Below are 56,693 nucleotides of genomic sequence, written 5' to 3'. Positions count from 1 at the left end.
TGAGACATTCTGCGCTTGTGACACATTTGAGCAATGCCTTGCTCGGTCTGGTATTGCTATCACCCATCGCGCACAGCGCAGAAATTCAGGTCGTCAGCTCAGGCGGCTTTGCGGCTGCCTACAAACAGTTGGCTGCTGATTTTGAGAAAGAAACCCACCATAAACTGGTATCAGGCTGGGGTCCATCAATGGGCACAACAAAAAATGCCATCCCTTTGCGTCTTGAGCGCGGCGAAACGATTGATGTTGTCATCATGGTGGGCGGATCGCTGGATGAATTGATGAGTCAAGGCAAACTCTTGGCTGGCAGCAAAGTTGTGCTCGCCAATTCACCAATCGCTTGCGCGGTTAAAAAAGGGGCGCCAAAGCCGGACATCAGTACCGTGCAAAAATTACGGGCTGCTTTTTTGAACGCGAAAACGATCGCTTATTCAGATAGCGCAAGCGGCGAATACATCAAAAAAGAGTTGATGGACAAACTCGGTATCGCAGAGCAGATGAAAGACAAAGTGCGCCAAATACCCGCCACGCCAGTCGGTGAAATCGTTGCCAAAGGCGAAGCAGAACTCGGTTGCCAGCAACGCAGCGAGTTAATGGCGGTCGGTGGCGGGATCGACATCATCGGTCTGTTGCCTGATGACGTGCAACTCGTCACACCCTTCTCAGCCGCGGTCGTCGCCAAAAGCAAAGTGCCCGAGCAAGCCAAAGCACTGGTGGATTTTCTGGGTTCGCCCAAGAACGCAAATACCATTCGAGCGACTGGGCTCGAGCCAAGTCACCTTGAATAACTGACTGAGCGTTAAAGTCCCAAACTCTGTTCAATCCAGCAAGCCGCCTCGCCTGATCAAGAGGTGGCCTGTTCATCACAGTTGAATGATGTCAGTCAGACATCATTGCCAAACGAAACTGTCCATAGACAGAAAACCATAGGTGACGCCCCCTTCAATCACAGAGAACGCATCCTGATTGTCGTGCGCGCCTAAAGCGACTAACAAAGGCAGGAAGTGATCGTCGCCCGGATGGGCACGAGTGGCATGGGGCGCCGTCTCACGATAGGCAAGCATGCGATCGTCGTCATTGTCAGCCAAGGCTTCTTTAACCCAGTTAACAAACTCGGTTACATAGGACTGGGGAGCGTCTAAACCCAGACGAAACTCACCTAGATTATGGGTCAGCGAACCCGATGCCAAAATCATCACTCCCTGCTCTCGCAATGGCGCGAGCAGTCGACCCAACTGATAGGCGCCCGCGACATCCAGTCCAGCTGGCATTGATACCTGGAAAACCGGCAGACTCGCGTCAGGAACGAGATACCTCAGGGGCACCCAGGCGCCATGGTCCAGACCGCGGTCGGTATTGGGTCTCGCCTCGATCCCCCCGTTACTCAACAACTGTATTACTTGTTGAGCGAAAAAAGGCGAACCCTTTGCTGGATACTGAAGCTCATACAGCGCCTTCGGAAACCCGTAAAAGTCGTGAATCGTTGCAAAGGTCTCGCCCGTGGTCACTTCAACCTGAGGGGTCTCCCAATGGGGCGAGACGATCAGAATGGCTTTTACGTCTTTGAGGTGTTTACCGAATTCTGTCAGCTTAGGCCCCGCCATACCTGGCTCTAGTGCGAACGTGGGAGCGCCGTGAGAAACGAAAAGGACTGGTGCTTTGCTCATGATTTCGACTCACTCAGACAGAAAATGGGATAGACTTTTAGACAAACTCAGTTACAGTGAAATATATAGAGACGATACACCTATGTTCAAGTTACCGAGTTTTATTTTCGCTGCCGTGATGGGCTTATGGATGTCGATCACTGTCACACTCGCCATTACGGTTTATCGAATTGGTTTTTCAACTGGTTGGCACTGGTCTTGGTTTGATGCCTGGCTCATTACTTATCCGCTGGCAGTGCTTTGCATCATGATCTACCGGCCGTCTGCAGTGAAGCTCACCAACTATTTAGTCGATAAACTTAGTAAAAAGAACACGTCGTGAAGATTCGAGTAGCGCTATAAAAATAATCAATGAGACAAAAATGACTGAAAGATATCCGTTTCCTGATCTGAATACCTTGCCTCAAGACATAAAGGATCGAATTCTTGAAACGCAAGAGAAATCGGGCTTTGTGCCTAATGTGTTTTTGATGCTTGCGCGGCGACCCGCCGAGTTCAGGGCCTTTTTTGCGTACCACGATGCCATCATGGTTAAAGAGACCGGCTCGCTGACAAAAGGCGACCGCGAAATGATCATTACGACAACCAGCGCCGCCAATCAGTGCTTGTATTGCGTGGTTGCTCACGGAGCACTGTTAAGGATTTATGAGAAGAAGCCCTTGGTCGCCGATCAGGTCGCGGTCAATTACTTAAAGGCCAACATCACGCCTCGTCAAAAAGCCATGCTGGCTTTTGCCCTAAAAGTTTGTCTGAAAGCCAACGAAGTCGGTGATCTTGACTTCGCCGCACTGCACGAACAGGGCTTTGACGACGAGGACATCTGGGATATCGGAACGATTACTGCATTTTTCGGGATGTCTAACCGCATCGCAAACTTCAGCAACATGATGCCCAATCCCGAGTTTTATTTATTGGGACGAATCCCCCGCGAGCCCAAAAAATAACTATTATTGAAGACACTTACAAAAAAGGAGCGCAACATGTCAGCACGTCATCTAAAAATCGCAGAACAACCTGATCTAGTGTGGCAGGCAAAAGTCCATCTTGCAGCGGCTTTACGCTTGGCTGTTCGGGATCAGCTTGAAGAAGGTATCGACAACCATTTCACCATGATGGTGCCTGGTTATACCGATCGTTTCATGATTTTGCCTTTTGGTTACCACTGGTCTGAAGCCCGTGCGAGCGACATCCAGATTTTTAACGAGCAAGGTGAAGTGCTCGAAGGCGAAGGCAAAATCGAACGCTCAGCACTCTGCATTCATGCACCCGTGCATCGCATCACCGGTGCAAAGGTCGTGCTGCACACTCACCAGACCTGGGCACTGGCTTTAAATATGCTCAAAGACAACCGGATTTTGCCCGCCAGTCAAACCGCTGCGTTCTTTACCGGCATCACGGCGTATGACGATGTTTACACTGGCCTTGCTGACACCATGAGTGAAGGCGAAAGACTATGCGCTCAGGTTGGTGATAAAAAAGTATTGTTCATGAAAAACCATGGTGTCATGGTGGTCGGCGATACCGTTGCCGAAGCATACAAGCGCCTTTATAAACTTGAGCGAGTCTGTCGCGCACAAGTTCTCGCGATGAGTACGGGCAAAGAAATTGAAGTGCTGTCGGACGAGATCGTACACACGGTCAACAACCCAGCACCTGGCAATAGTCATTCGAATGAAGAGCGCACAGAGTTGTTCTTCGCCGCCATGATGCGGGTACTTGATCGCGAGTCCCCAGGCTACGCGGATTAATTATCCCGAAGAGGCTGATCGACGGGAATGAGTTCCGATTGCGGGACAAAGCCCCCGATCAGCATGCCAGCCAGGCTGGCGATCAAGCCAGCTAACTGCGGGGGCACCGCAGCATCAGCCGCGGTCATCTCGCAAACAATCCAGACAATCAATCCACCCAACACTGAAAGCAAGCCGGACAGAGAATTGGCGCGCTTCCAGTAAACGCCGAAAGCCAGCGGCACAAACGCCGCAACAAGCGTGATTTTGTAGGCGCTCTCAACCATTTTGAAAATAGATAGCTGAGAGTTGATCGCAAAGAAGGTGACCACTACGGTGAAACATAAAACCGTGATGCGCATCATTCTCAGTAAATGACGATCGCTCAAATTCTTGAACAAACCCTTCAGAATATTTTCAGAAAATGTCACTGACGGCGCCAGCAACGTGGCACTCGCGCAGCTTTTGATCGCCGACAACAAGGCACCAAAAAACATAATTTGCGCGAACAGTGGGGCATGATCCAGCACCAGACGCGGCAGGATCAACTGTGAATCCGTATCGATGTAGCGCTTAACCAGATCGGGATCAATCAGCGTGGCTGAGTAGGCCAAAAACAAAGGCACAAAAGCAAAGATGAAATACATCACGCCACCGAGCACGGCAGCTTGCACCGCCGTATTGACGTTCTTTGAAGAAGTGATTCGTTGAAACACATCTTGCTGAGGGATAGAGCCCAGCATCATCGTAAACAGCGCAGCAATGAAGCCGAGGATGGATACCCAATCCATATGCGGCCAAAAATTGAACTTGCCTGCGTTCGACGCGTGCGTGATCACAGCAGCAACACCCCCGGCCGATTGAGAAAACTCACCTCCGATGTAGAGCATACCGATGACGATGATAATCATCTGGATAAAGTCAGTGATGGCTACCGACAACATCCCACCGAATAAGGTATAAATCAGCACGCTGCCTGCGCCAATCAACATCCCCGTTTCTTGTGAGATTGCATCATCCGAGACAACGTTGAACACCAAACCCAGCGCCTTGATCTGAGCAGCGACCCAGCCAAGATAAGACGCCACGATACAGAGCGTGATGAGAATCTCGACGACGCGGCCATAGCGCTCGCGAAAATAATCGCCGATCGTCAGCATCTTGCGGTTGTATAGGTGGCGGGCAAAAAATACACCCACCAGAATCAGGCATAAGGACGAGCCAAAGGGATCAGCAACGATACCGCCCAGACCTTCTTTAAGAAAAGTTGCTGGTATACCCAGCACTGTTTCGGATCCGAACCAGGTGGCGAAAACAGTGGCGGTCACGATCGGCAAGGGCAACTTGTGCCCAGCTGCGGCGAAATCGGCTGTGTTTTTCACGCCCATGGCAGCCACAAGACCGATGCCAACCGAAACCACCCAATACGCAATAACGAACCAGAGAAGCATCTCTCACCCCACTGTTGGCCAAGACTCTGATGGAATTTTGCTGGGGATTATACGGGGTGAGGGACTGGCATGCTTAGCCTAAGAAATCACGCTTACCGATGTCAACCCCATTCTGGCGCAACAAGTTATAGGCGGTGGTGATGTGGAAGAACACGTTAGGCAATACCCATTCAAGCAAGTAAGCCTGACCGGTGAACTCAAACTGGTTGTCACGGATAGCGAACTTGATTTCACGAGCTTCACAGCCGTCAATCTGCTCGGCGCGGATCGAGTCCATGAACTCGATTGTTTTAGCAATGCGTGCTTGCAATTGAGGAATAGTCGTTTCGTCGTTTTCGAATTTAGGTGGCTCGATTCCTGCGAGACGCGCCAACCCGCCTTTCGACATATCGGTTGCGATCTGGATCTGTACACCCAGCGCAAACATATCTGCGATCAGTCGCGATTGCACCAAATTAACGCCGTCAAAGCCTTTCGCCTGCGCATACGCCTTGCCTTTACCGAGGATGGCCGACAGATTCGTCAACATTTTCTTGATCACGGGTACAGATGCTTGGTACATTGAAATCGTCGTATGAGTCTCACTAGAGCTAAAGCGTTAAAAACAAAAATCGTCAACGTGACGTCACCATAATAGTGCAAAGAAAAAATGCAGCCATCCAGCAATTCAGTGAGTGCAATGCTTTCTTCTGTCCCGCGTCGCCAGCATCGATATTACGACCTGCTGGTTGCTGCTTTTGTGACAGTGCTGCTTTGCTCAAACATTATCGGGGCAAGCAAAGCTGCCCAGATAGAGTTGCCTTTTTTTGGCACAGTGGTTTTCGGTGCCGGGGTGCTGTTTTTCCCGATTTCATACCTGTTTGGCGACATCATGACCGAAGTGTATGGCTATGCCCATGACCGCCGGGCAGTTTGGTGCGGGTTTGCTGCACTCGTCTTCGCTGCTGTCATGGCCTTCATTGTCGTGCATCTGCAGCCAGCACCCGGCGAATACAGTGCGCATCTGCAAGAAGGTCTCGAGACAGTCTACGGCAACACCTGGCGCATCGTAGCTGGATCCATCCTTGCCTTCTGGTCGGGCAGTCTGGTGAACAGCTTTGTTTTAGCCAAAATGAAAATTGCCTCTTCAGGGCGCCACCTCTGGTTTCGCACGATCGGCTCGACGGCCGTCGGTGAGATGGTTGATTCGAGCTTCTTCTATTTTCTTGCCTTTTATGGCATCTGGCCGACTGAGCTAGTCATCAAGGTTGCTGTCACCCAGTATTTCTTAAAAACTGGCTGGGAGGTCCTTGCGACCCCCCTCACCTATGTCGTCGTTAATTTTCTCAAACGCAAAGAGCAAGAAGATTTTTACGACCGCAACACCAATTTCAATCCTTTTAAAGTTAAGGTTTAGCAATCTCTTCGATTAAGCGCGTCGTGATGTAGAGGCGTGGTTCGATAGACGGGATAAGGATGTATTCGGCGTTATCACTATGGGCACCGAAGCCTTGAGGGCCAAAGCTCTCTAACACCGCGCCCCTCGCCTGCAGTGACGCAAAAGCAGCATCCGTGCCACCCCCAGTCGCCTTTTCAAGCACTGTTAACGGCCATTTGATCTCGGCTGCAACCTGTTGAGCCTGTTTAGCCACCGCTCTCGCAGCATCAGTTGGATTGAGCGGCGGACGAGTCCTCGTAAAGTCCAGAGAAACCTCTGTATCGGGAATCAATTTATTCTTGATCCGTTCTCTGAGTGTTGCTTCAAGATTGTCAAAATCGACTGTCCTTTCAGCGCGGGCGTCACCCGTAGCAGTCGCCTCCGAGGGGATCATGTTCGCGACGCTGCCAGCCTTCCCTAGTGTCCAATTGAATTTCAAGCCTTTGGACGGATCCGAAAGATCGCGAGTCTGCAGAACCTGGTGGGATAGCTCGTACAGTGCATTACGACCAAAGTCCGGATTTGCGCCCGAATGTGAGGCGCGGCCTTTTACCTTTAGCAAGACGCGCGCTATGCTTGAGGTGGCCAGGCGGACGTAGTCTGCTTTCGTGCCACTTCCCTCAAAAGACATCACGACGTCGTTTTCACGGCCAAGCGCCGTAAAGTAATCCCGTGAAACGGGTGAACCAATCTCTTCGTCCCCGTTAAACAAGACGGTCAATTGACCGAAGCCATCTATTTTGAGGGTTTTAACCATTTCAAGTGTGTGTAACACCATCGCAACACCCCCCTTGTCATCAGCGATGCCAAGACCGAATGCTTTGTCTCCCTCTATGCGAAAAGGCTGCTTGGCCAGATCACCTCTCTGATATACCGTATCCATATGGGCAATCAAGGCAATGCGCTTCGTCCCTTTACCTTTTAACGTTGCGCTAACCATTGAGCCAGCCTTGCTGTCAGAGGGGGCAGCAATGATCTCAAAAGGGATATCCAGAGCTTTGAGCTTAGCTTCGATCAGGCCTCTTACTTTGAGCAGTCCTTCAAGATCTCTGCTGCCTGATTCAACTGAAACGAGGTTTTGAAGCGTCTCCAGGTACTTGGGTACTTGCTGTTTAGCCATCTCGGCTATTGCTTGGGGCGCCGCGTCAGCCCGAGCCGAAATCTGTGACAGCGTCAGGATAGATGCAATCAGGATAGTCAGTAAAAATCGGCGCATGCTCAAATCCTTGGGTAATTATTGTTAATTTTTGCTAATCTCTGCCCAACATCATAATGTAGCAATCTGCGGGAGACCAAAAAACAATGGCCGTCATCACCAACATCGAAGACTTGCGGGTTCTGGCAAAGAAACGCGTACCGCGCATGTTTTATGACTACGCGGACTCAGGCTCGTGGACTGAAAGCACCTATCGCGCCAACGAGAGCGATTTTCAGAGCATCAAACTTCGGCAACGCATCCTGCACAACATGGAGAATCGCAGCACTGCGACCACCATGATCGGGCAAAAAACCGCCATGCCGCTAGCGATCGCTCCGACAGGCTTAACGGGGATGCAACACGCTGACGGCGAAATCCTTGCTGCACGTGCCGCGCGCGATTTTGGTATCCCCTTCACACTTTCGACCATGAGCATCTGCTCAATCGAAGATGTACAAAAAGGCACCGATGGTCACCCGTTCTGGTTCCAGCTCTACGTCATGAAGGATCGTGACTTTATTGAGCGTCTGATCGATCGTGCCAAAGCAGCAAACTGCTCGGCATTAGTGCTGACGCTTGATTTGCAGATTCTGGGTCAACGGCATAAAGATCTTAAAAACGGCTTGAGTGCCCCGCCAAAACTGACCATTGCGAATATGATCGATATTGCCACCAAACCCCGCTGGGCGCTGGGCATGCTGGGCACGCCGCGTCGTCAGTTTGGCAACATCGTCGGTCACGTCAAGGGCGTCAGCGACATGAGCAAGTTAAGCGAATGGACAGCCTCACAGTTTGATCCAGCTCTGGACTGGAGCGATGTCGAGTGGGTCAAGAAGCGCTGGGGCGGCAAACTGATTCTCAAAGGCATTCAAGATGTCGAGGACGCCAAGCTGGCCGTCAGTAGCGGTGCCGACGCCATCATCGTCAGCAATCACGGCGGGCGTCAACTTGACGGGGCTGAATCCAGCATTCGCAGCCTGCCGGCAATAGTCGAGGCTGTTGGCAAACAGATTGAAGTCCACATGGATGGCGGCGTACGCAGTGGCCAGGATATCCTCAAAGCACGCGCCCTTGGCGCTCAAGGGTGCTACATCGGTCGGGCCTTTCTATACGGCTTGGGTGCCATGGGTGGCGAAGGCGTGAGCAAAGTCCTCGAGATCTTGCATAAAGAACTGGATCTCACCATGGCGTTTTGCGGTCATACCAATATTGAAAATGTTGATAAGAATATCTTGTTACCTGGCACCTACCCAAAGGCGAACTGACTATGTCCGAACATTTAGAACTCCATCCAGAAAACAAAAGAATCGCGATGCTCATCGCGGTCTTGGCGCTCGTGCTTGCTGTCTGTGAGACCTTATCCAAAGGCTACCAAACAGAAGTTATTTCCAAGCACATTCAATCATCTGATCTCTGGTCGTTTTACCAGGCAAAAACGATTAGGCAAACGGCTACCCAATTAACGATTGATACGCTTAAGCTATCTGACCGAAAGGACGACCCAAGCATCACCGCAGCCCTTGAAAAATGGGAAAAAGACGTCAAACGCTATAGCTCTGAGCCGGACAAGGGCGAGGGCAGAAAGGAACTTGCCGAGCGCGCACAGATTGCTGAACACCAGCGCGAGGAAGCCAGTCACCGTTACCACAGCCTTGAAATTGCTGTGGGGATGTTGCAAGTCGCCATCGTGCTTGCCTCAGCCAGTGTCTTAACCGGAATGATGGCACTAGCCTGGCTTTCCGGCGGTCTGGGCCTGACTGCCGCGGGTATTGCGGCCTATGCCACCTTGATTGGCGGACACCTTATATAGTTGTTAATCGATCAGGACCCCGTCCATGTGAAACGGATAAGGTCCTTCGAAGTGTCCTGTACAAATTGTGTGGGTGACCAAGCGACCGCTCGTATCATCCCACGCGTGCACCCGATAGCCTGGTGGCTCGAGCGACCAGGCTGGCTCGGCGGCGGGGTCAAGATCGAGACAGACTTGGTGGGCAGGTGACGGGGTCGTACTAGCAATCGTGCCACCGAAACGCACCTCAATGGCGCGATGCAGATGTCCGCAGATGATTCGCTCGATATTGCTATATCGTTTCACGATTGCCTCAAGTTGGCCCGCGCCCTCAAGCAAACCGATCTTATCCATGTGTCCAATCAAGGTCTGAAAGGGCGGATGATGCATGGCAATCACCACAGGCTCATCCGCGTATTTCGCTAGTGTCTCTTCGAGCCAAGTTAATCGCTCTGCGCATAAGCCGCCGTGACTTTGACCAGGAACGACCGTATCCAAAGCGATCAAACGAAGCGGGCCAATCTTTACGGTGTACTGGATAAAGCCCTCTAGACCCAGGTATTCGTGCTCGGGGAAGCTTTTGCGCAGTTGTTGTCTGTCATCGTGATTGCCTGGCATCAAATAAATCTGGCCGGCGAACGGACTTAACAAGCTTCTTAAATGCGCATACTCAGACTCGCGACCAAAGTCTGTCAGATCGCCGGTCATCACAACAGCAAGCGGCTGTTGAGGCAATTGACCAACCGACTCGACCGCTTGACTGAGATACGGTGCAGTGTCGAGCCGATTGTAGGCAAGGCGTCCTGGCTCACGAATGTGTGTGTCAGAAATCTGAACGAATGCGCTGATGGTCATTTCTCATCCTTACAAGGTATGAAGGTTAAAGGGTCAATCACTAAGCCAATTCGCTCGCCGGCAATGGTTTTACAATCCCGGGGGGCGTCGATCAGCAAAGCATTTTGGTTTTCTATCGTTACCCGCAGGTGCACGCGATCGCCCAGGAACTGACGCTGCAGAACAATCCCGCAAGGTATGGACTGAGCGGGCTGAGACAGCCGAATATCTTCAGGACGCAGCAAGACTTTAGTGCCATAGGTACTGGGGCAGGTTAATTGTGCACCTCCAAGCAGCAGCAGGTCACGCGAGGCGTCTTCCACTGATCGACTTAAGGTGTTTATACGGCCCAGAAACTCAGCAACAAACGCGTGTTCGGGTGAGCGATACAAGTCCTCAGCGATCCCCACTTGAACAATCTGACCGGCACGCATCACCGCCAGACGGTCAGCAATCGCCATCGCTTCATGCTGATCGTGCGTCACGTGAATGGTTGTAATACGCAGCCTGCGTAGCAGCTCAGCCAGCTCATCCCTGACACTTTCTTTCAATTTGGCATCAAGTGCTGTGAGTGGTTCATCGAGCAACAGGACTCTCGGGCTGACTGCAATCGCGCGTGCCAGCGCGACGCGCTGGCGCTGGCCTCCCGAGAGCTCTGCAGGTCGCTTATTTTCCAATCCATTCAGTCTGACCAGCTCAACCAGTTCGCCTACACGCACCGTTCGCTCGTGGTCAGGGCATCGATTGATTTTTAGACCATAGCCAATGTTTTCGATCACTGTCATTTGGGGGAACAAGGCATAGTGCTGAAACACCATGCCAACCTTTCGCGCTTGCACCGGTCGTTGCGTGACGTCCTGGTCACCAAAAAGAATACGCCCACCGTGATCAGGTGTCTCAAGCCCGGCAATGATTCTTAACAAGCTTGTTTTGCCACAACCAGACGGGCCTAACAAAGCCATGATCTCGCCGGCTTCCACTCGCAGCGTTGTCGCTAGCAAGCCTTGAGTGCCATCAGGATACGTCTTGGCACACGCCTCGACCTGTATCGCAAGAGGGTCAGTTTTCATAACGTCTACTTAACAAGGTACCAACCGCTTGCAAGGCCCATAACAAGGGAAGCACAAGCATAAAAAAAACCAAAGTATAGGCAGAGCCAACTTCAATCCTCATTGATGCATAGCTATCTGCCAACCCAACTGGAAGCGTTCGTGTAAGCGGCGTATGCAGCATCCAGGTGAGATTGAACTCGCCAATAGACAAGGTAAGCACCATCAAGCTTGCTGCAAAAATAGTGGGTAGGATCGCGGGCAGCAAAATCCCGACAAGTCTTTGCACAAAATTAGCGCCCAAGGTACTGGCAGCCTCTTCGAGCGCGACAAACTCGCGTCGCTGTAAAGCTGCGGACAGACTTCTCACCATGAAGGGCAAGGTAAAAATCATGTGGCCCACTAAGATGAAATAAAAGCTTTGTCTGAAGTCTCTGAATTGACCGTAGGACAAGATCAAGGCTAAGCCAGTCGCCAAACCGGGGATGGCAACCGGTAAAGTCAAGAGGTCCTCAAAAATCCTAGCCCAATTAGCACGAGACCTCGCCAGCGCATAGGCGCAGGGGATGCCCAGGAAAAGATTCCCAACGACACAAGCGAGTGCGAGCGCAAGAGACCAGCCTACTGTTGAGCCATAGCTTGCCCACACCTGCTCAAGCCACTTTGTCGTCAAACCACTCGAGACTCCCTGACTGTATTGATTAACCAAGCCAGCTGTCACCGAAAGCACCATGGGGGTCAGCATGAACAGCGTCACGACAGCAGTCACGCACAACAGCACCCAAGACACTTTCGAATTGCTGCGCCTTGAGACCATTTAGCGAGTCTCCATGACAGAGGCATCCAGCTTTCTGCCGAGAAACAGCACAAACCAGGTTACAAGACCCAAGCTGAGTGACAAGGCAGCTGCCGTAGCGAAGTCTGCATAATTGGTGAAAGCGTTATAAATGCTGATCGGCAACACTTCAACCTTACTGGCAAGCGTAAAGGCAGTACCGAACGCCCCCATCGCAGTCGCAAAAATAACAGCAGCACAAGCCAACGTCGTGGGTGCAAGCTCGGCGATCCAAACGTCTCTCACAATGGGCCAGCCCTGTGCACCCAGGCTGCATGCTGCCTCTTCGAGTGCGGGATCCATTGCTTGGGCGGCTGCGTGATAAGTTGAAATTGCTCGAGGTAAAGAAAAATAAAGATAAGCGAGAAAAAGACCCGGCAAGCCATAAGCGAGCGTCACCCGACCTAAGCCTAAGTCATCAGAAACCTGGGCAATCAAACCTTGCCTGCCCCCGAGCAAGATCATAAAGAAGCCAATGATCACGCCCGGAAAGGAAAGCGGCAGAGTCAGTATGCCAAGCAAAATGCGGTTACCGACAAAGGGTGTACGCGCCAGAAAAATCCCGACCGCTGCCCCCAACACGAGGGTCACCACGGTAACCGTCGCTGAGAGCAACAAGGTATTGACGAGGCTCCACCAATAATGACTATCGGTCAGCACGGCAAAATAAGTCTGCCAACCTTTTTCGGCTGGCAGGGCGATCAAGCGCGCAGCGGGCAACAACCAGAAAGCGCCAAAAAAAGTTGCCGCTGGCGCGAGACAATAGACACGCAGTCTTATTGGACTTCCTTCAAGTAGCGATCGGAGAAGCTTTTTTGTACTTCTGCCATCTTGCCATAGTCGATCGTCTTGCCACGAGCGTATTCAGTCGCTGGCAAAAAGCGTGCTTCAACTTCTTTGGGCAGTGCAATCTGACGCACTGGACGCAGGTAGGCATTTGCCCAGATCGCCTGGCCCTCATCTGACAGGACGAAATCGAGTACTTTTTTACCGTTCGCTGCATTCGGGCCGTTTTTAACCAGGCTCATAACATAGGGCACAACCAAGGTTCCCTCAGCTGGGATGACGAACTCAACCTTGGCGTGGTCTTTGTACTTGGCACGGTAGGCATTGAAATCATAATCCAGCAGGATAGCAATCTCACCAGACAATACGCGGGCATACGACGTTTGCTTGGGGACGATTGGTTCGTTTTTCTGTAAGGCTTTAAAGTAAGCGATCGCTGGGCCGAAGTTGTCTAAGGTCCCACCTTGCGCCTGATTAATCGCGACTGCACCGACGTAACCGACGAACGCTGAGGCGGGATCCAGATAGCCAATGAGGCCTTTGTATTCTGGTTTCAGCAGATCAGCCCACGACTTCGGTACTGGCTTACCTTTCAGCGCGTCGACATTAACCATGAAGCCCAAGGTGCCCGAATGGATCGTGACCCAGTTGCCGTCTGCATCTTTCAAACCTGCCGGTACGTCTTTAAAATTTGCAGGCTCGTACGCTGTCACGACGCCATCTTTCTTCGCCTGGATACCAAAGGTCACACCCAAATAGGTCACGTCCGCAACCGGGCTGGCTTTCTCTGCAATCATCTGCGCCAACGCTTGCCCTGAGTTCTTGTTATCAGGCGGGACGGTCACGCCCGTCTTGGCTTTAATTGCGGCGATCTGTGTGCCCCAATCAGCCCACTCAACGGGGCAGTTGTAACAAATGGCAGTTTGTGCGTTTGCCAAGCTCATACCGGTCAGGGCAATCGCTGCTGCTGCCGTTGCAATTTTTCTCAACAATTTATTCATCAAATTCTCTCCGTGATCCGTTCAGGCCGATTGGATATCTGCCAGCACCAAGATGACTCAAGCTTGTTGGTTTAACACGCCAAATATAACGAGTTGATGACAAACGAAAAGCATAAAATCAGGTGATTCTACCTATTACTCTAGCCTTGAGGTCTTTCATGCTTACTCGCCGTTCATTGCTTCAAGGCGCCTTTGCCAGCGCGGCGCTGGTTGGCTTAGCCAAACAAGGATGGGGTCAGCAAGCTTGGCAAACCAACCCTTTCACCATGGGGATTGCCTCGGGCTCGCCCGATAGCTCATCGGTTGTGCTCTGGACTCGGCTTGACCCACAGGCATTAGAAGCTGCGGGTGTGACGGACAAGGCCGTCGACGTGGTCTGGCAGCTTGCACATGACGAAGGCTTCACTAAAATTGCAGCGAAGGGTATCGTCTCGGCTCAACCAGCCCTGGGGCATTCTGTGCATGCCGAGGTCAACGGCCTTGAACCGGCAAGGCAATATTTTTATCGCTTCCTGGTCGGCGAGGCTGTTACGTCTGTGGGCAGAACTCGCACGTTTCCCCGAGCAGACGCAGCGGTTGATCGTTTGAGGCTCTCGTATGCCTCTTGCCAACGCTGGGGTGATGGCTATTACAGCGCGTATCACCATATGTCGAAAGAAGACCTGGATTTTGTATTTTTTCTTGGCGACTACATCTACGAATATCCAGCATCGATTCCTCCGATCAGAGAGACGACGGGCGGCTGGGTAAACACCCTGCAAGATTATCGCGCTCGTTATGCTTTGCATAAATCAGACCTCAATCTGCAAGCGGCCCACGCCGCTTTCCCCTGGATGATGATCTGGGACGACCATGAAGTACAAAACGATTATGCGGGTGAAATACAAGGTCGCTCAGGTGCGGCCGTTACAGACTTCCCCGCAAGACGCCTGGCTGCCTATCAGGCCTATTACGAGAACATGCCCGTGCGTCGGGCGAGCTTTGATAAATTGCTTACTAGCCAAAGCAAGCAAGTGCGCCTATTTGATCGCATTGCCTATGGCCGCCTCGCCAACCTGTTTACACTCGACGACCGACAATATCGGGATCGCCAAGTGTGCAATGCTGACAATGCCTTTGGGTCTGGCATGGTTGAGGCTGATAAATGCGAGGTCTGGAAAGACCCTAAACGGACATTGCTGGGTTTCGAGCAAGAAACTTGGCTCAAAAATGAGTTTGCTGGCAGCAAAGCGCAATGGAACATCATTGCGCAGCAGACGTTATTTGGCCAACGGGCAAGCGATATCAAGGGAACTGAGAAATTCTGGAATGACGGGTGGGACGGTTACACAGCGGCCCGTCAACGCATGATTGGATCGATTGTTGATACAAAACTGACCAATCCCATCATGCTCGGTGGCGATGTGCACGATAACTGGGTTGGTCACATCAAGGCTGATTACAACGACCTCGCGAGCGCGACCATCGGGGCAGAGTTTTGCGGCACGAGCATCACGACTAAATCAGGGGCCAAACAGGCGCAGCTAAATCAATCGCTTGTGCGCAATCCACACTTCATCTTTGCAAATACTGAATACCGAGGCTATGGCACAGTAGACTTCACACAAAAAGGGGTAACCACCACCCTTAAAGGTATGAAAGACATCACTGATCCGAAGTCTGACAGCCTGACGTTAGCAAAGTTTTTTGTGGCCAACGGCAAATCAGACATCCAAACACTCTGACTAATCTGGCGCGCTAACTGGTGTTTGCTCTTTTATCTCAAGCACCCACTCGCGCCAAATCGCCACGAGCAACGCCATCAGCACAGGGCCAATAAACAACCCCACGACCCCTAAGGTTTTCAGGCCGCCGATCAGGCCAAAGAAGGTGGGTAAAAACGGCAGTTTGACAGGCCCGCCGACAAGTTTTGGCCTGATTGTCTTGTCGACGATAAACAGCTCGATCGTGCCCCAGGCCAACAGACTAGCACCCGCGACGACGTGCCCTGAGCCCGCCAGATAAATGGATATCAGCGTAAAACAGAGTGGCGCGCCGCCCGGCACCATGGCCATAAAACCAGTGATCACACCGAGCAAGACATGAGACGGGACCCCGGCCACCCAATACGCAACCCCGAGCACCACCCCCTCGCCTATTGCAATCAAACCCATACCAGTAACCGTTGAGCTAATGGTATTGGGTACGACTCTTGAAAAGCGATGCCATCGATCGGGAAATATCCGGTCGCCAATCAAATCGAGCTGCCCCACAATTTTCGGGCCATCGCGATAGACAAACAACAAGGTGATCAGTAAAAAAAGCAAGGCGAGACTGCTTTGAAACAAGTCGCCTGAGGCAGCGAGAACTAATCTGTAAATATTGCCCAGATGCTCGCCACTGAAGGTTTCGATCAAAGCACTTAAGGCACGAGGTTCAGCCAGATATTCGTTCCAGTACGCAGTGAGTTTATCGCCTGCGAAAGGCAGATCTCTGATCCAGTCGGGCACACTCATCCCGCCTTTATTGGCGGCCATCAGCCAGGTAAAAACATTACGTGCCTCTTTGATCGAGTAGGACAGGGCAAAACCAATCGGTACGATCAATACCACCACAATAATCGCCAGCGCCGTGCTTGCAGCCAAGGTATTCCTGTTGCCACAGATTTTTAACCAGCGCTGATAGATAGGCCAGCTTGCAAAACCGATAATGAGCGCAGCCAGCACCGGTACCAAAAAGCCTCTGAAGAAGTAACCCGCAAGGGCCAACAGCAGAATCAGTAAAATTCTGGCAGCAAGATGAATAGGTAGGATGGGTTGCATCAGGTCAAGACTCGGATAGGATTGCCGGCTACCCACGCATTGATTGCATCAATCACATTGGGATAGTAGTTCGCAAAGTTCTCGGGTGTTGCATAACCCAGGTGAGGGGTCAATAACGTTCGGGGCACATGGCGCCAAGGGTCATCAGCAGGCAAGGGTTCAGTCTCGAACACATCTAGTCCCGCACCACCGATCTTGCCTTGCTCAAGCGCTTGCTTCAAAGCAGCAAGGTCGACCAACCCAGCACGCGAGGTGTTAATCAAAAAGGCGTTGGATTTCATGGCCGCAATTGCAGCAGCATCGACAATCCCTTTGGTCCGTGCGCTCAGCACGATGTGGATACTGACCGCATCAGAGGTGCTGAACAACTCTTCTTTAGTCACCATCTTTACCCCTGCCTGATCGGCACGCTCTTTAGTGAGGTTGGGGCTCCACGCCACCACGTCCATACCAAAAGCCAAACCGACTTTGCCCATCCGCTGACCGAGATTACCCAGACCGAGCAAGCCAAGGCGCTTGCCGCAGAGCGTTGGCGGCATCTGAGTTTGCCACAGACCTTTCTGCATATTGACTTGCTCTTGTGGCACGCCCTTAAACAATCCAAGCAGCAACGCCCAAGCTAATTCTGTCGTTGCGCCACTGCTGAGAGGATCACCCGGAGCGCCCGCCACCACGATACCTCTCTGACGACAAGCCTCGAGATCAATTGAGTTATTCCGCGCACCTGTCGTGATCAGTAACTTCAAATTTAGCAAGGCATGAATCACCGCAGCCGGGAAAGCTGAGCGCTCACGCATCGCAACAATGACATCGAACGCTTGTAACGTCTCAACCAAAGCTAACGGTTGGATATATTGATCAAAAAACTGAAGCTCTGCACCCAACGATTTCCAGTCGGCGAGGCCTTCTGCCACGTTCAAATAATCATCCAATACAGCGATACGCATGCTTATCTCCTTTGATTGACGGGCAGCTGTTTGTCATATGGTCAGACTTTGTCACGGTGCACGCAAGTCTTACTTCAAGCGGCTTTCAAATTCATCGACGGGAATTGCGCCGCCTACCCGACCCCCGTCTGCAAAAATAATACCTGGCGTACCCCGGATCATCAGTTTTTGTCCCAAGGCGAGCATCTTGTCTACTGGCACGTCGCATTTACCTTGTGCAGGTTTCGTGCCTTTAAGCATCCAGTCTTCCCAGGCTGCTGCTGGATCTGCGCTGCACCAGATATCTTTAACCTTCTGGGTTGAGTCCGGAGAGAGAATTGGATAAGGGAAGGTATAGACAGTCACGTTATCGATGCTTTTGATTGCCTGACGCAGCTGTTTGCAATAGCCGCAATTCGGATCTTCAAAAATGGCGACTTTGCGTGCGCCTTTGCCATGTACTTGCTTAATCGCTAGTTCGAGTGGCAATTGTTCAAAGGGAATCTGCGACAGCATCTCCAAACGCTCTTTCGTGACATCACGGCGCGTCCTCGCATCGATCAAACTGCCATCGAGCACAAAATTGACTTGCTCATCGGTGTAAACAATATCCATACCGAGCTGAACTTCAAATAACCCATAAGCGGTCGGTCGGACCGCCGTCACAGGGGTTTTATCAAAACGCTCAAGGAAGCGCTTTTGAACCGCTTGCGCTTTCTCATCCATCTTATTGTCAGCCGCGTAGGCGCCAACAGGGATGAAATTCGCAAGGGATAAGGCAATCCCCAGACTGCTTGTCAGGCTCATCAGCCATTTCTTAGTCATACCCGAATCCCTATAGGCATCGAAAACTCAGCCAGAAGCACCTGACACGATTCGACGTTTGATAAATGGCAATTTGTTTACTAAATCCATACCCAGATTGCGCACCCAAGACAATGGTTGCGAAGGATTGTCAAACAAACGGTGCAAACCGTCGGTTGCCCAACGCATGGCCATCAAATGCTCGGCTCGGGCACGACGGTAACGCCGCAAAACCATTGGATCACCTGCCGAGCGAAAATCTTCACGCTCGCTAATCACAGAGACCAGGGCTTGTGCATCACCCAAACCCAGGTTCAAGCCTTGACCAGCAAGCGGATGGATACGATGCGCCGCATCACCGACCAAGGCCACGCCGTCTCCGATCATAGGCGATTTGCTCATGACAAGCGGAAATCCAAGCACTTCACTTCGCAAGCTGAGCTCGCCCAGACGCCCTTGTGTGGCAAGCGCGAGGTGATTTCTGAGGTAGTCCGCTTGATCAGAAAAAGGCAGGGCTAAAAGCGTATTAGCCAAATCATCCCGCAGAGACCACACCATCGAAACTTGATGGCCCGCACTCGTATCAGGCAAGGGCAACAGGGCCAATACACCCTCTTGACGAAACCATTGAAGCGCAGCACCCAGGTGCGGTAATTCACTGGTGAAGTGCGCGACGACGCCTGTATGGCCATAAGCGTGCTCTTCAGTCGAGAGCTGCAGTGCTTGTCTGACAGGAGACTGAGCACCATCCGCCCCCACCAGTAAGTCCGCAGCAAGCGTAGCCCCGGAGAACGTTGTGACAGTGCGCTGGGCAATCGACGAGAACTTGTCGCTCAGCCAAGGTACGCCCACGATTTGTACCGCCTGAATCAAGGCTCGCTCAAGCTCACTCGCTTCAACAATCCAGGCCAATTCACTGCGCGCGTCCTGCCACGCACTCAAATCAACACGCCCCCCTGCATCGCCATAAACCTCCATCGCCTGAACACGCGTCAAGCGCGCTTCGGGCAACAAAGGCCAAATCCCTATCTCGGTCAGAAATAGCTGACTGGCTGGGGATATTGCATACACGCGCGGATGAAAATCGTCTGTTTCTGCGGACGCTATTTGTAGTTTTGGTCCGAGCAAGGTGACGGCCTGGCCTCGCCTGGCCAGCGTCAAAGCGAGCGCCATGCCGACTATCCCTGTGCCGCAGACCACGATGGGTGATTTCATCTTGCGCTCGGCGCCCCCGCTGCCTTGGGCCACAACAACCACATCTGACCCGTTTGCTTCATTCTGCCCGCCAGTGCCCCTGCCTCGTCACCTGAGCCCCAATAAAAATCAGCGCGTGCTGCACCCTTGATGGCCGTGCCAGTATCCTGCGCGAAAACGAGCCGGTTCAGCGGCTGAGTAGACGCGGGTTGGGTGGTTGCCAGATACGCTAGGGAGCCAAGTGGTGCGTAATTGGTATCAACCGCAATCGATCGTTGTGCGGTCAGTGCGATGCCTTCAGCACCCTTAGGCCCTTTTTCTGGATCAGTAATGACCTCTTCTTTGAAAAAAACCAGCGCCGGATTGGCGTTAAGCATCTCGTTGACCCGGTTGGGGTGGCGTTTGGCCCACTCTCGAATCCCTTGCATCGATGTTTGTGCAAGCGGCAACTCACCTTGATCGGCCAGCCACTTACCAATCGAGACGTAGGGATGCCCGTTGTGATCAGCGTAAGCGACTCGCAGCGTTTGACCTGCCTCTGGGCCTTCTGTCAGCTGTACGCGACCTGACCCCTGCACTTGCAAAAAGAAATTATCAACCGGGTCGTTGACCCAGACAATTGCGGCTGACTTGTTGCTTTTCGAATCAAAGGCAGCACGCGAATCATAGGGGACAACCTTATTGCCGTCGAGCTTGCCACGCACGCGCTTACCCGCCAGCTCTGGGTATACCTTGCCCAGGTCGATGGTCAACAAATCGGTCGGAACGGTGTAGAGCGGCCATTGATAAACGCCGCCTCTGTTGCGGGATCCTTTTACAGTCGGTTCGTAGTAACCGGTGACCGTATTAGCCGCCGGCTTGCCATCGGCGCCCTGAATGCGCCAAGGCTGCAGCCAAGTCTGTAAAAACGTCCTCACAGCTGCCAGGTTCTCGCCCTGGGGCGCCTTGCTGAGGTCTGCCGCAGCAGCACAGACTGGTTGCCAGGCACGCGGTGCTGCGCGTGCTGGCCCAGCTAAATTGCCGCTCGTGGGTCGAACCAGGCCGCGACAATTGCGCAAGAAAATCGACCACACATTCTTCAAATCGTCCGAGGCCCAGCCAGGCAAATCAGACCAGGCGACCGGAGCGTACTTACCGGCTAGTGGTCTAGCTTGGCTCTCTGGCAGAGCGGACAAAGGCAATACAACGAGCGGCCCCTCGTCTGCTTGCGCGACCACCTCGGGCAGGGCCGGATTAACCGTCACCTGATTGGTCGTGGTCGAACATGCTGCCAGCAAAGCGATCAAAGCCGCTGAACAGGCCAAGCGGCTGAATCGGATGTGCGTAGACATAAGTTTTATTGTCTTCAATGTAGGGTGCGGGGCATGGCTAAGACAAACTCTGGGACCGGGACCTCGAAAGGGATACCGTTCTCACCAACGCAGTGATAGGTGCCACGCATCGTCCCTACGGGTGTCGCGAGCGGACAGCCGCTGGTGTACTCGAAGGTCTCACCAGCAGGGATGAGTGGCTGCTGCCCGACTACGCCCAGCCCCCGGACCTCTTGCTCAACGTCATCACCATCAGTAATGACCCAATGCCGGCTAATTACTTGCGCCGGGCGTTCGCCCACGTTGGTGATGCGAACGGTATAAGCAAAAACGAACTGCTGTTTTGCCGGATCGGACTGCTCTGGCAAGAAGCGCGGTTCAACAACAACGGAGAGTTCGTAAGGTTTCACACTAAGCCCAAATTTAAAAACAAAATCACTGCAATAATAGAGCCATCCCACCGTGGCCAGCTCTTCAAATGCTACCTATCATGCCTAAAACCAAATCACTGCCTGCAGCTCGGATCGCACCCAGCATTTTATCTGCCGACTTCGCCCGTCTGGGTGAAGAAGTCAAAAATGTATTGGCAGCCGGTGCCGACTGGATTCATTTTGACGTGATGGACAACCATTATGTTCCCAATTTGACCATAGGCCCCATGGTTTGTGAGGCGATACGGCCGCTGACCAACGCGCCGATCGATGTGCATTTGATGGTCGAACCCGTTGACGCCATCGTACCCATGTTCGCCAAGGCAGGTGCAAACATCATCACGTTTCATCCCGAAGCATCCAGACATGTTGACCGAACGCTAGGGCTGATTCGCGAGCACGGGTGCAAAGCAGGGCTAGTACTCAACCCTGCCACGTCATTAAGTTATCTCGATCACGTGATGGACAAGATCGATATTATTTTATTGATGTCGGTCAATCCGGGCTTCGGGGGCCAAAGCTTTATTCCAGGCACGCTGGACAAGCTGCGGGCGGTACGAACCCGAATCGATCAACACGTCGAAAACGGCGGTCAGTCCATTGATCTGGAGGTAGACGGTGGGGTCAAAATCGACAATATCCGCGAGATCCGTGCAGCGGGCGCCGATGCTTTCGTGGCCGGTTCTGCGATTTTTGGTAAGCCCGACTATGCAGCCATTATCAAACAGTTGCGCGAGCAGATTGCACTGGCAGGCGGGTAGCAAACCATTCTGACGTGCAAGACCTGCACGTCGATGCTATAGTAGATTCAACATGGTGTGCAGGCGAGTCGATCGCGGCACGTCGATAAAGAGATTTTGAGATGAAGATAACCCTAAATGCGATTTCAATTGGCGCCTATTGGCGCTGGTGGCGTTCGCATCTCGGGTAATGGTTCATTGATGTTCAGCTTGCAGGTGGTTAACCACACAAGCGCCAAGTAGCAAAACCAAGCCCGCCTCAATATGGTCGGGCTTTTTTTTTAGGTTTTTGAAATGAAAGAAATTGAATTCAACGCACTTGCAGCACAAGGTTATAACCGTATCCCGCTGATCACCGAGACTTACGCTGATCTGGATACACCCTTGGCGCTATATCTCAAGTTGGCCCAAAACAGCAAAACGGGTCGCAAAAATACCTGCCTGCTCGAATCCGTCGTGGGTGGCGAACGTTTTGGGCGCTACTCGTTCATCGGTCTGCCTGCGCACAATCTGCTCAGATCTCGTGGCAACAAGATTGAGGTGGTCAGTGACGAAGAAGTCGTTGAAACCCATGAGGGTGACCCCTTAGCCTTCATCGAGCAATATCAGGCTCGCTTCAAGGTCTCCCTGCGCCCGGGCATTCAGCGGTTTGCAGGCGGCTTGGCGGGATACTTTGGTTACGATGCCGTCCGTCACATGGAGCCCAAACTGGGGCCTGCGAAGAAGCCCTATCCCAAAGGCATGGGCGAAGGTCCACCTGATATTTTGTTGCTGCAGATCGACGAACTTGTCATTGTCGACAATCTGAGTGGCAAAATTTATTTTCTGGTCTACGTGGATCCTGCCACGCCTGAAGCCTATTCAAAAGGCCAGCAACGCTTGAAGGATTTGCGCATGCGACTGCGCAAACCCGCCGATATCCCATACAGCTACGCAAGCGTGCTGACAGAAGAGCAGCGCAGTTTTGCCAAGCAGGACTACCTGACGGCTGTGCTCAAGGCAAAAGAGTACATTGCTGCCGGCGATCTGATGCAGGTGCAAGTCGGTCAGGTGATCGCCAAGCCTTTTAGCGACTCAGCGTTATCGCTTTATCGAGCCTTGCGGTCGCTCAACCCCTCACCCTATATGTACTACTGGAACTTCGGTGATTTCGAAGTCGTCGGTGCTTCACCAGAAATATTGGTCAGACAAGAAAAGCTACCTGCCCCAGACGGCGAAACGCCCGAAACCCGAGTCACCATCCGTCCCTTAGCTGGCACCCGTAAACGCGGCGCTACACCAGAAGAAGACGCCGCGATGGCAGCAGAGCTGCTGGCTGATCCCAAAGAACGTGCCGAGCACGTGATGTTGATCGACCTGGCTCGCAACGATGTGGGTCGTGTCGCCAAAATCGGTTCTGTCGAAGTCACCGATACGATGGTGATCGAGCGCTATTCGCACGTGATGCATCTGGTATCGAACGTCACGGGCACGCTCAAAGCAGGGACGACAAACATGGACGTGTTGCGTGCGACCTTCCCGGCCGGCACCTTAACCGGCGCGCCCAAGGTGCGCGCCATGGAACTCATCGATGAACTCGAGCCTGTTCGCCGGGGTATCTATGGCGGCGCTGCTGGCTACCTGAGCTACAGTGGCGAGATGGATGTCGCGATTGCGATCCGCACTGGCATCGTGCAAAACAATATGCTTTATGTTCAAGCCGCAGCCGGCATTGTTGCCGACTCGGATCCAGAAAAAGAATGGCTGGAAACCGAGGCGAAGGCTCGAGCAGTGCTGAGGGCTGCCGAGCAAGTGCAAAACGGGCTTGACGATCCAATCTGATAGAGGTGTTGACATGCTGCTGATGATAGACAACTATGATTCGTTCACCTACAACCTGGTTCAATACTTTGGCGAACTCGGTGAAGATGTTCGCGTGTACCGCAACGACCAAATTACCGTTGATGAAATCGAAAAATTAAACCCTGACAGAATCTGCATTTCACCTGGCCCTTGCTCGCCAGCCGAAGCCGGAATCTCAATCGCCGTCATTGAGCACTTTGCAGGTAAAAAACCAATTCTTGGCGTGTGCCTGGGTCATCAAGCAATCGGGGCAGCTTTTGGCGGCAACATTATTCGTGCCAAAGAAATTATGCACGGCAAGACCTCAGCCATCACGCACGCGCAATCAGATGTGTTTAAAGGTCTGCCGTCGCCCTTTACTGTTATTCGCTATCACTCGCTAGCGATTGAACGTTCGACAATCCCTGATTGTTTACAAATCACAGCCGAAACCACCGACGGTGAGATCATGGGCGTCAGACATAAAACATTAGCAATTTATGGCGTACAGTTTCATCCAGAATCGATTTTGTCAGAGCATGGTCATGCCATGCTAAAGAACTTTCTCGAGCTCAATGAATTGACTGAGCAAAAGGCTGCCTGATGAGCATCACACCGACCGAAGCACTAAGCCGCTGCATCGAGCATCGAGAAATCTTTCACGACGAGATGTTGCACCTGATGCGCATGATTATGAAGGGCGAGATGCCTCCAACGATGGCAGCAGCCCTCTTAATTGGCTTGCGAGTCAAAAAGGAAACCGTAGGCGAAATCAGTGCGGCTGCGCAAGTCATGCGCGAGTTTGCAACACCTGTCGCTGTGCCCGATACCGATGCACTCGTGGATATGTGTGGCACAGGCGGTGACGGTAGCAATACATTCAACATTTCAACTGCAGCGATGTTTGTTGCTGCTGCTGCTGGTGTGCCGATCGCCAAGCATGGAGGACGAAGCGCTTCGTCCTCCTCAGGTAGTGCGGATGTACTGGAAGCACTCGGCGCCAACATCAGCTTGACGCCCACACAAGTGGCAGATTGCATCAATGAGCTAGGTATTGGCTTCATGTTTGCGCAAGCTCACCACAGTGCGATGAAACACATTGCCCCAGTGCGAAAAGAGTTAGGCGTCAGAACCATGTTCAATTTGCTTGGGCCTTTGACTAACCCGGCGCGTGCTGCTAATCAATTAATGGGCGTCTTTCATCCGGACCTGGTTGGCATACAAGTGAGAGTCTTGCAAAGCCTGGGTTCCCGTCATGTTCTCATCGTTCACGGCAAAGACGGGATGGATGAAGCATCCCTTGGTGCGACAACGATGGTGGGTGAACTCAAGCATGGCATCATCAGCGAATATGAAATTCATCCCGAAGACTTCGGCTTAACCATGACATCGAACCGCTCGTTAAGGGTAGCTAGCAAAGAGGAATCAAGTGTTATGGTTCGTCAAGCTTTATCCAATACGGCTGGTGCTGCGCGTGACATCGTGGCACTCAATGCGGGCTTAGCCATTTACGTGGGCGATAAAGCACCCACGATGAAGGCAGGTGTTGAGCTGGCGTTCAGCACACTTGCAAGCGGCGCGGCGCTTGCAAAGCTCGACGCATTCTGCGCAAGAACCAGGACTTTTCAAGCATGAGCGACATCCTTAAAAAAATCCTAGCCGTCAAAGCTGAAGAAGTTGCCTCGGCGCGTCACATGCGCAGTGAAGCGGAAATGCTGCGCGAAGCGCAAGCTCGCCAAGACGTGCGGGACTTCGCAAACGCGATCGAAGAAAAAATACAGGCGGGTGGCGCGGGGGTCATCGCAGAAATTAAAAAAGCGTCTCCGTCAAAAGGGGTCTTGCGTGATGACTTCAAACCGGCGGAAATCGCAGTGTCATACGAGAAACACGGCGCTGCCTGCCTGTCGGTTTTGACCGATGTCCAGTTTTTTCACGGTTCACACGATCACTTGCGTCAAGCTCGTGCAGCCTGCAGCTTACCGGTTTTGCGCAAAGACTTCATTATTGACCTGTATCAAATCATTGCCGCGCGCGCCATGGGCGCCGACTGTATTTTGTTAATCGTCTCGGCTTTAAAACTGTCACAACTGCTTGAGTTCGAGGCTTGTGCCTATGACTTGGGAATGGACGTACTGGTCGAAGTCCACGACAGCGAAGAGCTAGATGTCGCGCTACAAATGCAAACCTCGCTGCTGGGCATCAACAATCGCAACCTCAGAACCTTCGAGACCAGTCTGCAAAACACCTTGGATTTGCTACCGCGTATTCCCATGGACAGACGAGTTGTCACTGAAAGCGGTATTCTCAAGCCGGAAGACGTTCAATTAATGAAACAACATGACGTTAACGCCTTCCTCGTGGGTGAGGCCTTCATGCGTGCAGCTGACCCAGGGGCAGAACTCGCCAGACTCATCGCTTAATGACCGCAGGGGATTTTGCCAACCATGTTTGAAGAGTCAGAGTCCGATCCGCGACTGACCGACGCCGACAGGAAACAGCTTGAGGCGACCCTTAGGGTGCAATTACTGCTAGAGCAATACCGTCACCTCAGCGTCAAAGACGAGTCTCTGGTGATTTTCGTCAGCGGGATCGATGGTGCCGGAAAAACTGAAACCATCAACTTGCTGAATGAGTGGATGGATCCCAGACATATTCACACGGTGGCGTTTCCCGATCCCAGTGCAGATGAGTTGTTGTTTCCGCGTGTTCGCCGTTTATGGATGAGCTTGCCCCCCAAGGGATCGATCGGCATCATTTATGGTGCTGGTTATGTGCAATTAATCGAACAGGCTTTGAAAAAAAAGCCCGATCACGACAAGCTCGCCAGCGATATTCTCTATCTGAAACGGCTCGAAGCCAATCTCGCAGCCAATGGCGTACGACTGCTCAAGCTCTGGTTTCATTTATCGCAAGGCGCACAACGAACCAGAACGAAAACGCTGCTGGCAAACCCATCGACTGCCTGGCAAGTGGCCAAAGCAGATAAAAAAGTTTATAAGAACTTCGACAAACTTCGGGATGCAGGTGCGCGAATAATCGAAGCAACCGACACGCCTTACGCACCGTGGATTATCATTCCCAGCGCAGACCCAAATCTTCGAGCGGTCCGGACAGCTCAGGCTGTGTTGCAAGCGCTTAAACGACCTTCGGCCAAGGTTCCTCCATTACACAATCCGGGTGCGCCGATCTTAGCCAAAACGCATAAAACTGCGCTCGATCAGATCAACTACGCCTTAACCCTTGAGAAAGACGTCTACGAGGTCGAGCTACTGGGTTTGCAAAACCGACTTGCCCAGTTAGTCCGTAGTGAAAAATTCAAACACCGCTCTCTGGCCCTTGTGTTTGAAGGTAACGACGCAGCCGGTAAGGGCGGCACAATCCGTCGGGTTACCCGTGCCATTGATGCGCGCCAATATAGTGTCATGGCAGTGATTGCCCCCACAAAAGAAGAGCAACAACGGCCCTATCTGTGGCGCTTCTGGCAAAATATTCCTCGCCATGGCAGGGTGGCAATTTTTGATCGCTCTTGGTATGGGCGCGTGCTAGTCGAGCGGGTAGAAAAACTGATCAAGAAAAGCGCCTGGACCCGAGCCTACGGCGAAATCAATGACTTCGAGCAACACCTGATCGATCACGGTACGATCGTGTTGAAATTCTGGCTCGCCGTTAGCTCGGATGAACAGCTCAAACGTTTTCGTGAACGTGAGCAATCCCCCTTTAAGCAATTCAAAATGACTGATGAGGATTGGCGTAATCGAAGTAAGTCAAAAGCCTATGCAGTGGCCACGAGGGATATGTTTGATCACACCGATACGCTGGTTGCCCCCTGGCATGTTTTGTCGGCTAATGACAAAAAATATGCTCGAATCGAAGTCCTGAAAATTATTGTCCACGCGCTCGAGAGCGCCCTTAACTCAACTAATAACTCAAGTCATAACTCATGAAAAACCCACCACAAGCCGTGCCCTTCAGCTGGCGCTCAATGCTCTTCGTGCCAGCTAGCAGCGACCGTTTTTTAGAAAGCGCTCTGCGTCGCCCCACTGACTGTATCCAGCTTGACCTTGAAGATAGTGTCGCCCCCGATTTAAAAGACAGTGCACGCAACCGGATCGGTGAGTTAGCGGATAAGGCCAATGCAGCAGGCTACGATGTAATCGTGCGTATTAATCGACCCATCCGGTTGATGGTCAAAGATATCGAGGCCTGTGTTCGCCAGTCAGTCAAGGCGCTGACGCTACCCAAAGTGCCTGACGGCTCGTTTATCCGGACGGTTGCTGAAATACTTGACGAATGTGAAGTCGAAGCTGGTCTGCCGCTTGGTCATACGAAATTGATTGCAATGGTTGAAGATGCGAACGGCTTGCACAATATCGATGACATCGCTCAATCTCATCCCAGACTTTGCGCCATGATTGTCGGCGCCGAAGATTTGGCGGTCTCCATGCGAATGGCCGTTGATCCCGATAGCCTTTACATCCCTAACGTCATGGCTGTTGCCGCCTGCCGTCGCGCGGGAATCGCACCAATTGGCTTTGTTGGCTCAGTGGCTGATTTCGCTGACAAAGAGAAGTTCCGTGAAACGGTTCAACGGGCAGCGCGGCTTGGGTTTGAAGGGGCGTTCTGCATTCACCCGTCACAAGTTGAGGCCGCTAACGAAGCCTTCAGCCCGCCACAAGCCAGCGTCGATCGCGCACGTGCCTTGCTAGAGACTTACGAAGCAGAGTGCCGCGCCGGTCGCGCCGCCTGCACGTTCGAAGGTCGAATGGTCGATGCACCGGTTGCCATGCAAGCGCGATTGGTGATTGAACGAGATGAAGCCTTAAAATTGATGCTCGCTCGTCGCCAGCATTCGACCCCAGGTTAAGCAGACCTTTTTATTGTCCATGCCTGCAGCACACAATCGTCTGGTCAAACCGGATCTCATCGAGCATTTGCAAGATCTGCCTCTGCCCTGGCAACACTTGTTGAGTCAAACTCAGCTGCTCGAGACGCTTGGAGGACTGAGTCAGTTTCTTCAGGCGCGCTTAGCGCAAGAGGTGGTGATATATCCGACCTTACCTTTTAAGATGCTAAAGCAATTAGTGCCGCAGTCTGTGAAAGTCGTGATCCTGGGACAAGACCCTTATCACGGGCCGAATCAAGCCCAAGGGCTGGCGTTCTCGGTGCCTGATCACGAGAAGTGCCCACCGAGTTTACGTAATATTTTCAAAGAGATTCAACGGGATTTTATTGGCACCTTGTCAACCAATGATCTGACTCGCTGGGTCGATCAAGGGGTCTTGTTGCTCAACTCTGTCTTAACAGTTGAAGACGGCAAAGCCGCCTCGCACGCCAAGCTTGGCTGGGAGTCGATCACGGATGCCATCATCACGGGCGTAGCAGCCGAGCCGTCGCCTAAGGTCTTTATGTTGTGGGGTACCCATGCGCAAACTAAAGAAGCGTTGATTGCTCAGCACGCTCACCATCTGATCTTGAAAGCGAATCATCCCTCGCCGTTGTCAGCGATGAGACCGCCGCTGCCCTTTATTGGTTGCGGACATTTTGTTCAGACTAATCAGTGGTTGGTTGAGCAAGGCCTGAAGGCGATTGACTGGTGAGTTTCAAGCTTTAAAGCATCCGTTGGTTTGCGACTCGATTTACCCCGTCATTTAAGGCAACCGTTCATTTGCCGTAACTATCAATCAAATACTTGCCTAGAAACCCGACGAGCGCCAACAGACCGCCATAAAGAGCCGTCATGAGCCACGTAAATTTACGCTCGTAATTGTTTGCTTCAAAACTTACAACTCGAGTCTGACTGGGGGTTAGTGAAATACTGGTTGAAACGAGACGTTAAACTGAGTAGCTAAATGTTCAAGGCGTTTATCCATTGTCCAGATCAGCGCCCCTGGGGTGATCAGCACAGATACCAAAAGCGTCATATCGACCAAGCCACATCCCAGCCCATAAACATTTTCATTCTCGATAAACGTCATCACATCACTTAAACGAGCCTGCTCGCTTGACTGCAGTTGCTTAAGATTTTTAAGGGTTTGCTCTCTCGGAGCAGGGGGTGTACCGCAAGCAATTTCAAGAATGACCATCGGATGCACAAGAGCCATGTCTAACGCAATCAGATTGGCCAAAGCGTTGTTTATGCTCTTGAAATGATCCACCCACACCGACGTATCAACCAGCACCTTTGTCATGACGCCTATTCCTCGCGTCTGCGAGGGATATTTTGCATATCTGGCATCGAGCCACCTAGCGCTGCAAGCCGTTTACCTGCTTGGACCCTGACGAACGTTTTGATGGCTTCTCTGAACAGGTCGGACTTATCCATGCTTTCGTCGGCTAACTCTAGCGCTTGCTGATACAAAGCATCGTCGATCGTGACAGTGGTACGCATGGCGTGACTCTTTAACATCATAATATGCATCAATTTACATCAAATTGAGAATCAAATTTTAAATAGGTATGAAGTTTGACAAAAGCAGGTCAAGACGCCCATGCGTAGAACCACGTATTCACGTGTTGAGTTGCAAATTAAAAACAGATTTGCATTTAGGGGTTTACCCCGCACGAAAATTCCTCTACACTTCGGGTCGCTGCAAATAAGTTGTTTCAAACGAAACCATTGTTTCAAACGAAAGTTTCACTCGAAACCACCAAACGGCACTGATGCTGATGTTTAGCTCAGGCAGCCTCTGTCCGACAACTGTCAGGTATCCCCTGATCAAGTTGATAACCCGGCCAGACCGCCCTCATCATCGATTCCTGACCTCCTTTCCTTTCGTGGGCAAAGTTCCAAAGACTGTTTTTTAGTCTCTGTAGCCCAGACGTTCGGTTGATTCGGTCGGCACGATGCTCGATTCAACCGACGATCTCCGGTCCACCCTTTTTCCGGGCTCGTCATATTGACCATGACCTGGTCAAAAGGAAAGTCATGTCCTTCGATTCGTTGGGGCTAGCCCCCGCATTGCTATCTTCCATTCAAGAAACGGGTTTTACGACCCCGACGCCAGTTCAGCTAGCTGCGATTCCCGCCGCCTTAGCTGGCAAAGACTTGATGGTTTCATCACAAACAGGTAGCGGTAAAACTGCTGCCTTCATGTTGCCAGCCTTACATAAGATTGCTGGCAAGCCCGGCAACAAAGGCCGCGGCGTTCAAGTGCTGGTATTGACGCCTACTCGTGAACTTGCCCTGCAAGTGAGCGAAGCAACCGCCACTTATGGCGCCAACCTGAACGACTTGCATATCGCAACGGTCGTCGGTGGCATGCCTTACGGTGCGCAGCTCAAAGCGCTGTCACGCCGTGTCGACGTTTTAGTGGCAACGCCTGGTCGTTTGCTCGATCATCTACAAGCCCGTCGCGTTGATCTGTCAACTGTCCACACCTTGGTCCTGGATGAAGCAGATCGTATGCTTGACATGGGATTTATTGACGATATCAACACCATCGTTGATCGTTGCCCAGAGTCGCGCCAGACCTTGCTGTTCTCAGCAACGCTTGACGGCACGGTCGCTAAATTGGCCGCTCGTATGATGCGTGACCCAGAGCGTATCGAAATGGCTTCGCAGTCAGATCGTCACGCAAATATTACGCAAGCCCTTCTCTACGCTGATGACGTCCAGCACAAACTGCGTCTGCTTGATCACGTCTTGCGTGATGCATCAATGGATCAAGCGATTGTGTTTACCGCCACCAAACGTGGTTGCGATGATCTGGCCAATCACTTGTCCGATCAAGGTTTTACCGTGATGCCTTTGCATGGCGACATGAACCAACGTCAACGCACTCGTACACTCGAGCAAGTGCAAGATGGTCACGTCCGCATTCTGGTTGCAACTGACGTTGCTGCACGCGGTATCGACGTCAAAGCCATCAGCCACGCCATCAATTTTGATCTACCCATGCAGGCAGAAGACTACGTCCACCGTATCGGTCGTACCGGTCGTGCTGGTCGCAACGGTTTGGCCTTTACGTTGGCCACCCACAGTGAGCGTCATAAGGTGCGCCGTATCGAGCACTTCATCGGTCATCCTATCCCATCTGAAGTCATTGCTGGTCTCGAACCACAGCGCGCACCAAAAATGCGCCCAGAAGGTCCTTCTGGCGGTCGCAGCGGGGATCGCTTTGGCGCGTCACGCGGTGGCCCACGTTCTGGTGCTGGTGGCAAACCACGTTCAGGCAGCAATGCTGGTGGCTCACGCTTCGGTGGCGATCGTGATGGCAGTTTTGCTCCTCGCGGTGAAAAATCATATGGCGAGAAATCCTTCGGTGGCGAAAAGTCGTTCGGCGGTGCTAAGTCTTTCGGCGATCGCGACCGTAGCTCGGCACCTCGTGGTGAAAAGTCATACAGCGAAAAATCCTACGGTGAGAAATCCTTCGGTGGCGGCAAACCTTTTGCACCACGAGGTGACAAACCGTTTGCAGCACGCTCAGACAAACCCGCTGGCGAAAAGAAATTTGGTGGTGATCGTGAGCGCAGCTTTGCACCTCGTGGTGACAAGCCTTTTGCAGCTCGCAGCGACAATCCCTACGCGGGCAATGGCAAACCAGCACGCCCCTCACGGGAGTTCGCTCCACGTGCAGCGGCACCTGCCGGCAAGTCCTTCGCCCCTCGTGGTGATGGTCCAGCTCGTACCGGTATCGGTGCGGGTGCTGGTCGACCAGGCGGCGCGCCTCGCGCAGCAGCGGCTGGCGCACCTCGCCGTGGCTTTAATTTCGATGGCGGTCGTCGCTAGAGAGATGTTTGAGTAATGTCCACCGATAACGCTATTTCGGTGAGTGCAGACGCGATGGCTCATAGTCATCGCGTCTGTTCTTTTTTGCGCGACCAGATAATCAAACAAGGCGGTTGGCTGCCCTTTAGTGCTTGGATGCATCATGCGCTCTACGCGCCGGGTTTAGGCTATTACGCTGCGGGCAGTGTCAAGCTCGCAGACAACACACCAAACGCTAAAAGACTGACTGGCGACTTCATCACTGCGCCTGAGCTCACCCCTTTATTTGGTCAAACATTGGCCAATCAGGTGGCAGAGATTTTAAGCAGTTGCGAGAGCCTCAACGTACTCGAGTTTGGTGCCGGCACCGGGGCGCTGGCCGACGACGTGTTAACTCACCTCGACGTGCTTGGCATCAAAGCTCAATACACAATCCTGGAAGTCTCAGCCGATCTAAAAGCAAGGCAACAAACACGACTTGCTTCTTGGGGTGATCGTATCCGCTGGCTGGATCAGGCACCGACGGCTTTCATCGGTTGCGTGCTCGCAAATGAAGTCCTTGATGCCATGCCGGTAGATGTCTTCGCGTGGTCGTTACCGACAGAGGAAGGGGCAAATCCCCACGTGCTGCAACGGGGTATCGCGCTCAATAAAGCAGCGAATCCAGACGCTCAGTTTGTCTGGCAGGATCGGCTCGCCGACACCTCACTTGCTGAGACAATTGCGCAGCGCTGTCCCGCCATGCCTGGCTATCAGTCGGAAATCAACCTGCGGGGCGAAGCCTGGATCAAAGAGACCGCAGGCTGGCTGACCAAGGGTGCCGCTATTCTCATAGACTATGGGTTCCCACGGTCTGAATACTATCATCCTCAACGCCATCGGGGCACCCTGATGTGCCATATCCAGCATCGAGCTCACGACAATCCATTTTTGGCACCTGGCCTGCAGGACATCACAGCGCACGTCGATTTCACGGCCATGGCAGATGCCGCTCTGGCTAGTGGTTTAGACGTATTAGGCTACACCTCACAAGCGCGCTTTCTGATCAATGCTGGTTTAACCGAATTAATCATGTCGCGACAGCGGGATGAGGGTTTCCCGGTGCAAGCGCGCATGACCATGAACAACGCTGTGCAGAAGCTGATCTCTGAAGCCGAGATGGGCGAATTGTTTAAGGTGCTGGTGATTGGCCGAGGCCTTGAGCCGTCACTAATGGGCTTTAGCCGGGGGGATCGACGGCACCAGTTGTAGCAACGCTTTACGTCAGGGCGGCTAACCGAGCTTGTCGAACGGCCGTTTTGATCACTGAAGGGTCTTTCAGACCAGCTGCAATTGATCCAGCATCTACCCCGCGCACTGCACGCAGTTTTTGCAACCACAGTGAGATATCAAGCTCAGTCACAATCACTGCTGTACGCAAGAGCAATTCGAAACGCTCTGGTTTACGTAAACCATCACACGTTTCTATCAATCCCAAGGTGCTTTCGGTATCACCCGTAGTCTTGGCTTCTGCGTTGGTCAGAACCACTGGCAACAAACGCGCCATATCCGCACAATCAGCGGGCACACGCAAATGCTGAGATAAGGCTTTTGTCTCGACTGTATCCAGACAGAGTAAGGCGTAGCGGCAATGCAGAGGCAAAATTGAATCTTTAGCTGCCTGATTGAGCGCCTCCCGAACACGCTTGCTATCAACCCAGTGGGGCAGGATGTGCTGCGTCGCTCGAGCTAGTGCTAACACTTCAAACATCCGCGACGGTTGCTCACTCGTCAAGCCGCGAGCGATTTCTTGCCAGACGCGTTCAGGTACAAGATGGCTTACTTCACCCACATCACTCATACGCTGGCAAAGTGCAAGCGTCTCGTCAGCCACAGTAAAGTCTGTGAATCTCGCCGCGAAGCGCGCGAGCCTCAAGACTCTAACGGGGTCCTCTTCAAACGCAGGTCCAACATGGCGAAACACCCGCCTAGTGAGATCACGAGAACCATCAAGTGGATCAACAAGGACGCCATCGGCACCCCGTGCCATTGCATTGATCGTTAGGTCACGTCGCGCAAGATCCGCTTCTAACGTCACGTCAGGGCCCGTATAAAACGTAAAACCCTGATAGCCACGGCCCGACTTTCTCTCGGTCCGCGCCAGGGCGTACTCTTCTTTCGAAACAGGGTGCAAAAATACTGGGAAATCCCCACCGACGGGAACAAATCCTCGCTCAACCATTTCTTCGGGCGTGCTGCCCACGACGACCCAATCGCGATCTCCTGGGGGTAGACCCAATAACGCATCGCGGACCGCGCCGCCCACTACATATACAGTCAAGCCATCAAGGGCATCGCGATCGCTCACGGCAAAGGACTCTTCCCGTACGGCTGAGGTTCGATCCGACCCAATCGGTGCTTCAATGATTGAGGCTGGCCGCTAAACATCGCCGCGTAGTAGGTGGCGTTGGCCAATACGTTTTTAACGTAGTCACGCGTCTCATTAAAAGGAATCGTCTCGGCGAAGATGGCCCCTTCAACCGCATGCGTCAGCGACGCGCGCCACTGCATCGGTCTGCCCGGACCTGCGTTGTACCCTGCACTCGCCAACACCTGCGATCCACCGAGATCTTCGAGCACCATACTCATGTAGCTGGTTCCAAGCTTGGTATTGGTGTCAAAGTCAATTACTTGACCTGGTTGATAGTCGGTCATGCCAATTTTTTTCGCGACCCATTTTGCGGTTGCTGGCATCACCTGCATCAAACCAGAGGCACCCACAACTGACTTCGCATCCATGATGAAGCGCGACTCTTGTCTGATTAAGCCATAGACCCAGGCTGTATCGAGAGAAATTGACTTTGCTTGCGCAGAAACCTTGTTTTCAAAAGGCGCAATATAACGCTGGGTAAAGTCGTGCTCGCTGGTTGTTCGATCAGAAGTGTTGACCACACGGTCGTAGATATCGACACTGCGCGCCAGTTCAGCTGCAGCAAGTAATTGCCTGTCATTCATCCCGCGCAAGGCGAAATTCCATTCTGGTACCGCATCTGGACGATGGCCTCGTTTGAATAGGGCAATCGCACGTTGCAAGCCAAGATGATTTTTAGCCTGTTGCAATTCTTCAGCTGTCACAGGCTGCGCGGCTGGAGGAACAATAATCTGTTGCCCGATTTCTTCAAGCGCCAGCTGACCATAAAAATTAAATTGCTGGCCAGCTTGCGAGTAAATCACTTTAGCCTCTTCCGTTTTACCTAGCGCTGCTAACCCACGAGCCTTCCAATAAAGCCACGCTGACTCAGCTTTCATGTTGGTCGGCATTTGATCAACACACTGTACGATCCAAGACCAGTCGACTTGCTTTTGTCTCAGCGCCGCACGCACCCGCCAGGCGTGATTGTTATCGCTGAGCCGAATCAAGCCAGCCTGATGATAAAAACCATCCGCGCGTGGATCAAGCGTCCCCATCGATAGCAAAGCCATCTGTGCGTAAACCCAGCTTAGTTGCGCAGCGGGTAATTTGGCTTGCCACTCACGCTTGAGGTAGGCTTCCGTTGCATTCAAATCGCCACGGGCCATTCGCGTCAACGCAATGGCCACCATTTCATTGCGCATCGCTGATCGTTGGGCGGATGCTTGAGTTGCCAGCCATCTGAGCGGCTCGCGCATCATTACGTCATACGCTTGCAGATCGACCTTATCCAGCGCGTAAGATGCAAATTTTCGGGCATCCACAACCTTATTCTTTTCGATCGCATCCTCAAACAGGGGGATAATCTCGCGTGTCGTGAGCACTTGGTCAGCCACCAACTGATCAAACAAAGACCAACAGGCTTGCCCCGATCCGAACGCTTTCACTGCTTGATCTGCAGTCGCGCGTTTTCCCATGACATGATTGGCTTGCAATCGTGCACAATCAATTTGACTGTTGCTGTTGCTCACCGCGCCAAGAGAAACTGCCGTTTCGAAGTCTCCCGTCGCAACCGACATCAGAATCCATTCGCCCTTTAATTTGTCTGCCAGATAAGTATCGGGATGTCGTTGCAAAAAAGCTGTCAACGCCTGGTCAAGGCTTGGATTACGATTGCTCGCCAATTGATTGCGCAAATCCCAAAACGCGGGATAGATGCCTAAAATATCAGTCTGCGCCGGACCAACCAGGGTGGACAACTGAGCCCAGGCTTTCTTGGTCAACGCATCCCGCGCGTTTGCCACAGCAATCGCTGCTGGCGTCTCATCGCGCAGTGTCAGATTTTGCAACTTGACAGGTGTGGCAGCCACAACTGGTTTCGAAGAGGCAGCGGGCGGAGCAGCTCGGGCATTCCCAGTCGTATCGATTGCTGCATCAGGTTTTACAACCGCTGAACCGGATTCATCTGGCTCTGCACCACGTTGAGGGACCAGCGAGCCATCCGGCTGTATAGTCATTCTGGTCTGTGCGTTTGCCGGATAATTGAATAGGGCAATGCTCGCCAAACTACTGATAACGGCCAGAGCGAATAAAGTCTGCACGCATTGCAGAACATTTTTTGACTTAAAACTCTGATACTTTGTCTGCTGACACATCTGAACCCTTGATAACGGTGTGCTAACACACACCCACTGTTTTGTAACTTTACAACCTATGCCCAAGAATACCTCAGACCTGATTCGCAAACGTCTAATTGAGCTTCGATCACAGATTCCCGTTGCACAGCGCCAACGGGGTAGCCTTTTGATTCGGGGCCGTTTGTTTACGTGGTTAGGCTTATCATCAGATCGCGCTGAGGCCAAAGGGTTCAACCGACCCTTGGTGGTCGCTGCTTTCTGGGCGCTGGACGGTGAGCCCGACCTTGAGCCATTGTTAGCGCAATGGGACGAAGCCGGCGTTATCGTGGCGCTACCCGTTATGGTCGAAAAAGACAGCCCGCTCGAGTTTCATCGCTGGACCAGTGCTACCCCCATGACCATGGCAAGCTTTGGCGTGATGGAGCCACCAAAACAACAGCCACTTGTACCTGACGTCATGCTCGTACCAACGCTGGGCTTCACTGAATTTGCAGACCGACTCGGCTATGGCAAGGGCTTCTATGATCGTACCCTTCATGCCTTAAGGTCAAAAGGGATTGATCCAGTCACCATTGGGATCAGTTGGGACGAGGGCGCAATCGAGAAAGAGTTTCCTGAGTACCAAGCCAGCGATCACGATCAGCAACTTGACACAATATTGACACCTCGCGGCTGGACACCCAACGAAATCCGCGCTTTTGACGACTAAATCTCAAAAGCTATTGAGTTAATCCTCGCCAAATCGCCAAGGTTGCATCGGCATTATTCAGCGTATAGAAGTGCAGTCCAGGCACGTCGTTCTCAAGTAGCGTCTGGCACAGTTGTGTCACGACCTCCGCACCGAATGCTTTGATCGACGCCTTGTCATCACCCATCTCGGCTAGACGCAAACGAATCCAGCGCGGCACTTCAGCCCCGCACATATCCGAAAACCGCATCAGTTGATTATGGTTGGTGATCGGCATAATGCCAGGAACGATCGGGATATCGATGCCGCGAGCTAACGCCCGATCAACAAAATCAAAATAGGCATCGGCATTAAAAAAATATTGCGTAATAGCACTGTCGGCACCCGCTTCAACTTTGCGCACGAAGTGATCCAGGTCACGCTCGGGGCCTGACGCTTGCGGATGCATCTCTGGGTAGGCACCCACCTCAATGTGAAACCAGTCGCCGGTTTCTTTGCGAATGAACCCGACCAGGTCGCTTGCGTAGCGCAGCGCACCTTCATTTAATCCCATTCCCGAGGGCAGATCACCGCGCAGCGCGACAATACGTTTGATGCCTTCCTCACGATAACGATGCAAGAGCGAACGCAGCTCGCTGTGTGAAGCACCGATGCATGATAAATGCGGCGCCGCCTCACAACCCATGCCACGCAGGGTACGAACCGTTTCTAGTGTACCGTCCTTGGTTGACCCGCCGGCGCCAAAGGTCACGCTGCAATAATGCGGCTGCATGACCAACATTTTCTGAGCGCCCGCCAAGAGGCGCTCTTGCGCAGCGTCATCACGCGGAGGAAAAAACTCAAGGCTGAACACAGAATCTGAACGAGATGACATTACGCGCCTGTCAAACTTTGCAATAAACTGGAAATAACACTGTACAAAATGGCACCAATCACGGCCCACCAGAAGCCTTCAACTCTAAAGCCACTGAGTATCGACCCGACAAACCAAAACACCAGCGCGTTGATCACAAACAGAAATAAACCCAAGGTCACGATCGTGACCGGAAGCGTCAACAAGATCAGAACAGGTTTAACCAACACATTCAGCAGCCCCAACACGACCGCTGCGATCAAAGCAGAGCCGAAACCAGTCACCACGATGCCAGGCAGCAAGTAGGCAACGATCAGCAACGCCACTGCATTCAATATCCACAGTAATAACATGTTGGGTCTCCTGATTTTTGTAAACCACTAGCATACTGCGCAAGAGACATCCTTGCGCAGCAGACTCGAGCGCAGAGCTACCACTCGCCGAAGCGAGTCGTAGCGTCCGTCATCAATAGCGGTAGGCGTCGCCTTTGAATGGGCCTTGCTGGCTCACGCTGATGTAGGCTGCCTGAGCTGGTGTGAGCTCAGTCAATTGAGCGCCAATCTTCTTCAGATGCAAACGGGCAACTTTCTCGTCGAGGTGCTTAGGCAAAACATAAACCTGACCTGACTGATAAGCGTCGTTGCGTGTGAAGAGCTCGATCTGTGCGATTGTCTGGTTCGTAAACGAAGAAGACATCACAAATGAGGGATGACCCGTGCCGCAACCCAGATTAACCAGACGACCTTTGGCCAGCAAAATGATGCGCTTGCCGTCAGGGAAGATCACATGATCGACTTGGGGCTTGATTTCTTCCCATTTCAGATCTTCGATGCCGACAACGTCAATCTCGTTATCGAAGTGGCCAATATTACAAACAATGGCCTGATCCTTCATGCGATCCATATGGGCGCGGGTAATGACGTTGTAGTTGCCCGTTGCCGTTACGAAGATGTCAGCTTTGTCAGCTGCTTCTTCCATGGTGACAACTTTGAAGCCTTCCATTGCCGCTTGAAGCGCACAAATCGGATCAATTTCTGTCACCCAAACTTGGGCACGCAAGGCGGCCAAGGCTTGTGCAGAGCCCTTACCCACATCGCCGTAACCAGCCACAACAGCGATCTTGCCGGCAATCATGACGTCTGTTGCACGCTTGATTGCGTCAACCAGGGATTCACGGCAGCCGTACAGATTGTCAAACTTTGATTTAGTCACTGAATCATTGACGTTGATCGCAGCAAAAGCCAGCTCGCCTTTTTTCGACATCTGGTACAGACGAAGCACGCCAGTCGTGGTTTCTTCGGTCACGCCTTTGATGGCTGCCAGGCGAACCGAGTACCACTTGGGATCACGCTTCAACGTTGCTTTGATCGCGCTGAACAGAACGATTTCTTCTTCTGAACCTGGCTTATCGAGCACGCTGATGTCAGACTCGGCTTTGGTGCCGAGATGCAGCAACAATGTTGCATCGCCACCGTCATCCAGAATCATGTTGGCGTGATGGCCATTGGGCCACTCAAAAATTTTGTGGGTGTAATCCCAATACTCTGTCAGGGTTTCGCCTTTCTTGGCGAACACTGAAGTGCCCATCGCAGCAATCGCAGCAGCAGCATGATCCTGAGTTGAGTAGATATTGCATGACGCCCAACGCACTTCGGCGCCGAGTGCTTGCAAGGTTTCAATCAGCACCGCAGTCTGAATGGTCATGTGCAAGCTGCCTGTGATACGGGCACCTTTCAGAGGCTTGGTCTTAGCAAACTCTTCGCGAGTAGCCATCAAACCAGGCATTTCAGTTTCAGCAATGGCGATTTCTTGACGGCCCCATTGTGCGAGGGACATGTCGGCAACGTAGTAATCGGTAAATTTGTCAGTCACAGCATTCATAGCGGTAAGCTCCGGTAGGCCTGCGAAGCAACTGCTTGGGCTGACAATAAGCCACCGCAATCGCTGTCTACAGGATTGGGTGAGCGCCGTTAAAGTTGGAAAATGCCAACGGTAACGTTTGAGCTTTTGAGCCTGGCGGATGGCTAGTATTGGTAACTAGCACTGGTGGTTGATTACCAACGATCCGTCGCAACGCTCCTCAAAAGCAGGGATATTGTACCCAGAAATAAGGGCAAACACCTAGCCTTTTGGTGAAAGATGCAAAGCCACAATGTCATCCTTAGGATCACCCCAGAAAGGATAGCGCTCGCGTACGAGCGGATCATGCCCGGGAACGAGGTGTGCTGGCGAATCGGCCAAGGCACGAAGGGTATCGTAGCCCGCAAGCATGTCGCCCAGATGAAACACAATCGGAAAAGGCGAGGGCTTATCCATATTGTCGTAATAGTGACTGGCGTCTGAAGTCAGTACCACCCATCCTCTGGCTGTGTGGACGCGCAATGATTGCAAACCTTTGGTGTGGCCACCGATTTTTACAACCTCGATTCCGGGCGCCAGGGTGTAAGCGCCATCATGAAAACTGACCCGATTCGTATACACCCTGCGTATCAAGGTCACCACATCCTCCACGTCGTAAGCATGCCGAAACAATCCCGCGCACATGTGACGACCACAGGCATAGTCGACTTCATCATCTTGAATATGGAACCGTGCATTGGGCAGCAAGTCTATATTGCCGGCATGGTCATAATGCAGGTGTGTCAGCACCACATCTTCAATTTGGGCTGGATCAATACCCAGGATAGCTAGAGCAGTGATCGGGCAACGCAACAAATTTCGACCGCGCTCTGTCGCCTGTCTGGCATTAAAACCTGTGTCTACCAAGATGACGCGCTCACCGTCGCGGATCACCCATATAAAGTAGTCCATCGGCATATTGTCGTCGTGCGGATCGTGCGAAATAAAATTCTCACGGCGTGTGCGGTTTTGCATGGTCGCGTAACGCAGCGCAAAGATCTCGTACTTGGGCAGCTTCATGGGGTCTCCGTTTTTTGTGATTTTTTAGTTATCTCGCTGTTTTAGATGTTGGCAGGATGTGCGTCAAGCGCTCAGCAGCATCCCTTCAGCGTGTTTCACTGGCGACGCCGCATAATGGCTTGACAGACGGAAAGCGCAAGCTTGACAATCCAGTGGATTCTTCTTGATTCGATCATCATCAAACTTAGTCTCACTATCAACCACTCGGAGCTCGACATGTCAAAAAAAGAAACAACCAATAAATTGTGGGATGAAGGTCTCAAAACTCGTCGTGAAGTCCTCGGTGCTGAATACGTTGATGGATCAATCGCTAAAGCCAATGAATTTCAAATGGCGTTTCAGCACATCACCACCGAATGGTGCTGGGGCTATGCCTGGAACCGTCCTGGCCTGCCGCGCAAAACCCGCAGTTTGCTCAACTTGGCCATGCTGACCGCACTGAACCGTTCGGCCGAGATCAAACTGCATGTCTTAGGCGCCTTGAACAATGGCGTCACCGTTGAAGAAATTAAAGAGACTCTGTTGCATGCGACGGTCTACTGCGGCATCCCTGCCGGCCTCGACGCGTTTAAAGCAGCGAATCAAGTGTTGACCGAACAAGGTGCGTTCGACAAACCTGCTGCTAAAAAGACGAGCAAAAAGGTCGCTGCAAAAAAAGCACCTGCCAAAAAAGTCGCAGCAAAAAAAGCCTCTGTTAAAAAGTCGGCTGAATAATGAGCGCAAAACCTTCAATTGGCTTTATCGGCATCGGCAGCATGGGCTGGCCCATGGCCAGTCTTATCCTCAAAGCCGGCTTTCCAGTACAAGTGATTGACGCCTCGGCCGAGCGCGCGCAAGCCTTTGTCAAAGAGTTCGGTGGCTCAATTGCGGTCAGCTACAAAGAGCTGGCCGCCGCAGCTGACATCATCATCACGATTTTACCAACCAGCGCGATTGTCGAAAGCATACTGGCTGGCCCAACCGGTCTTTTAGCTGGTCTCAAAAAAGATAGCGTCGTGGTTGAAATGAGCTCTGGCGTACCAACCGCCACCCGCGCACTCGCTGTCTTAGTCGAAGCGGCGGGCGGTCACCTTGTTGACGCCCCTGTGTCAGGTGGTGTGCCTCGCGCCAAAACCGGTGAGCTAGCCATCATGTTTGGTGGCAGCGCAGCGCTTCTCGAACGCGTACGCCCCGTCTTATCCTGCATGGGTACTGCCATCACGCCAACAGGTGGCGTCGGTTCAGCCCATGCCATGAAAGCGCTCAATAATCTGGTGTCGGCTGGTGGCTTTCTGATTGGCATTGAAGCCCTCATCATTGGCCAGCGCTTTGGCCTTGACCCGGCAGCTATGGTCGACGTGCTCAATGCCTCGACGGGCATGAACAACTCGACTCAAAAGAAGTTCAAGCAGTTCGTGCTGTCAGGCAAATACAACTCGGGCTTCGGGCTGGATTTGATGGTCAAGGATCTGGGCATTGCTTTGGGCATTGCGAAAGACACCAACACCCCAGTGCCGTTCTCGTCACTTTGCAATGAACTCTGCGCGTCGTCGGCAGCCATGCTCGGACCTGGACAGGATCACACGGCTGTAGCAAAGCTAAGCGAGATGTTGAGCGGGACTAAATTGTCGGCAGCGGAGTAATTGAGGCGACGTACCGTCATATCCAACTTCATCATCAAGTTTATTTTCTTTGACAAAACCAATAGATCTATGTCACCACCCCGGGCCCGATCATCCGCTCGGGATCCAAAGAGATAGACGGCGGCTAGCGCATCTTGCTGATGGATTGCCGCGCGGATCATTTCATGTTCGTTGGGTGCTAAGCGCATAAAAGCTCTCTCCGCTTCTTTTTTAACACGACCGATTACTCGAACATATCAATTACGCCGGGGATATCCCTGCGCCAGAATTCTTTCCCAGACAACGCCCTTCTCTTCATCTGTCATCAAAACCCAGTTGGAGACCTCTGTGACGGTACGACCGCAACCGCGGCACGTATCGTCAAAGAGCGTTGAGCAGACCGCCACGCACGGCGAATCTGCTCGGGGCTTGGGCTTGTGATTAAGCGTATCGCTCAAATCAAACGCCTTTTTTCAAGGCAGCCGCTTTGTCGGTGGCTTCCCAGCTGAATTCAGGCTCGCTGCGACCGAAGTGACCATAGGCTGCTGTCTTGCTGTAGATGGGACGCAACAAGTCCAGCATATTGACGATGCCTTTAGGACGCAGATCAAAGTGTTCGCGAACCAATAAAGACAACTGCTCGTCAGGGACCACACCCGTGCCGTTGGTATTGACAGTGATGTTGATCGGATCAGCAACACCGATTGCGTAGCTCACTTGCACTTCGCACTGTGCCGCCAAACCGGCGGCTACGATATTTTTGGCAACGTAACGTGCAGCGTAAGCGGCCGAGCGGTCGACCTTAGACGGATCTTTGCCCGAGAACGCTCCACCACCGTGGCGGCAAGCACCACCGTAGGTATCAACAATGATCTTGCGACCTGTCAGACCGCAATCACCTTGCGGGCCGCCGATAACAAAACGACCTGTTGGGTTCACCAGAAACTTGGTCTGCGGCGTCAATAAACCATCAGGGAAGCAAGGACGGATGATGTCAGCAATGACCGCTTCACGGATCATCTCTTGCGAGGCTTCAGGCGCATGTTGCGTCGACAAAACGATGGTGTCGACTTCAACAGGCTTGCCATTGACATATCGGAAGGTGACTTGCGATTTGGCATCAGGACGTAACCAAGGCAGGCGACCGTCTTTGCGCAATTCGCTTTGGCGTTGCACCAAACGGTGTGCGTACCAGATCGGTGCGGGCATGAGATCTGGTGTTTCGTTACACGCATAACCAAACATCAAACCCTGGTCGCCAGCACCTTGATTTAAATAATCCTCTGAACTGCGATCAACGCCTTGAGCAATATCCGGGGACTGCTTATCGTAGGCCACCAACACCGCGCAACCTTTGTAATCAATACCGTATTCGGTATTGTCGTAACCAATACGCTTAATGGTGTCGCGGGCGACCTGGATATAGTCGACGTTAGCGAAGGTTGTAATCTCACCGGCCAGAACCACTAATCCAGTGTTACACAGCGTTTCAGCAGCAACACGGGCGTTGGGATCTTGGGTGAAAATCGCGTCAAGAATCGCATCAGATATTTGGTCTGCGACTTTGTCGGGATGGCCTTCTGAAACAGATTCGGAGGTAAAGAGGTAATCGCTTGCTTTTAGCATGATGGCATCCTTGCTACTGACTAGGTCAGTTATGGGTTAGAAGGTGCGCTGCACCCCTTACCTATGCCATCAAACAGATATGTAGACGTATGGATCCGGGCGAGACGCTTTAGCGGATTTTTTCGTTGTTGATCGGGCATGTCATCCACAATCTAACAACAGGCGCGCCGCAAGTTGTCGTTTAACTCAGCGCCTGACGGTATTTTAAGCCAAAATTGGCGATAATACGAGCATGATCTGGAACTTCACCAAAATGCATGGCGCGGGCAACGACTTTGTCGTGCTCGACGGGGTGCGATCCCCCATTGAAATGACCCCTCAACGCGCGCGTGCGCTGGCTCACCGGCAGTTCGGCATCGGCTGCGACCAAATTCTGCTCGTCGAGAACCCGTCGCACCCCGAGGCCGACTTCAGATACCGGATTTTCAATAGCGACGGCAGCGAAGTAGAGCATTGCGGCAACGGATCACGTTGTTTTGTCCGTTTTGTTCACGAGCAAAAGCTTTCGTCCCGCAATCCCCTGAAAGCTGAAATCGCGACCGGCCTCATCACCCTGAACGAATTACCCAGCGGCGATGTCACTGTCGACATGGGCCAAACTCGTTTTGATCCCACTAGCCTGGGATTTGATGTAGCGGGATTAACAAGCAAAACAGACGGTATCGACACGCTCTACGAGCTGCCTCTCACGACGCAGGATGGTTCTGTGACAAAAGCTGTCTGGCTATCGCTCGTGCAGATTTCGAATCCCCACGCGGTCCAAGTCGTCGTTGACGTCGACACAACGCCGGTCCGTCAAATCGGCCCACTGATTGAGTCACACCCGAGATTTGCCAAGCGAGTCAATGCTGGCTTCATGCAAGTCATCGACAGACAGACGATTTACCTGCGAGTCTACGAGCGCGGAGCAGGCGAAACGCTTGCGTGCGGCACCGGTGCTTGCGCAGCAGTCGCTGCTGGCGTGCGCAGGGGCATACTCGACAGTCCTGTCAAGGTTCGCACCCACGGTGGTTGGTTAACCATTGAATTTGACGGCGCTCAATTACGCATGACCGGACCTGCCACCACTGTTTATTCCGGCCAGATCGACATCGATAAACTGGTGGCATCCATCCCAGCCTCAACGACCCAAGAGAAGCCATGACCGAGTTAATGACCGCACACAGCGTAGCCAAATTCCTGCAAGAGAACCCTGACTTCTTTACTCAGCACGCTGAATTATTTTCGTCGCTCGAAGTACCCCACCCTCACCAAACGCGTGCTATATCATTAGGCGAACGCCAGATCCTGACCTTGCGAGACCGCCTACGGGATTTCGAATTCAGACTGGCCGACATGGTGCGGAACGCCACCCAAAACGAAACAACGAATGACAAGCTGAATCAGTGGTGCGAGCGTATTCTGGCTGAGCAAAACAAGGCACGCTTGCCGGGCGAGGTAGCGCTTGGCTTAGCTGATCTTTTCAATCTTCAGGAAGTTGCCTTGCGGGTCTGGGGCCTTGACTTACCTGAAGAAGGCGTTGGCGCGCCGGTTTCGCAGGATGTGCATATTTTTGCAGAAGGGCTCACTCAACCCTATTGCGGCACGAATACCGAATTTGTTGCTGCCACCTGGCTAAGCGCAAAACCCGCCTCGGTCGCCATTCTCGCCTTACGCACACCCGGCGAATCCGCTGCATTTGGTCTGCTGGTGCTGGGCTCTGATGATCCACAGCGCTTCTCACCTGAGATGGGCACACAGTTCCTTGACGTGGTGAGTCGTCTGGCTGGTGCTGCGTTATCCCGACTCAAACCACAAGCGACTTAAACGCAATCCAACACCAATACAAACAGGCGTGACTGGTGACTCGTAACGATCCGGAAGATGTCGATTCAACAAGCAGCCTACCGCCACCGGTCGAGCAATGGCTCGATCATCTGTTGCACAACCGCAGATATTCGCCCCACACGCTATCAGCCTATCGTCGAGACCTTTCTGAACTGGTGGCACTAGCCAAGGGTCGACCTCTCGATCAAATTGTGACCGGGCAGATCAGACAATTTTTGGCTCGCCTGCATGCACAAGGGCACGGTGCGAGAAGCCTCGCGCGCACGCTGGCTGGCTGGCGAGGTTTTTACAAGTGGTGGGCACCAATCGCCGGGCTCGCATCAAACCCAACGGCTGACGTTAAAGCACCTAAGGCCAGTCGCGGACTACCCAAGGCGCTTTCTGTCGATCAGACTCAAGCACTACTGGATTCACCAGTCATGCGGGCCATGACTGATCCGATGGCCTTGCGCGATCAAGCGATGTTTGAACTATTTTATTCAAGTGGATTACGGCTGAGCGAGCTCGTCAGCCTTGATATTCACTATGTTCAAAGCAAACACTACACTTCTGCCAGCTGGATCAATTTAGTTGATCGAGACGTTCATGTTTTGGGTAAGGGTGGCAAACGACGCAGTGTACCGATTGGTGCGCAAGCCATCACTGCGTTGAATAAATGGATAGAGGCTCGGGCACTGATTGCCCCAGTCAATCCTGATGATGAGGATGCGCTGGCGCTCTTTATCGGCAGTCGCGGCAAACGCATCCATCCTCGAGTGGTTCAGTCAAGTCTTACGAAACTTGCCACACTGACCGGGTTGCCAACCACCATTCACCCACACGTGCTCAGGCATAGCTTTGCCAGCCATGTATTACAGTCTGCGCAAGACTTAAGGGCAGTGCAAGAAATGTTGGGTCATGCCAATATTTCAACGACTCAGCTCTATACAAAATTAGATTTTCAACACCTATCAAAAGCATATGACCAAGCCCATCCCAGGGCAGGTCGAAAGTCTTAGGCAACAGCTTTTGCCCAGCTCTTGAATTTGAGCTTTTTGCCCCCATCTATGAAAATTAAGATATTGGTGACACTCAAAGCACGGTCATCACAACATTTTGGGCTATAGATAACTAAAAGTTTTAGCTATTTTTAGTCAATTTTGGTTATAACTCTTAGCTTATTTGCAAACCTAGGCTAAACCCTTGGTTATTTGTATTTGCCGGTAACAATCCACTGTGCTGTAATCCGGCGTTACTTGAAAGGCTTTGCCGAATGAATTCACCAGCTGATATTGAAAAAATGGTTCCTGTCACGATCCTCACCGGCTTTCTTGGTGCGGGCAAAACGACCCTGCTCAAGCGGATCCTGACGGAATACCACGGCAAGCGTATTGCTGTGATTGAAAACGAATTCGGGCCTGAAAGCATTGATAACGACCTACTCGTGCAAGACTCTGATGAAGAGATCATCGAACTCTCGAACGGTTGCATCTGTTGCACCGTTCGCGGCGATCTGATGCGCACACTGAATGATTTGCGCGTTCGTCGTCAAGCAGGCGAACTGAATTTCGAGCGTGTGATTATTGAGACAACTGGCATGGCCAACCCAGGCCCCGTCTGCCAGACGTTCTTTATGGACGACGATATTGCCGAGTACTACCGTCTTGACGCTGTTGTAACGATCGTCGACGCGAAACACGGCATGGAGACCCTCGACCAACAAGAAGAAGCGCAAAAACAAGTCGGCTTTGCAGACCGCATCCTGATCTCGAAAAAAGATCTCGTGAGCGACGCCGAATATCAAGCTTTGCGTCGCCGGCTCGTTAAAATCAACCCGCGCGCCTCAATGGAGCCAGTTAATTTTGGCGAGACGGATCTCAAACAGATCATTGATATCAGTGGCTTTAATCTGAACGCCATTCTGGACATCGATCCTCAGTTTCTTGCTGACGAGCACCCCGATGCCGCTCACGATCATGATCACCCCGACCACGTTCACGGACCAGATTGCGACCATGATCACGATCATGCTCACGCGCACGGTCATGACCACGCTCATGATGAGCATTGCGATGATCCGACCCATGATCATCACCATCACAATCACGCGCCTGCGCACAACGACGAAATCAGTGCCTTTGTATTCAAATCAGACAAAGCCTTTAACCCTGAGCGTCTTGAAGAGTTTTTAGGTGGCGTGGTGCAGGTTTATGGTCCTGATCTTTTGCGTTACAAGGGCATCTTGTACATGAAAGGAATCAACCGTCGCATGCTGTTCCAGGGGGTTCACATGATGATGGGTGCTGAGCCAGGCAAACCTTGGCTGGCAAACGAAAAGAAAACCACAAAAATGGTCTTCATCGGACGTAAACTGCCCAAAGAGATTTTTACCAAAGGTCTCGAGCAGTGTCTGGTGAAGTAAATCTGGCACCAAGGTGCTGCAGTTAATAATTAACGGAGTGTTTTGATGGCTACCAAGGCAGCAAAGAAGAAACCCGAAACGACAGGCGATCTGTCGGAGAACAACCTGCCTACCGAAGACGAGTTGCTAAAGATGCCAGAATCTGACTATATGAACGAGCGTCAGCTCGGCTTTTTCAGAGACAGGCTCAGACAGATCGAACGAGATATTCTCAGTAACGCAGGGACAACGACTGAGCACCTGCGCGAGACCCAGTTTGTGCCTGACCCAGCTGACCGCGCGACAATCGAAGAAGAGCACGCGCTTGAGTTGCGCACTCGGGATCGCGAACGTAAGCTGTTGAAAAAAGTCCAGCAGTCGATTACACGGATCGATAGCGGCGACTACGGTTGGTGCGAAGAAACCGGTGAGCCAATCGGGATACCTCGCTTGCTCGCACGCCCGACAGCGACTTTGTCTCTTGAGGCACAAGAGCGTCGCGAGATGCGTCAAAAGATGTTTGGGGACTAAGATCCTTAACCGGGATGCGGTGGCAAACCAAACCACCCATCTCAAACTGCTTGATCGAGAGTCACCATGGGGCACATACCTGATCAAGGCGCTGTGCCCTTTTTTGATTCTTAAGTCCAAATCCGCGTATTAACGCAATCAAACTCATTTTTTTAGTTTTGACACATGGAACAATTTCACGGCACGACCATCGTCTCAGTTCGTCGTGGCAACCAAGTTGCCTTAGGTGGCGACGGCCAAGTGACGCTAGGCAACATCGTTATTAAGGGTACCGCACGCAAGATTCGACGGCTTTATCACGACAAGATTTTGGCTGGTTTTGCTGGCGCAACCGCCGACGCGTTTACCTTGCAAGAAAGGTTCGAAGCCAAATTAGAAAAACACCAGGGCAATTTGATGCGATCGGCGGTTGAATTAACGCGCGACTGGCGCACCGATCGTATCTTGCGAAGGCTTGAAGCGATGTTAATCGTTGCCGATCGCGATCACACCTTAGTCCTAACTGGCAATGGCGACGTACTCGAACCCGAAAACGGCATCGCCGCAATCGGTTCGGGTGGTGCGTACGCTCAATCCGCAGCGCTCGCTTTACTGCGCAACACTGACCTAAGCCCTGAAACCATCGTCAAACAGTCGCTTGAGATCGCTGGCGATCTCTGCATCTATACCAATCAAAACCACCTCATCGAAGTTTTAAGTTAAGCCTATGTCTGCCTCAACCATGACACCAGCCGAAATCGTCGGCGAGCTCGACAAATATATTGTCGGTCAAAACAAAGCAAAAAAAGCAGTCGCAGTTGCCTTGCGCAATCGTTGGCGTCGCCAGCAGGTTGCCGAGCCACTGCGTCATGAGATTCATCCTAAAAACATTCTCATGATAGGACCAACGGGTGTTGGCAAGACTGAGATTGCCAGACGGTTAGCCAAACTCGCCGACGCTCCGTTCATCAAAATCGAAGCGACCAAGTTCACTGAAGTTGGCTATGTTGGCCGCGATGTAGAGACGATCATCCGCGACTTAGCTGAAATCGCCGTCAAACAAAGTCGGCAACAACAGATGAAGCGCGTTCGTGTACAGGCTGAAGATGCAGCAGAAGATCGCATACTTGACGTCCTGATCGCCCCGCCACGGGCTGCCGATGGTTCGCCGCTTCGAGAAGAAACCGCAACCCGTCAGACCTTTCGCAAACGTCTGCGCGAGGGCACGCTTGACCAGACCGAGATTGATATTGAGGTTGCAACGCCACTGCCTCAGCTTGACGTCATGGGGCCGCCTGGCATGGAAGACATGACTGAGCAACTAAAAGGCATGTTCGCAGGGCTCAACAAAGAAAAAACCAAAACCCGCAAAATGACGGTTAAAGAAGCCTTCAAGCTCTTGATTGACGAGGAGGCGGGCAAGCGTGTTAACGACGAAGATATCAAAACTGAGGCGATCACACGCGTTGAGCAGCATGGCATTGTTTTTCTGGATGAGATCGACAAAATCGCAGCCAGACAAGAGAGTGGTGGTGCCGAAGTCTCACGACAAGGGGTTCAGCGTGATTTACTTCCCCTGGTCGAAGGTACAACCGTCTCCACTAAATATGGAATGGTAAAGACCGATCACATTCTGTTTATTGCCTCTGGTGCGTTTCATCTCGCTCGACCTTCTGACTTGATTCCCGAATTGCAAGGCCGGTTTCCGATTCGAGTCGAACTCGACTCATTAACAGCCAAAGACTTCATACAAATACTGGGTGATACTGACGCCTCACTCACCAAGCAATACAGCGCCTTGCTTGCAACCGAAGATATCCATCTCGATTTCTGCGAAGATGGCGTGGCCCGCCTGGCCGAGCTTGCTTTCGACGTCAACGAGACGACCGAGAACATTGGCGCACGACGACTCTATACGGTGATGGAGAAACTGCTGGATGAGATATCCTTCAATGCAACGGCGCATGCCGGGCAAACGATCAAAATCGATACCGCCTATGTGAACCAGCAGCTCGAAGAGGTCGCTTCCAGCCAGGACCTTGCGAGGTTTGTGCTCTAACCCGATGCAGGATTCGATCTTTACGACAAGATTGCGCACCATAATGCGGCACTGGCTGGAAAGCTATGCACCACAACAGTTTCTAGGGTTATCCCTGTTTTTCCTTAGTGTATTTTCCGAAGATTAAGCGTATTATTACTCGGCGTGTAATCGCACAAGTCTTAATCGGAGATCTCTATGAAACTGAACAAATTTGTTAAGTTGCTACCAGTCGCTGCGGCGATTGCCCTAATGTCCGCTGGCGCAAACGTCAACGCACAAGAAGTTGTGAAAATCGGTCACGTGGGTCCTTTGACCGGCGCGATTGCCCACCTAGGCAAAGATAACGAAAACGGCGCTCGTTTAGCTGTTGAAGAAATCAACGCAGCTGGCCTGATGATTGACGGCAAAAAAGTTACCCTCGAACTGGTCACAGAGGATGACGCTGGCGATCCAAAGACAGGCACTGCTGTTGCACAGAAACTGGTTGATGCCAAAGTTGTCGGCGTTGTCGGTCATCTGAACTCAGGCGTATCCATCCCAGCTTCAAAAATTTATAACGACGCAGGCATTGTAGAAATCTCGCCTTCGTCAACCAATCCCCAGTACACGCTGCAAGGTTTCAAATCGACGTATCGCGTCGTTGCAACGGATGCACAACAGGGCCCAGCACTGGCAACCTACTCAACCAAAACACTGAAAGCTAAAAACATCGCCATCATTGACGATGCAACGGCTTACGGCAAGGGTTTAGCTGACGAATTCGAAAAGAAAGCGAAAGCAGATGGAGCAACAATTGTTGCTCGCGAAGCCACCAACGACAAAGCGACTGACTTCAAAGCCATCTTGACTAAAGTCAAAGGTAAAAAACCTGACGTCATCATGTACGGCGGTATGGATGCAACGGGCGGTCCTTTGACCAAACAGGCGTCTGAGCTCGGCATTCAGGCCAAGGTCGTTCAGGGCGACGGCGCTTGCACTGACAAAGTGATCGAATTGGCTGGTGATGCTGTGAAGAACATCGTTTGCTCAGAAGCTGGTATGGCCTTGGCTAACATGCCCAAAGGCGCAGACTTTGCCAAGAGATACGAAGCTCGCTTCAAAGCACCGATTCAAGTCTATGCCCCCTTCACTTATGACGCGGTCTACGTGATTGTCGATGCAATGAAGCGTGCAAAATCGACCAAAGCCGATGCAATCCTGGCTGCAATGCCCGCAACAAACTATGACGGTTTGATCGGCAACATCGCGTTTGATTCAAAGGGCGACATGAAGCAAGGCGTTATCACCCTGTATCAGTTCGGCAACAAGAAGAAAGAAGTGCTTGACGTCATGAAGATGTAATTGACCCCGCTTAACCGCATTGGTCATTACGATTAACAAGCACTAAACGTACGGCACCGCGAAAAGTTTGCGGTGCCGTTGTTTTTCACTGAGTCTATTTTTTTCGGCTCAGCCGCAGGAGAGCAAGATTATGGATATCTTTATCCAGCAATTGGTAAATGGCCTGGTACTAGGAAGCATCTATGCGCTGATTGCGCTTGGCTACACCATGGTCTACGGGATTTTGGGCATCATTAACTTTGCTCACGGTGACGTCTTAATGGTCGGTGCATTGACCGCCTTGTCGTCAATCCTGATGCTGCAACATTACATGCCAGGTCTACCTCAATGGTTGACCTTAGTCATTGCAACGCTGATCGCTATGCCGGTTTGTGCGGCTCTCTCTTACGGGATCGAGCGTATTGCTTACCGCCCCCTACGTAACGCGCCTCGGCTAGCTCCTCTGATCACCGCTATCGGCGTCTCGGTCATTTTACAAACGCTCGCCATGATTATCTGGTCACGCAATCCGATGATTTTTCCGACACTACTGCCTTCATCGCCCATCGATATATTTGATACTGGCGCCGTGATTACCGGCAAAGAGATCATGATCATCATCATGTCCTTAGTCGTGATGGTGGGCCTGCTGTTACTCGTTAACAAGACCAAACTGGGGCGAGCGATGCGCGCAACAGCTGAAAGCCCACGGGTGGCTGGCCTGATGGGAGTGAACCCTAACTTCGTCATCTCTGCCACGTTTATGATCGGCGCTGCCTTAGCTGCCGTCGCGGGTGTGATGATGGCCACCAACTACGGTAATGCTCACTTCTACATGGGATTCATTCCAGGTCTCAAGGCGTTTACCGCTGCCGTGCTTGGCGGCATTGGTAACTTGGCGGGTGCCATGGTCGGTGGCATTCTGCTGGGCCTGATCGAAGCCTTAGGTGCAGGCTATATCGGTGATCTGACAAACGATATCTTTGGCTCGAATTACCAAGATGTGTTTGCCTTCATCGTGCTGATTATTGTTTTGGTCTTCCGTCCGTCCGGCATCATGGGCGAGCGTGTCGCCGACCGAGCATAAGGGGTCCGTGATCATGTCTACTTTTAAAATGAACAAAACCACGTCCCTCATTGCTCTGGTGATTTTGACCCTGGTAGCACCCGTTCTGGCTCAGACTCTAGGCGGCAACTACTGGGTGCGTATTCTGGATTTTGCCCTGCTCTACATCATGCTGGCGCTTGGCCTCAATATTGTCGTCGGGTTTGCTGGTTTGCTCGATCTGGGCTACATCGCCTTCTATGCAGTGGGTGCCTATTTGATGGCGCTGCTGAGCTCGCCTCACCTGTCAACCCAGTTCGAGTTTATTGCTGGCTTGTTCCCGCACGGCTTGCACCTCGGTTTCTGGTGGATTTTATTGATCGCTGGACCGATCGCCGCCTTGTTTGGCGTTCTGCTCGGTGCCCCGACCTTAAAGCTGCGTGGCGACTACCTGGCGATTGTCACACTGGGATTTGGAGAGATCATCCGAATCTTCATGAACAATCTTGACCGTCCAATCAATATCACCAATGGCCCTAAGGGGATTAACGCCATTGACCCGGTCGTGTTTTTTGGTATTGATTTCTCTAAGGCGCAAAATTTATTCGGCATCAAAATATCGCCTGGCGTGATGTACTACTACTTGATCGTTGCGTTAACGCTGGTGGTGATCTTTTTTAGTCTGCGTCTGCAACACTCGCGAATCGGCCGCGCCTGGGTAGCGATCCGAGAAGATGAAACCGCTGCTAAGGCCATGGGTATCAATACCCGCAACGTCAAACTCATGGCGTTTGGCATGGGTGCTGCGTTTGGTGGCGTATCGGGTGTGGTGTTCGGTGCGTTTCAAGCTTTCGTTTCACCTGAATCGTTCGTCTTGTGGGAGTCCATTTATGTTCTGGCGATTGTGGTGCTCGGTGGCATGGGACACATCCCAGGCGTGATTCTTGGCGGCATTCTCTTGGTCGGCTTCCAAGAGCTGTTGCGTGAGTTAGCAGTCCCAGTTCAAAAAATGATGTTTGGCGAGGTACTCATTGACGCCGAGGTGTTACGTCAACTGTTGTTTGGCTTAGCACTTGTCGGGGTCATGCTTTATCGACCTGCTGGCTTATGGCCTGCTCCCAAGCGTGAAGATCGCCCCGTGACCAGAGTGCGCGGGCATACCAGCCGCCTGGACGGAGGGGTTTGAGATGACCAACATGAATACAGCAACCACGCAGCCGGATACAGGCGAATTGATTCTTTCTGTGCAAGGCGTCAACAAACGCTTTGGTGGTTTACAGGCCTTGTCAGACGTTGGCCTGGCAATCAAACCCGGTGAAATCTATGGATTGATTGGTCCAAACGGCGCTGGTAAAACAACTTTTTTTAACGTCATTACCGGGCTCTACACACCGGACTCAGGTGAGTTCAAACTGGGCGGCAATACGTATCAACCAACCGCCGTGCACGAGGTGGCAAAAGCTGGCATTGCTCGCACCTTCCAGAACATTCGTTTGTTCGGCGAAATGACCGCCCTTGAAAATGTCATGGTCGGTCGGCATGTCAGAACGAAAGCAGGCTTATTTGGCGCGGTCTTCAGACCGGCTTCAATCAAACGCGAAGAAGCAGAGATTGAAGATATGGCGCACGAGCTGCTCGAGTATGTCGGTATCAGCCAACACGCCCATCACACGGCACGGAATTTATCCTACGGACATCAACGCAGGCTCGAAATCGCCCGCGCGTTGGCCACTGAGCCCAAGTTACTGGCGTTAGATGAACCAGCCGCTGGCATGAATGCGACCGAGAAAGTTGAATTGCGTGGGCTGCTCGACAAAATCCGGACAGATGGCCGCACCATTTTGCTGATCGAACATGACGTCAAACTGGTCATGGGTTTATGCAACCGCTTAACCGTGCTGGATTACGGCAAAGTCATCGCTCAGGGGCTTCCTCAGGACGTTCAAAAAGACAAGGCTGTCGTCGAGGCATACCTCGGCACACCTGCGCATTAAGGTTGGCGAAATCATGAAAGATATCCTGCTTGAAATTAAAGATCTGAAAGTCGCATATGGCGGCATCCACGCAATCAAAGGGATCAATCTTGAGATCCGCGACGGCGAACTCGTGACCCTGATCGGTGCCAACGGTGCCGGCAAAACCACCACTATGAAGGCGATCACAGGGTTACAGGGATGGGTTGCCGGTGACGTGACGTATCTCGGCAAATCCATCAAGGGCGTGCCAAGCCATGAGCTACTGAAACAAGGGCTTGCCATGGTGCCGGAAGGTCGCGGTGTCTTCACGCGTATGACGATTGTCGAAAACCTGCAGATGGGCGCTTATATTCGCACCGATACGACGACGATTGCCACCGATATTGAACGGATGTTCAGTATCTTTCCCAGACTCAAAGAACGGGCGAATCAGCTCGCGGGCACGATGTCTGGCGGTGAGCAACAGATGCTCGCCATGGCGCGCGCACTGATGAGCCAACCTAGATTGCTTTTACTTGACGAGCCATCGATGGGTCTATCACCAATCATGGTTCAGAAGATCTTCGAAGTCGTCAATACGATTTCTAAAGAAGGGGTGACAGTGCTGCTGGTCGAACAGAACGCAAGGTTGGCCTTACAAGCGGCCGATCGAGCTTATGTGATGGATTCAGGCCTGATCACGATGCACGGCAACGCAAGCGAAATGCTCGATGATCCTAGAGTGAAAGAGGCTTACCTGGGTGAAGCGGCTTAACTATCGAACGCTTGACATCCTCCCCGGCCTAAAGGACGGGGATTCCTACGGCGCTACGCGATGATTTGCGAGTCGCTTCGGTGGGTTCCTGCTTCACAGAGCGGCCTGACTGCGCCAACTCTCCACAGGCTAAGACGC

The 56,693-nt window shown here is 52.3% G+C and carries 58 protein-coding genes, 1 pseudogene and 1 riboswitch (1 of these 60 running past the window's edge); of the genes and pseudogenes, 33 read left to right on the top strand and 26 right to left on the bottom strand.

Annotated features, from left to right (window positions below; all coding sequences use genetic code 11):
* Positions 1 to 788: the 3' portion of a substrate-binding domain-containing protein gene (locus BCM14_RS14310; RefSeq protein WP_106228731.1), read on the top strand. Its footprint begins 1 nt before the window's first position; 788 of the gene's 789 nt are visible here — the last part of the coding sequence; its start codon straddles the left edge of the window (only 2 of its three bases are visible, at positions 1 to 2); its stop codon occupies positions 786 to 788.
* Between the two features lie 102 nt (positions 789 to 890).
* Here the strand turns inward: BCM14_RS14310 and BCM14_RS14305 are convergent, their stop codons facing one another.
* Entirely contained in the window at positions 891 to 1,667 is a 777-nt protein-coding gene (locus BCM14_RS14305; protein ID WP_106228730.1) for a dioxygenase family protein, read from the bottom strand.
* Between the two features lie 82 nt (positions 1,668 to 1,749).
* Between BCM14_RS14305 and BCM14_RS14300 the strand changes: the two genes are divergently transcribed.
* The 3 genes from BCM14_RS14300 to BCM14_RS14290 are packed head-to-tail and all read left to right on the top strand — an operon-like array spanning position 1,750 to position 3,415.
* Entirely contained in the window at positions 1,750 to 1,989 is a 240-nt protein-coding gene (locus BCM14_RS14300) for a DUF2798 domain-containing protein (protein ID WP_259673650.1), read from the top strand.
* A gap of 40 nt (positions 1,990 to 2,029) precedes the next feature.
* Complete coding sequence (locus tag BCM14_RS14295; RefSeq protein WP_106228728.1) at positions 2,030 to 2,611, top strand: peroxidase-related enzyme; 582 nt, start codon at positions 2,030 to 2,032, stop codon at positions 2,609 to 2,611.
* Positions 2,612 to 2,647: 36 nt separating this feature from the next.
* Complete coding sequence (locus BCM14_RS14290; protein WP_106228727.1) at positions 2,648 to 3,415, top strand: class II aldolase/adducin family protein; 768 nt, start codon at positions 2,648 to 2,650, stop codon at positions 3,413 to 3,415.
* Here BCM14_RS14290 and BCM14_RS14285 read toward each other — a convergent pair.
* Together BCM14_RS14285 and BCM14_RS14280 are read right to left on the bottom strand one after the other, a co-directional pair.
* Positions 3,412 to 4,845: a high affinity choline transporter 1 gene (locus tag BCM14_RS14285; protein ID WP_106228726.1), complete on the bottom strand. Its 1,434-nt coding sequence runs from the start codon at positions 4,843 to 4,845 to the stop codon at positions 3,412 to 3,414. The genes BCM14_RS14290 and BCM14_RS14285 overlap by 4 nt on opposite strands.
* A 73-nt stretch (positions 4,846 to 4,918) precedes the next feature.
* A complete protein-coding gene (locus tag BCM14_RS14280) occupies positions 4,919 to 5,407 on the bottom strand; it encodes a DUF1993 domain-containing protein (protein WP_106228725.1) in 489 nt (162 codons plus the stop codon).
* Positions 5,408 to 5,524: 117 nt separating this feature from the next.
* Between BCM14_RS14280 and BCM14_RS14275 the strand changes: the two genes are divergently transcribed.
* On the top strand, positions 5,525 to 6,241 hold the full coding sequence (locus BCM14_RS14275) for a queuosine precursor transporter (RefSeq protein ID WP_106228786.1): 717 nt from the start codon (positions 5,525 to 5,527) through the stop codon (positions 6,239 to 6,241).
* Here BCM14_RS14275 and BCM14_RS14270 read toward each other — a convergent pair.
* Positions 6,231 to 7,478, bottom strand: coding sequence for a glutamate carboxypeptidase (locus BCM14_RS14270; protein ID WP_106228724.1), 1,248 nt, complete (start codon positions 7,476 to 7,478; stop codon positions 6,231 to 6,233). The genes BCM14_RS14275 and BCM14_RS14270 overlap by 11 nt on opposite strands.
* An 86-nt stretch (positions 7,479 to 7,564) precedes the next feature.
* Between BCM14_RS14270 and BCM14_RS14265 the strand changes: the two genes are divergently transcribed.
* The gene (locus tag BCM14_RS14265) at positions 7,565 to 8,725 is read left to right on the top strand and encodes an alpha-hydroxy acid oxidase (RefSeq protein ID WP_106228723.1); all 1,161 of its coding nucleotides are present in this window, start codon (positions 7,565 to 7,567) and stop codon (positions 8,723 to 8,725) included.
* 2 nt (positions 8,726 to 8,727) lie between these two features.
* Positions 8,728 to 9,270 carry a DUF4337 domain-containing protein gene (locus tag BCM14_RS14260; RefSeq protein WP_106228722.1) on the top strand — a complete coding sequence of 181 codons (543 nt, stop codon included), beginning with the start codon at positions 8,728 to 8,730 and terminating at the stop codon, positions 9,268 to 9,270.
* A gap of 3 nt (positions 9,271 to 9,273) precedes the next feature.
* Here BCM14_RS14260 and BCM14_RS14255 read toward each other — a convergent pair whose 3' ends face one another.
* From BCM14_RS14255 to BCM14_RS14235, 5 genes are read right to left on the bottom strand one after another with little or no spacing between them, the layout of a single operon-like run.
* A complete protein-coding gene (locus BCM14_RS14255; RefSeq protein WP_106228721.1) occupies positions 9,274 to 10,104 on the bottom strand; it encodes a phosphodiesterase in 831 nt (276 codons plus the stop codon).
* Positions 10,101 to 11,153, bottom strand: a complete 1,053-nt coding sequence (locus BCM14_RS14250) for an ABC transporter ATP-binding protein (protein WP_106228720.1) — start codon at positions 11,151 to 11,153, stop codon at positions 10,101 to 10,103. The genes BCM14_RS14255 and BCM14_RS14250 overlap by 4 nt, the downstream gene beginning before the upstream one ends.
* Positions 11,143 to 11,949, bottom strand: coding sequence for an ABC transporter permease (locus BCM14_RS14245; RefSeq protein ID WP_106228719.1), 807 nt, complete (start codon positions 11,947 to 11,949; stop codon positions 11,143 to 11,145). The genes BCM14_RS14250 and BCM14_RS14245 overlap by 11 nt, the downstream gene beginning before the upstream one ends.
* The gene (locus BCM14_RS14240; protein WP_106228718.1) at positions 11,950 to 12,747 is read right to left on the bottom strand and encodes an ABC transporter permease; all 798 of its coding nucleotides are present in this window, start codon (positions 12,745 to 12,747) and stop codon (positions 11,950 to 11,952) included.
* Positions 12,744 to 13,697: an ABC transporter substrate-binding protein gene (locus BCM14_RS14235; RefSeq protein ID WP_375318493.1), complete on the bottom strand. Its 954-nt coding sequence runs from the start codon at positions 13,695 to 13,697 to the stop codon at positions 12,744 to 12,746. Before BCM14_RS14235 ends, BCM14_RS14240 begins: the two co-directional genes overlap by 4 nt.
* 215 nt (positions 13,698 to 13,912) lie before the next feature.
* Between BCM14_RS14235 and BCM14_RS14230 the strand changes: the two genes are divergently transcribed.
* Positions 13,913 to 15,478: an alkaline phosphatase D family protein gene (locus BCM14_RS14230; protein ID WP_106228716.1), complete on the top strand. Its 1,566-nt coding sequence runs from the start codon at positions 13,913 to 13,915 to the stop codon at positions 15,476 to 15,478.
* On the opposite strand, the gene BCM14_RS14225 is transcribed toward BCM14_RS14230, so the two are convergent.
* The 6 genes from BCM14_RS14225 to apaG all read right to left on the bottom strand — a co-directional run bounded on the left by BCM14_RS14225 (position 15,479) and on the right by apaG (position 21,199).
* A complete protein-coding gene (locus BCM14_RS14225) occupies positions 15,479 to 16,558 on the bottom strand; it encodes an AI-2E family transporter (RefSeq protein ID WP_259673656.1) in 1,080 nt (359 codons plus the stop codon). It lies immediately after the preceding gene.
* Positions 16,555 to 17,502 (bottom strand): D-2-hydroxyacid dehydrogenase family protein, encoded by a 948-nt coding sequence (locus BCM14_RS14220; RefSeq protein WP_106228714.1) that lies wholly within the window; start codon positions 17,500 to 17,502, stop codon positions 16,555 to 16,557. The genes BCM14_RS14225 and BCM14_RS14220 overlap by 4 nt, the downstream gene beginning before the upstream one ends.
* Before the next feature lie 69 nt (positions 17,503 to 17,571).
* A complete protein-coding gene (locus BCM14_RS14215; protein WP_311042734.1) occupies positions 17,572 to 18,306 on the bottom strand; it encodes a DsbC family protein in 735 nt (244 codons plus the stop codon).
* 27 nt (positions 18,307 to 18,333) lie between these two features.
* Positions 18,334 to 19,500 carry an FAD-dependent monooxygenase gene (locus BCM14_RS14210; RefSeq protein WP_106228713.1) on the bottom strand — a complete coding sequence of 389 codons (1,167 nt, stop codon included), beginning with the start codon at positions 19,498 to 19,500 and terminating at the stop codon, positions 18,334 to 18,336.
* Positions 19,497 to 20,810, bottom strand: coding sequence for a murein transglycosylase A (gene mltA, locus BCM14_RS14205; protein ID WP_106228712.1), 1,314 nt, complete (start codon positions 20,808 to 20,810; stop codon positions 19,497 to 19,499). The genes BCM14_RS14210 and mltA overlap by 4 nt, the downstream gene beginning before the upstream one ends.
* Before the next feature lie 14 nt (positions 20,811 to 20,824).
* Entirely contained in the window at positions 20,825 to 21,199 is a 375-nt protein-coding gene (gene apaG, locus BCM14_RS14200; RefSeq protein ID WP_106228711.1) for a Co2+/Mg2+ efflux facilitator ApaG/CorD, read from the bottom strand.
* Between the two features lie 80 nt (positions 21,200 to 21,279).
* Between apaG and rpe the strand changes: the two genes are divergently transcribed.
* The 8 genes from rpe to BCM14_RS14160 all read left to right on the top strand — a co-directional run bounded on the left by rpe (position 21,280) and on the right by BCM14_RS14160 (position 29,378).
* Positions 21,280 to 21,981 (top strand): ribulose-phosphate 3-epimerase, encoded by a 702-nt coding sequence (gene rpe / locus BCM14_RS14195; protein ID WP_259673649.1) that lies wholly within the window; start codon positions 21,280 to 21,282, stop codon positions 21,979 to 21,981.
* Between the two features lie 273 nt (positions 21,982 to 22,254).
* Positions 22,255 to 23,781 (top strand): anthranilate synthase component I, encoded by a 1,527-nt coding sequence (gene trpE, locus BCM14_RS14190; protein ID WP_106228709.1) that lies wholly within the window; start codon positions 22,255 to 22,257, stop codon positions 23,779 to 23,781.
* A 13-nt stretch (positions 23,782 to 23,794) separates the two neighbouring features.
* Positions 23,795 to 24,385 (top strand): anthranilate synthase component II, encoded by a 591-nt coding sequence (locus tag BCM14_RS14185; protein ID WP_106228708.1) that lies wholly within the window; start codon positions 23,795 to 23,797, stop codon positions 24,383 to 24,385.
* Positions 24,385 to 25,416 carry an anthranilate phosphoribosyltransferase gene (trpD, locus tag BCM14_RS14180; protein ID WP_106228707.1) on the top strand — a complete coding sequence of 344 codons (1,032 nt, stop codon included), beginning with the start codon at positions 24,385 to 24,387 and terminating at the stop codon, positions 25,414 to 25,416. The genes BCM14_RS14185 and trpD overlap by 1 nt, the downstream gene beginning before the upstream one ends.
* Positions 25,413 to 26,201, top strand: a complete 789-nt coding sequence (trpC, locus tag BCM14_RS14175; protein WP_106228706.1) for an indole-3-glycerol phosphate synthase TrpC — start codon at positions 25,413 to 25,415, stop codon at positions 26,199 to 26,201. The genes trpD and trpC overlap by 4 nt, the downstream gene beginning before the upstream one ends.
* A 24-nt stretch (positions 26,202 to 26,225) precedes the next feature.
* The gene (gene pap, locus BCM14_RS14170) at positions 26,226 to 27,725 is read left to right on the top strand and encodes a polyphosphate:AMP phosphotransferase (protein ID WP_106228705.1); all 1,500 of its coding nucleotides are present in this window, start codon (positions 26,226 to 26,228) and stop codon (positions 27,723 to 27,725) included.
* Positions 27,722 to 28,645: an HpcH/HpaI aldolase/citrate lyase family protein gene (locus BCM14_RS14165; RefSeq protein ID WP_106228704.1), complete on the top strand. Its 924-nt coding sequence runs from the start codon at positions 27,722 to 27,724 to the stop codon at positions 28,643 to 28,645. The genes pap and BCM14_RS14165 overlap by 4 nt, the downstream gene beginning before the upstream one ends.
* Positions 28,646 to 28,664: 19 nt before the next feature.
* Positions 28,665 to 29,378, top strand: coding sequence for a uracil-DNA glycosylase (locus tag BCM14_RS14160; protein WP_106228703.1), 714 nt, complete (start codon positions 28,665 to 28,667; stop codon positions 29,376 to 29,378).
* 207 nt (positions 29,379 to 29,585) lie between these two features.
* Here BCM14_RS14160 and BCM14_RS14155 read toward each other — a convergent pair whose 3' ends face one another.
* Both BCM14_RS14155 and BCM14_RS14150 read right to left on the bottom strand, forming a co-directional pair.
* Positions 29,586 to 29,969, bottom strand: a complete 384-nt coding sequence (locus BCM14_RS14155; RefSeq protein WP_106228702.1) for a type II toxin-antitoxin system VapC family toxin — start codon at positions 29,967 to 29,969, stop codon at positions 29,586 to 29,588.
* Positions 29,970 to 29,974: 5 nt separating this feature from the next.
* Complete coding sequence (locus BCM14_RS14150) at positions 29,975 to 30,169, bottom strand: type II toxin-antitoxin system VapB family antitoxin (protein WP_106228784.1); 195 nt, start codon at positions 30,167 to 30,169, stop codon at positions 29,975 to 29,977.
* 537 nt (positions 30,170 to 30,706) lie between these two features.
* On the opposite strand from BCM14_RS14150, the gene BCM14_RS14145 reads away from it, so the two are divergent.
* Both BCM14_RS14145 and BCM14_RS14140 read left to right on the top strand, forming a co-directional pair.
* Positions 30,707 to 32,509 carry a DEAD/DEAH box helicase gene (locus BCM14_RS14145; protein ID WP_106228701.1) on the top strand — a complete coding sequence of 601 codons (1,803 nt, stop codon included), beginning with the start codon at positions 30,707 to 30,709 and terminating at the stop codon, positions 32,507 to 32,509.
* 15 nt (positions 32,510 to 32,524) lie between these two features.
* Positions 32,525 to 33,739, top strand: a complete 1,215-nt coding sequence (locus BCM14_RS14140; RefSeq protein WP_106228700.1) for a class I SAM-dependent methyltransferase — start codon at positions 32,525 to 32,527, stop codon at positions 33,737 to 33,739.
* Between the two features lie 7 nt (positions 33,740 to 33,746).
* Here the strand turns inward: BCM14_RS14140 and BCM14_RS14135 are convergent, their stop codons facing one another.
* On the bottom strand, positions 33,747 to 34,835 hold the full coding sequence (locus BCM14_RS14135) for a tRNA nucleotidyltransferase/poly(A) polymerase-related protein (RefSeq protein ID WP_106228699.1): 1,089 nt from the start codon (positions 34,833 to 34,835) through the stop codon (positions 33,747 to 33,749).
* Complete coding sequence (locus BCM14_RS14130) at positions 34,832 to 36,895, bottom strand: lytic transglycosylase domain-containing protein (protein ID WP_259673648.1); 2,064 nt, start codon at positions 36,893 to 36,895, stop codon at positions 34,832 to 34,834. The genes BCM14_RS14135 and BCM14_RS14130 overlap by 4 nt, the downstream gene beginning before the upstream one ends.
* A 196-nt stretch (positions 36,896 to 37,091) precedes the next feature.
* On the opposite strand from BCM14_RS14130, the gene BCM14_RS14125 reads away from it, so the two are divergent.
* Complete coding sequence (locus BCM14_RS14125) at positions 37,092 to 37,724, top strand: 5-formyltetrahydrofolate cyclo-ligase (protein ID WP_106228697.1); 633 nt, start codon at positions 37,092 to 37,094, stop codon at positions 37,722 to 37,724.
* 10 nt (positions 37,725 to 37,734) lie between these two features.
* On the opposite strand, the gene metF is transcribed toward BCM14_RS14125, so the two are convergent.
* From metF to BCM14_RS14105, 4 genes are all read right to left on the bottom strand, one after another.
* A complete protein-coding gene (metF, locus tag BCM14_RS14120; protein WP_106228696.1) occupies positions 37,735 to 38,577 on the bottom strand; it encodes a methylenetetrahydrofolate reductase [NAD(P)H] in 843 nt (280 codons plus the stop codon).
* Entirely contained in the window at positions 38,577 to 38,909 is a 333-nt protein-coding gene (locus BCM14_RS14115; RefSeq protein WP_106228695.1) for a phage holin family protein, read from the bottom strand. The genes metF and BCM14_RS14115 overlap by 1 nt, the downstream gene beginning before the upstream one ends.
* A gap of 112 nt (positions 38,910 to 39,021) precedes the next feature.
* Positions 39,022 to 40,437, bottom strand: a complete 1,416-nt coding sequence (ahcY, locus tag BCM14_RS14110) for an adenosylhomocysteinase (protein ID WP_106228694.1) — start codon at positions 40,435 to 40,437, stop codon at positions 39,022 to 39,024.
* A 74-nt stretch (positions 40,438 to 40,511) separates the two neighbouring features.
* Positions 40,512 to 40,644, bottom strand: a riboswitch (S-adenosyl-L-homocysteine riboswitch).
* 33 nt (positions 40,645 to 40,677) lie between these two features.
* Positions 40,678 to 41,475 carry an N-acyl homoserine lactonase family protein gene (locus BCM14_RS14105; RefSeq protein ID WP_106228693.1) on the bottom strand — a complete coding sequence of 266 codons (798 nt, stop codon included), beginning with the start codon at positions 41,473 to 41,475 and terminating at the stop codon, positions 40,678 to 40,680.
* 216 nt (positions 41,476 to 41,691) lie between these two features.
* Between BCM14_RS14105 and BCM14_RS14100 the strand changes: the two are divergent.
* Positions 41,692 to 42,084: pseudogene (locus BCM14_RS14100) on the top strand (carboxymuconolactone decarboxylase family protein); the annotation flags it as partial.
* A gap of 104 nt (positions 42,085 to 42,188) precedes the next feature.
* Positions 42,189 to 43,097 carry an NAD(P)-dependent oxidoreductase gene (locus BCM14_RS14095; protein ID WP_106228691.1) on the top strand — a complete coding sequence of 303 codons (909 nt, stop codon included), beginning with the start codon at positions 42,189 to 42,191 and terminating at the stop codon, positions 43,095 to 43,097.
* Here the strand turns inward: BCM14_RS14095 and BCM14_RS15445 are convergent.
* The 3 genes from BCM14_RS15445 to metK form a co-directional block, all read right to left on the bottom strand.
* On the bottom strand, positions 43,034 to 43,258 hold the full coding sequence (locus BCM14_RS15445; protein ID WP_375318492.1) for a nucleotidyltransferase domain-containing protein: 225 nt from the start codon (positions 43,256 to 43,258) through the stop codon (positions 43,034 to 43,036). The genes BCM14_RS14095 and BCM14_RS15445 overlap by 64 nt on opposite strands.
* 75 nt (positions 43,259 to 43,333) lie before the next feature.
* Complete coding sequence (locus BCM14_RS14090; protein ID WP_106228690.1) at positions 43,334 to 43,534, bottom strand: DUF1289 domain-containing protein; 201 nt, start codon at positions 43,532 to 43,534, stop codon at positions 43,334 to 43,336.
* A 1-nt stretch (position 43,535) separates the two neighbouring features.
* Positions 43,536 to 44,702, bottom strand: coding sequence for a methionine adenosyltransferase (gene metK, locus BCM14_RS14085; RefSeq protein ID WP_106228689.1), 1,167 nt, complete (start codon positions 44,700 to 44,702; stop codon positions 43,536 to 43,538).
* Between the two features lie 214 nt (positions 44,703 to 44,916).
* Between metK and dapF the strand changes: the two genes are divergently transcribed.
* From dapF to BCM14_RS14025, 12 genes are all read left to right on the top strand, one after another.
* Entirely contained in the window at positions 44,917 to 45,846 is a 930-nt protein-coding gene (gene dapF / locus BCM14_RS14080) for a diaminopimelate epimerase (RefSeq protein WP_106228688.1), read from the top strand.
* Positions 45,843 to 46,508 (top strand): DUF484 family protein, encoded by a 666-nt coding sequence (locus BCM14_RS14075; RefSeq protein WP_106228687.1) that lies wholly within the window; start codon positions 45,843 to 45,845, stop codon positions 46,506 to 46,508. The genes dapF and BCM14_RS14075 overlap by 4 nt, the downstream gene beginning before the upstream one ends.
* A gap of 35 nt (positions 46,509 to 46,543) precedes the next feature.
* On the top strand, positions 46,544 to 47,527 hold the full coding sequence (gene xerC / locus BCM14_RS14070) for a tyrosine recombinase XerC (protein ID WP_106228686.1): 984 nt from the start codon (positions 46,544 to 46,546) through the stop codon (positions 47,525 to 47,527).
* A gap of 254 nt (positions 47,528 to 47,781) precedes the next feature.
* Positions 47,782 to 48,930 (top strand): CobW family GTP-binding protein, encoded by a 1,149-nt coding sequence (locus BCM14_RS14065; protein WP_106228685.1) that lies wholly within the window; start codon positions 47,782 to 47,784, stop codon positions 48,928 to 48,930.
* Between the two features lie 45 nt (positions 48,931 to 48,975).
* Positions 48,976 to 49,440, top strand: coding sequence for an RNA polymerase-binding protein DksA (gene dksA / locus BCM14_RS14060; protein ID WP_106228684.1), 465 nt, complete (start codon positions 48,976 to 48,978; stop codon positions 49,438 to 49,440).
* Between the two features lie 165 nt (positions 49,441 to 49,605).
* Positions 49,606 to 50,142, top strand: coding sequence for an ATP-dependent protease subunit HslV (hslV, locus tag BCM14_RS14055; protein ID WP_106228683.1), 537 nt, complete (start codon positions 49,606 to 49,608; stop codon positions 50,140 to 50,142).
* Between the two features lie 4 nt (positions 50,143 to 50,146).
* A complete protein-coding gene (hslU, locus tag BCM14_RS14050; protein ID WP_106228682.1) occupies positions 50,147 to 51,478 on the top strand; it encodes an ATP-dependent protease ATPase subunit HslU in 1,332 nt (443 codons plus the stop codon).
* A gap of 231 nt (positions 51,479 to 51,709) precedes the next feature.
* The gene (locus tag BCM14_RS14045) at positions 51,710 to 52,801 is read left to right on the top strand and encodes a branched-chain amino acid ABC transporter substrate-binding protein (RefSeq protein WP_375318491.1); all 1,092 of its coding nucleotides are present in this window, start codon (positions 51,710 to 51,712) and stop codon (positions 52,799 to 52,801) included.
* A gap of 130 nt (positions 52,802 to 52,931) precedes the next feature.
* Positions 52,932 to 53,867 carry a branched-chain amino acid ABC transporter permease gene (locus BCM14_RS14040; protein WP_106228680.1) on the top strand — a complete coding sequence of 312 codons (936 nt, stop codon included), beginning with the start codon at positions 52,932 to 52,934 and terminating at the stop codon, positions 53,865 to 53,867.
* Positions 53,868 to 53,880: 13 nt separating this feature from the next.
* Entirely contained in the window at positions 53,881 to 55,011 is a 1,131-nt protein-coding gene (locus BCM14_RS14035) for an ABC transporter permease subunit (RefSeq protein WP_106228783.1), read from the top strand.
* A 10-nt stretch (positions 55,012 to 55,021) separates the two neighbouring features.
* Positions 55,022 to 55,819, top strand: a complete 798-nt coding sequence (locus BCM14_RS14030) for an ABC transporter ATP-binding protein (protein WP_106228782.1) — start codon at positions 55,022 to 55,024, stop codon at positions 55,817 to 55,819.
* Between the two features lie 13 nt (positions 55,820 to 55,832).
* Complete coding sequence (locus BCM14_RS14025; RefSeq protein ID WP_106228679.1) at positions 55,833 to 56,555, top strand: ABC transporter ATP-binding protein; 723 nt, start codon at positions 55,833 to 55,835, stop codon at positions 56,553 to 56,555.
* Positions 56,556 to 56,693: the final 138 nt, after the last annotated feature.

The organism is Jezberella montanilacus (genome assembly GCF_003003055.1).
Classification (GTDB): Bacteria; Pseudomonadota; Gammaproteobacteria; order Burkholderiales; family Burkholderiaceae_B; genus Zwartia; species Zwartia montanilacus.
This window is presented reverse-complemented; position numbering and strand designations above follow the sequence as displayed.

Coding starts and splice junctions, on each gene's coding strand:
- BCM14_RS14260 (WP_106228722.1), top strand. CDS start 8,728: ATGTCCGAACATTTAGAACTCCATCCAGAAAACAAAAGAATCGCGATG.
- ahcY (WP_106228694.1), bottom strand. CDS start 40,437: ATGAATGCTGTGACTGACAAATTTACCGATTACTACGTTGCCGACATG.
- BCM14_RS14130 (WP_259673648.1), bottom strand. CDS start 36,895: ATGACTATACAGCCGGATGGCTCGCTGGTCCCTCAACGTGGTGCAGAG.
- BCM14_RS14280 (WP_106228725.1), bottom strand. CDS start 5,407: ATGTACCAAGCATCTGTACCCGTGATCAAGAAAATGTTGACGAATCTG.
- BCM14_RS14165 (WP_106228704.1), top strand. CDS start 27,722: ATGAAAAACCCACCACAAGCCGTGCCCTTCAGCTGGCGCTCAATGCTC.
- BCM14_RS14305 (WP_106228730.1), bottom strand. CDS start 1,667: ATGAGCAAAGCACCAGTCCTTTTCGTTTCTCACGGCGCTCCCACGTTC.
- BCM14_RS14210 (WP_106228713.1), bottom strand. CDS start 19,500: ATGAAATCACCCATCGTGGTCTGCGGCACAGGGATAGTCGGCATGGCG.
- BCM14_RS14065 (WP_106228685.1), top strand. CDS start 47,782: ATGAATTCACCAGCTGATATTGAAAAAATGGTTCCTGTCACGATCCTC.
- BCM14_RS14140 (WP_106228700.1), top strand. CDS start 32,525: ATGTCCACCGATAACGCTATTTCGGTGAGTGCAGACGCGATGGCTCAT.
- trpD (WP_106228707.1), top strand. CDS start 24,385: ATGAGCATCACACCGACCGAAGCACTAAGCCGCTGCATCGAGCATCGA.
- pap (WP_106228705.1), top strand. CDS start 26,226: ATGTTTGAAGAGTCAGAGTCCGATCCGCGACTGACCGACGCCGACAGG.
- BCM14_RS14105 (WP_106228693.1), bottom strand. CDS start 41,475: ATGAAGCTGCCCAAGTACGAGATCTTTGCGCTGCGTTACGCGACCATG.
- BCM14_RS14030 (WP_106228782.1), top strand. CDS start 55,022: ATGAATACAGCAACCACGCAGCCGGATACAGGCGAATTGATTCTTTCT.
- rpe (WP_259673649.1), top strand. CDS start 21,280: ATGCCTAAAACCAAATCACTGCCTGCAGCTCGGATCGCACCCAGCATT.
- BCM14_RS14035 (WP_106228783.1), top strand. CDS start 53,881: ATGTCTACTTTTAAAATGAACAAAACCACGTCCCTCATTGCTCTGGTG.
- BCM14_RS14270 (WP_106228724.1), bottom strand. CDS start 7,478: ATGCGCCGATTTTTACTGACTATCCTGATTGCATCTATCCTGACGCTG.
- BCM14_RS14155 (WP_106228702.1), bottom strand. CDS start 29,969: ATGACAAAGGTGCTGGTTGATACGTCGGTGTGGGTGGATCATTTCAAG.
- BCM14_RS15445 (WP_375318492.1), bottom strand. CDS start 43,258: ATGATCCGCGCGGCAATCCATCAGCAAGATGCGCTAGCCGCCGTCTAT.
- BCM14_RS14215 (WP_311042734.1), bottom strand. CDS start 18,306: ATGACTAAGAAATGGCTGATGAGCCTGACAAGCAGTCTGGGGATTGCC.
- BCM14_RS14150 (WP_106228784.1), bottom strand. CDS start 30,169: ATGCGTACCACTGTCACGATCGACGATGCTTTGTATCAGCAAGCGCTA.
- BCM14_RS14275 (WP_106228786.1), top strand. CDS start 5,525: ATGCTTTCTTCTGTCCCGCGTCGCCAGCATCGATATTACGACCTGCTG.
- BCM14_RS14230 (WP_106228716.1), top strand. CDS start 13,913: ATGCTTACTCGCCGTTCATTGCTTCAAGGCGCCTTTGCCAGCGCGGCG.
- BCM14_RS14300 (WP_259673650.1), top strand. CDS start 1,750: ATGTTCAAGTTACCGAGTTTTATTTTCGCTGCCGTGATGGGCTTATGG.
- BCM14_RS14045 (WP_375318491.1), top strand. CDS start 51,710: ATGTCCGCTGGCGCAAACGTCAACGCACAAGAAGTTGTGAAAATCGGT.
- BCM14_RS14290 (WP_106228727.1), top strand. CDS start 2,648: ATGTCAGCACGTCATCTAAAAATCGCAGAACAACCTGATCTAGTGTGG.
- BCM14_RS14145 (WP_106228701.1), top strand. CDS start 30,707: ATGTCCTTCGATTCGTTGGGGCTAGCCCCCGCATTGCTATCTTCCATT.
- BCM14_RS14185 (WP_106228708.1), top strand. CDS start 23,795: ATGCTGCTGATGATAGACAACTATGATTCGTTCACCTACAACCTGGTT.
- BCM14_RS14235 (WP_375318493.1), bottom strand. CDS start 13,697: ATGAGCTTGGCAAACGCACAAACTGCCATTTGTTACAACTGCCCCGTT.
- BCM14_RS14115 (WP_106228695.1), bottom strand. CDS start 38,909: ATGTTATTACTGTGGATATTGAATGCAGTGGCGTTGCTGATCGTTGCC.
- dksA (WP_106228684.1), top strand. CDS start 48,976: ATGGCTACCAAGGCAGCAAAGAAGAAACCCGAAACGACAGGCGATCTG.
- BCM14_RS14025 (WP_106228679.1), top strand. CDS start 55,833: ATGAAAGATATCCTGCTTGAAATTAAAGATCTGAAAGTCGCATATGGC.
- metK (WP_106228689.1), bottom strand. CDS start 44,702: ATGCTAAAAGCAAGCGATTACCTCTTTACCTCCGAATCTGTTTCAGAA.
- BCM14_RS14245 (WP_106228719.1), bottom strand. CDS start 11,949: ATGGTCTCAAGGCGCAGCAATTCGAAAGTGTCTTGGGTGCTGTTGTGC.
- BCM14_RS14040 (WP_106228680.1), top strand. CDS start 52,932: ATGGATATCTTTATCCAGCAATTGGTAAATGGCCTGGTACTAGGAAGC.
- hslU (WP_106228682.1), top strand. CDS start 50,147: ATGTCTGCCTCAACCATGACACCAGCCGAAATCGTCGGCGAGCTCGAC.
- BCM14_RS14285 (WP_106228726.1), bottom strand. CDS start 4,845: ATGCTTCTCTGGTTCGTTATTGCGTATTGGGTGGTTTCGGTTGGCATC.
- BCM14_RS14295 (WP_106228728.1), top strand. CDS start 2,030: ATGACTGAAAGATATCCGTTTCCTGATCTGAATACCTTGCCTCAAGAC.
- hslV (WP_106228683.1), top strand. CDS start 49,606: ATGGAACAATTTCACGGCACGACCATCGTCTCAGTTCGTCGTGGCAAC.
- BCM14_RS14220 (WP_106228714.1), bottom strand. CDS start 17,502: ATGCGTATCGCTGTATTGGATGATTATTTGAACGTGGCAGAAGGCCTC.
- BCM14_RS14255 (WP_106228721.1), bottom strand. CDS start 10,104: ATGACCATCAGCGCATTCGTTCAGATTTCTGACACACACATTCGTGAG.
- BCM14_RS14160 (WP_106228703.1), top strand. CDS start 28,665: ATGCCTGCAGCACACAATCGTCTGGTCAAACCGGATCTCATCGAGCAT.
- BCM14_RS14095 (WP_106228691.1), top strand. CDS start 42,189: ATGAGCGCAAAACCTTCAATTGGCTTTATCGGCATCGGCAGCATGGGC.
- BCM14_RS14075 (WP_106228687.1), top strand. CDS start 45,843: ATGACCGAGTTAATGACCGCACACAGCGTAGCCAAATTCCTGCAAGAG.
- trpE (WP_106228709.1), top strand. CDS start 22,255: ATGAAAGAAATTGAATTCAACGCACTTGCAGCACAAGGTTATAACCGT.
- trpC (WP_106228706.1), top strand. CDS start 25,413: ATGAGCGACATCCTTAAAAAAATCCTAGCCGTCAAAGCTGAAGAAGTT.
- BCM14_RS14125 (WP_106228697.1), top strand. CDS start 37,092: ATGCCCAAGAATACCTCAGACCTGATTCGCAAACGTCTAATTGAGCTT.
- BCM14_RS14265 (WP_106228723.1), top strand. CDS start 7,565: ATGGCCGTCATCACCAACATCGAAGACTTGCGGGTTCTGGCAAAGAAA.
- metF (WP_106228696.1), bottom strand. CDS start 38,577: ATGTCATCTCGTTCAGATTCTGTGTTCAGCCTTGAGTTTTTTCCTCCG.
- BCM14_RS14250 (WP_106228720.1), bottom strand. CDS start 11,153: ATGAAAACTGACCCTCTTGCGATACAGGTCGAGGCGTGTGCCAAGACG.
- mltA (WP_106228712.1), bottom strand. CDS start 20,810: ATGTCTACGCACATCCGATTCAGCCGCTTGGCCTGTTCAGCGGCTTTG.